Raw genomic sequence first — 57,671 nt, 5'->3', positions numbered from 1 at the left:
GCTGGAACGAGGGCGCCGACCTGGTCTTGAGCCAAGGAACAGCCATCGGGTTGGACGCCATCGGCATCCTGCCAGCCGAGACTTTCTGGCCGCCGGGAGACTACCCCACAGACCTGACCGCGCAGCTGGGCGAGGGCACCGGGCATCCCGAACTCGGGATCCGCATTGCCGCACTGCGTTCCGCAACGGTGCCGGCGGACAGCTAGATCCCGTCGTCGTCAGCTGTCACCATCGACCACCACCTTCAGGCGCCGGACCATCGGCGCGTCACCGAACCAACCATCCCCGATCTCAGGAGAACACCATGGGACTGAAAGCAGAAGCCGCGATTCTCGGTTTCCACGAACTGCCGCCACAGCGCAAGCTGACCCGCGATAAGACCTTCAACCTCGAACAGTGGGCGCGCCTGTCCAAGGCGGCGTTGGACGACGCAGGCCTGGATGCCACGGACGTCGACGGAATCGTCACCCCGCTCATCGGCGAAGCCAGCATGTTCGTCCCCTCCACCATCACCGAATATCTGGGCATCAACGCCAACTTCGCCGAAATAGTGGACCTGGGTGGGGCCGGCTCCGCTGCCGCCGTCTGGCGTGCTGCCGCCGCCGTGGAACTGGGATTGTGCGAAACAGTCCTGGTCACCTTCCCCGGGACCCACGAGGTGCCCACCCACGAGCGTCGGCCCTTCGTGCTCGACGACAGCATGCTCTTCGGGGCCTCCTCCAACGCCTACGGATCCCCGCAGGCGGAGTTCGAGATCCCGTATGCCAATCTGGGCCAGAACGGGCCCTACGGCCAGATCGCCAAACGCTATGGACATGAATTCGGCTACGACGAACGCGCGATGGCCAAGATCGCCGTCGACCAGCGCACCAACGCCTGCTCCACGCCGGATGCCATCTTCCACGGCCAGCCACTGACCATCGAGGACGTGCTGGCCTCACCGATGGTCGCCGACCCCCTGCATAAACTCGAAATCGTCATGCCGTGCCAGGGCGGAGCCGCGGTCGTCATCGGCAACAAGAACCAGGCCAAAAAGTCAAAGAACCGTCCGGCCTGGATCAAGGGCTTCGGGGAACGCGTGCCCTATAAGACGCCGACCTACGCCCACGACCTGATGTATTCGCCGATGATCCACGCCGCCGACCAAGCCTTCGACATGGCAGGCCTAGGCCGGGGCGATATGGACATGGTCTCCATCTATGACTGCTATTCCATCACCGTGCTCATGTCCTTGGAGGACGCAGGCTTCACCGAGAAGGGCAAGGGAATGCAGTTCGTCAACGAACACGACCTGACCTTCCGCGGTGATTTCCCGATGAACACCGCCGGTGGCCAGCTGTCCTTCGGCCAGGCGGGCATCGCCGGAGGCATGCACCACGTGATCGACGGCGTCCGACAAATCATGGGCCGCTCGGGAGAGGCCCAGGTCAACGACTGCAACCGGGCGTTCGTCTCCGGAAACGGCGGCATCATGAGCGAACAAACTGCACTGATCCTCGAAGGCGAATAGGAGCTTTGACCATGAGCACAGATACAGCACCCGTTTTCGAACGGCCCATGCCCGTCCCGACCCCGCTGACCCAGCCGTTCTGGGATGCGCTGGCCGAACACAAGATTCGCATCCAGTACTCCCCGTCACTGGGCGAATACGTCTTCTACCCCCGGCCGCTGGCCCCGCGCACCCTGGCCGACGACCTTCAATGGCGAGAGATTCCCGGCACCGGGACCCTCTACACCTACACGATCACCACCCGGCCGGTGTCACCACATTTCGCGGCCGAGGGCCCGATGGTCCTGGCCGTCGTGCAATGGGATGAGGGCCCGAAGTTCTCCACCGAACTGATCAACATCGACCACGCAGACCTCACGATCGGCATGCGCGTCAAGCCGGTCTTCTGCGACTACCCGGCATCGGACATCACCATGCTGCGCTACGAACCGGAGGTATGAAATGAGCACCGAAACCACCGACGCCCTGCCAGCGGTCACGCTGCGCATCGGCTCCGAAATCCGCACCCACGCCCAGGGAGTCCACGAGCACGTGAACCCGGCCACCGGCCAGGTGGATGCCCGCGTGCCGATGGCCGGACCAGCAGAGGTCGATGAGGCCGTCCAGGCCGCCCATCTGGCCTTCGCCACGTGGAAGGCCACGCCGGCCGCCGAGCGCGGACGGGCCCTGCTCAAACTCGCCGAGCTCGTCGAAGCGCACGTCGATGAGTTCACCGAACTCGGCATCGCCGATAACGGGACCCCACGGACCACCGCCCGACTCTCGGTGGATGCCGCCGCGACCTGGATCAGGTACTACGGGGGATGGGCCGATAAGCTCCCGCTGGGCAGGATCTCCTCGACGGTCGGCGCGGGAGGGGTCTTCGGACACACCCTGCGCCAGCCCTACGGGGTCATCGGGGCGATCATCACCTGGAACGCACCGCTGATGTCCCTGGCGATGAAGGTCCCCGCGGCCCTGGCCGCCGGGAACACCGTCGTCGTCAAACCCAGCGAACTGACGCCCCTGGGGGTCATGCTCTTCGCCGACCTGGTCCATGAGGCCGGCATCCCCGACGGCGTCTTCAACGTCGTCACCGGCGGCGCCGACGCGGGTGCCGCCCTGGTGGAACACCCGCTGGTCAAGAAGGTGTCCTTCACCGGTGGCCCGGAGACGGCCCGCAAGATCACCGCCACCGCCGCGCAGACCTTCAAGCCGGTCCTGCTCGAACTCGGGGGCAAATCGGCGAATATCGTGTTCGAGGACGCCGACCTGGACGCCGCAGCCCAGCAGGCGGCCGTCATGGCCTTCGCGATCATGACCGGGCAGGGCTGCGCCATGCCGACCCGGCTGCTGGTGCAGGACTCCATCCACGACGAGTTCCTGGCCAAGGTCGCCGCCATCGCCGGCTCCTTCAGCATCGGGGATCCCCAGGACCCGTCAACGATCTGCGGGCCGGTGGTCAACCAGGCGGCGATCGACCGGATCGAGGCCATGGTTGCCAGGGCCCAGGACGACGGCGCCCGACTGGTCATGGGCGGCTCCCGCGGCGACGGGGAACTGGCCGAGGGGTTCTACTACCTCCCGACCATCCTGGCCGACGTCGATCCTGCCAGCGAGCTGGCCCAGAAGGAAGTCTTCGGCCCCGTGCTGGCCGTGATGCGGTTCAGCGACGAAGCCGAGGCGGTCGCCCTGGCCAACGGGACCGACTACGGACTCTCCGGCTACCTCTGGACCGCGGATGCGCGCCGGGCCATCCGGATCACCGAAGAACTCGAGACCGGGGAAGTCATCGTCAACGGCGCCCCCAATGCCGTCACCGAACGGCCCTTTGGCGGGATCGGACACTCCGGCAACGGCAACGAAGGCGGGGTGGAAGGCCTGGAGGAATTCTTCTGGACCAAATCCGTCGCCTACGGAAACGGCTGATCCAGGCCCGACCCACACGTCACAACCGGTGGCCCCCGCCCAACCCGCGGGACCACCGGTGGGCTGTGACCGTTCCTGATCGGGGGCGGGTTGCGGACCCAAGAAATGTTTGCACCATGTTTCTTTCGCCGCATCCCTGAAAGGTTGGGACAACGATGTCCGCACCCGCTGGCCGACAGGCCACCCTGCTCCAACAACTCAAAAAGTCGGGATTCGCCGCCGTCGTGGTGGTGCTGATCCTGGCCGAAATCGTCTCGGCCTTCGAACTGTCGATGATGTACGTGACCCTTCCAACACTGATCACCGAATTCCAGGTCGATGCCAACACCGTCGCCTGGGTGGTGACCGCCTACCTGCTGGTCTCCGCCTCCGCCGGGGTGATGGGCGGGCGCTTCGGGGATCTCTACGGCCGACGCAAGGTCCTGATCATCGTGCTGGCCATCGCCGGCGTCGGATCGCTGATCTCCCTGCTGGGTGGAACCCTGGGGATGATCATCCTGGGCCGGGCCATCCAGGGCACCGCAGGCGCGGTCATGGGGCTGGCCTTCGGCCTGGCCCGGGAACACCTGGAAGCCGAGCGCGTCCCGGTGGGTGTCTCCATGATCGGGGCTTCGGCCCTGATCGCCGGTGCCGCCGGGACCTTCATTGCAGGGTTCATGATCGACGTCTTCTCCTGGCATGGCATTTTCGCCTTCGCCGCGGTTCTGGCTGGAGTCGCCATCGTCACCATCCTGATCGTCATCCCCCGGGACACGACAGTGCCCACCACGGAAAAACCCGACTACCTGGGGGCCCTGCTGCTGCCCATCGCCGTCAGCGCCATCCTGCTGGCCCTGTCAGGCAGTTCCACCACAGGATTCGCCTCGGCCCGGTTCCTCGGTCTGATGGGCGCCGGACTGGTCGTGGCCGGCCTCTGGGCCTGGTGGGAACTGCGGGTGGAATCCCCGATCGTGAATCTGCGGATGTTCAAGAACCGGCAGATCGCCCTGGTCATGACGGCCACCCTCTGTGCCGCCATCGGACCGATCGGCGGGTTGGCCGTACCGACGCAAATGGTCCTGCAATATCCCACCAGCGAAGGCTTCGGGCTGGGCTTCAGCGCCACGGCAGCGGGGGTGCTCAGCTGCATCACGGCGTTGCTGGGCTACGCCTTCTCCCCGCTGGGCGGGCGGATGGCCCACCGGTTCGGTGCCCGTTCGGTCTTCGTCTGCGGGCTGACCCTGATGACCGCTGCCCTGGCCATCATCCTGCTGTCCTTCGGCAACGCCCCGCTATTCATCATCGCGCAGGGAATCAACGGGATCGGCATCTCGCTGACCTTCGGTGCGCTGCCCAATGTACTCATCGAAGCCATTCCCGAGGCCAATACCTCCGAAACCGCGGGGACCAACACCATGGTGCGTAACGTCGGGCAGTCGGCGGCGACAGCCATCGGCGCCTACATCCTGGCCAGCTACCAGGACCCCAGCACGACGCTGGTCAACCAGAACGGTGTCAGCGCGGCCCTGCTGTTCGTACTGGCCTTCTCGGTCCTCTCGGTGGTGCTGGGCCTGATGCTCAAACGCCACCCGGTGAAATGGGTTCCCGAGACGATCGCCGAACGTGATGCGCGCCGCGGGAAAAACGCCGTGACCGTACCGTCCGCTCACCACGGATAGACAAGAACTAGAATCCCGTTATAGTATTTATGAAGACGTGACCCGCACCACCGTCCGGTGCGCGTCCACAGCAGCACGGGGGACACCCGTGGAAGGAGCCAATCCCATGACGATCAACGTCGAGAACATCGGGAAGACCACTGAAGGAGATCCCTACAGCTGGGATTCACAGGATGCGCTGCTCTATGCGCTCAGCGTCGGAGCGGGTGCTTCGGATCCGGCGGAGCAGCTGGCGTTCACCACCGAAAACTCCCGCGGCATCGACCAGCAGGTCCTGCCCAGCTTCGCCGTCGTCCTGGGCGGCTCGGGCGGTTCGATGGAGGACCTGGGGGACTTCAAGCTCTCGCAGATCCTCCATGGCGGCCAGGCCATCACCCTGCACCGCACCCTGGAACCGGCAGGCACGGTCATCCCGGTCAGCGGGATGACCGCCGTCCACGATAAGGGCAAGCATGCCGTGATCGAATTGACCACCGAGCTGCTCGATGCCCAGACCCGCGAACCGGTGGCCACCAGCGTGACCACCATGATCATCCGCGGAGAAGGCGGATTCGGCGGGGATCCGGGGCCGAAGGAAACCTGGGCCGTCCCCGACCGCCCGGCCGACACCACCGTGACCCGGAAGACCGCCGACAACCAGGCGCTGCTCTACCGCCTCAACGGGGATCGCAACCCGCTGCACTCCGACCCGCAACTGGCCCGGATGGTCGGCTTCGAACAGCCGATCCTGCACGGTCTGTGCACCATGGGCTTTGCCAGTCTGGCGGTCCTCGAGGAGGTGGCCGACGCCGATCCCGACCGCTTCGGTGCCATCAGTGTCCGGCTGGCCTCCCCGGTGGTGCCCGGCGATGAACTGACCACCACCATCTGGCATACCGAGACCGGCGCGGTGTTCCAGGTTCGCGTGGGGGAGACGGTCGTCCTGGACCGTGGCACCTACACCCACCGCCCCGTCGGGGCGGAACAGGGAACCGACGCGGGTGAGGCTGTGGCCTCACCGGAAACCAGCAGGAAGGAAACCCGATGAAGATTGCCGTCTTGATCAAACAAGTCCCCGACACCTGGGACGAAAGGCAACTCACCCCAGCCGGGCATGTGGACCGGGCTGCGAGCGAACGCATTGCCGACGAAATCACCGAACGAGCCCTCGAGATCGCCTTGCTGCACAAGGATGGCGATAAATCGGTGGAGATCGTGGCCGTGACCATGGGACCCGCACAGGCCAGCGATGCCCTGCGCAAGGCCCTGCAGATGGGGGCCGATTCGGCCCTGCATATTGTCGATGACGCCCTGGCCGGCTCCGATGCCCTGACCACCGCACGGGCCCTGGCCGCCGGGGTCAAGGACGGCGGATTCGACCTGGTTCTGGCAGGGAACGAATCCACCGACGGGCGCGGCGGCGTAGTCCCGGCGATGATCGCCGAACTGCTCGGGATCGCGTTCGCCGGGCCGCTGAACACCGCCGACGTCACCGGCGGGTCGATCAACGGGGAACGCGAGGGAGCCGAGGGCACCGAAACGGTGACCGCGGCCCTGCCCGCAGTGGTTTCCATCACCGAACGGGCCGCCGAACCACGCTTCCCCAAGTTCAAGGGCATCATGACCGCCAAACGCAAGCCCGTCACCGTGCACGACGCCGCCACACTCGGCCTCACCGACCTGGGGCACGAGGGTGGGAACCTGGTCATGGCTTCCAGCCGACGTCCCGCCCGAACCGCGGGGCCCAAAATCATCGACGAAGGCCAGGCAGCCTCCGAACTCATTGACTACCTCAGCGCCGAACACCTGATCTGAAGGGACTGGAGACCATGAGCACTATTCTCGTCAACTGTGAAATGGCGGCCAACGGCACGCTGCGCCCCCATACCGGCCATCTGCTGGCACTGGCCTCCCAACTGGGCGACCCGGTCGCCGTGGTCGCGGCACCTGCGGGCACCACGGTGGTCGCCGAACTGGCCGCCTGGGGTGCCCCCGTCGTGGTGGTCGCCGAAACCCCGGCAGCCACCAGCCACGTCGCCGCCGGTGCCGTCGCCGCCCTGGCCGAGGCCATGAACCGTTACGAACCGGCAGCCGTGCTGGCCTCCACCACTGCCGATGCCCGGGAGACCATCGGCCGCTTGGCGGCCCGCACCGGGAACCCCGTGGTGCTGGAGGCCATCGACGTCACCACCGCCGAGGGCAGGATCCGCGCAACGCATTCGGTCTATGGGGGCAACTACACCACCGAATCCACCGTCGGCTCCGGCGTCGCGCTGGTGACCGTCTCCTCCCACGGCCTCCCGGCCCTGCCGGCCGTCGAAGCCCCGACGGTTGAAACCCTCGACCTGGACGTGGCGACCAGCACTGCGGCGGCCATCACCGCCATCCAGCCCGTCGAGGCCAGCTCCGGCCGGCCCGAGCTGACCTCGGCCAAAATCGTGGTCTCGGGTGGACGCGGACTGGGTTCGGCGGAGGATTTCGCCCTCGTGTCAACGCTGGCCGACGCACTCGGTGCCGGCCTCGGGGCTTCCCGCGCCGCAGTGGATGCCGGCTACATCGGCCAAAACCATCAGGTCGGGCAAACCGGTGTCAGCGTCTCGCCCGACCTCTACCTGGCCGTGGGCATCTCGGGGGCCATCCAGCACCGCGCCGGCATGCAGACCGCACAACGGATCGTGGCCATCAACGAGGACGCCGACGCCCCCATCTTCGAGATTGCCGATTTCGGCATTGTTGGCGACCTGTTCACGATCCTTCCGCAGCTGAATCGGGCCCTCGCCGAACGTGCCGGCGTCGGTGCCACCGTCTAGGGGAGGACCAGCGATGACAGCGACAGCCCAGCGCGGGCGAAAGAAACCGGCGAAAGGTCAGCGGCCCACCGGGTGGAAGGCGATGCTCTGGTGGATCGGTGCTGCCATCGTGGCACTGGCCGTCGTCGTCCTGCTGACCCGGTGGGTCCGCGGGCTGGAACCGGTGCAGGAATTTCTGCTCACCTACCCCGGGCAATCCGAACTTCCCGAAGGGGCCCCCGTCGGGCTACCTGCCTGGCTGGGATGGCAGCACTTCCTCAACGCATTCTTCCTGGTCCTGATCATCCGTTCCGGCTGGAAGGTGCGCAACACCGCCAGACCCCCGGGGCATTGGACCCGCCGGAACACCGGGTGGTTCAAAACCCGGAATAAACCCACCAAGATCAGCCTGGACCTCTGGTTCCATCTGAGCCTGGATGTGCTGTGGCTGCTCAACGGGCTGGTGTTCGTGGTGTTGCTCTTCGTCACCGGTGGATGGATGAGGATCGTCCCCACCAGTTGGGACGTGTTCCCGAACGCGCTCAGTGCAGCCCTGCAATACGCCTCACTGAACTGGCCGATCGAGAACGGGTGGGTCAACTACAACTCCCTGCAACTCTTGGCGTATTTCGCCATCGTCTTCATCGCGGCACCGCTCGCGGCCATCACCGGCGTGCGGATGAGCTCTGCCTGGCCCAAGGGGCACCCGAAGCTGGACCAGGCCTACCCGATCGAACTGGCCCGCAAGATCCACTTTCCCGTCATGTTCTTCTTCGTCGGATTCGTCATCGTGCATGTGGGGCTGGTGTTCTCCACCGGGATGCTCGCCAACCTCAACCACATGTATGCAGCACGTGAGGGGGCAGGATGGCTGGGCTTCTGGCTCTTCGCCGCCTCACTGGCCGTCATGGTCGCCGCCTGGTTCCTGGCCCGACCGATCTTCCTGCGCCCCCTCGCCGGGTTGACGGGCAAGATCTCGAAATAAGGAAACCAGGCGCCGGACTCCGTCGCCGGGCAGCAGACAAGCCCCGCCCCTCGTTGGTCACCAACGAGGGGCGGGGCTTGTGGAGCCGTTGCTACTCGGTGGCTAGTCCCTCCACGGGGGAGAGGCGGGCGGCCCGGCGAGCCGGGAGCACCGAGGCGGCCAGCGCTGCCAACACGCTGACACCCAAGACGAGTGCCAGTTGTGCCCAGGGCAGCGACAGCGTCACGTCGGTAAAGGAACCGATGGCCGACTGGGCGCCCAAGACACCATAGGTGGTGCCCAAGGCAATCCCCAGGGCCGCGGCGACCCCGGCGATCAGGATCGCCTCCAGGGCCAACATGGACTTCAACTGGCCGCGGGTCAGCCCCAGGGCCCGCAGCAACGCCGATTCGCGGGTGCGTTCGAGCACCGACAAGCTCAAGGTGTTGGCCACCCCGATCAGGGCGATGAACACGGCGACGGCCAGCAAACCGGAGACCACGAGCAACAACGTGTCGATGACTTGATTGAACAGGGACCGCTCCACGGCGCCACCGGCGACCTGGTAGTCCTGGACGTGCAGCTCGGTGGCCAGGGTACGGCTCAGACCCTCGAGCTGATCGGTGCTCAGCCCGCTGGCTGTTTTGAGCCATAACAGCGGATAGGCGCCCAGCTGATCGGGTTCCACCTCGGCTGCGGCACGGGCCGCCGAAGCGCCGGTGGTGTATCCATCGAGCTGCTGCGCCGTTTCCAACGTCATCAGCGGGGCGGAGATCTCCGACTGGGAGTGCTGGGCGGCCAAGGAGCTGGCCGTGGATCCCTTGTACGCCGTGACCTCGACGTCGTCACTGGTGACCGATTGGCCCACCAGCACGTCGCCGGTGCCGGGGACCAGCGACGGGTCCTTCAGGACCAGGGCCAGTTCCTCGGCTGCTGCGGCGTAGACCGGCTCCCCGGCGGCGGTTCGTCCCACGGGTTTGAGCAGTGCGACATCCTCGATCCCGTCGACGCCCGCCGCGAGCTTCGCCTGCTGCGTGCCCAACTGGCCGGCGCCCGCCGCCGCATCGGGGCCGGGCAGGGCTCCGCCATCGAAGCCCTCCCCGTAGTTGGCGGGGGAGTCCACGGTGACGTCGACCAGGTAGTTGCGGGCCAGTTCGTCGTTGAAGGACTGTTTGGTGGTCTGGGCGCCCACCATCATCATCGACACCAGGGTGACGCCGATGAGCAGCGCCGTGGCCGTGGCAGTGGTCCGCCCGGGGTTGCGCACCGAGTTCAACGAAGCCAGCTGCGCCGGAACTCCCGAACCGCCGAAGAGCCGGCCGACCGCGCGGACGGCACCGGGTAGGAACAGCGAGGCGAGCATCAGCACCCCGATGAAGGAGAACAGGCCTCCGGCGAAGCCCAGCAGGAGCTGGCCGAGGACCGCGCCGCCGATCAACAACCCTCCGCCGCCGATCAGCAGCAGCGACCCGAAGATCAGGCGGACCTTGCCCACCCGGTTATGAACACTGGCGGAGTCCGCGGGGCGGAGGGCCGCCAAGGGGGCCACGCTCATCGCCTTGCGGGCCGGAGCCCAAGCGGCGATCAGGGTCATCACGGTGCCCGCGAGAAGGCCGGCGATCACGGCGCTCGGTGGCACGGCCAGCACGGCGAAGGAAGCGGAGGGCAGCGTTGAAACGTAGCCCACCAGCCCGGCCATCACCCCGATGGCCAGCAGGACCCCCAGCACCGAGGAAACGAGCCCGACCACGAAGGCTTCGACGAGCACCGAACGGCGCAGCTGGGCGCTCAGGGCACCCAGGGTTCGGAGCAGGGCCAGTTCACGGGTGCGCTGGGCCACCAGGACCGCGAAGGTGTTCATGACCACCAGCCCGGTGACCACCAGGGCGATCAGTGCGAAGACCAACAGAACCCCGGTGAGCTGATCCTGGCCGCCGGTGAAGCCTGCCAGATCGTCGACGGTGCGTTCCTGAGCGGTCATCACCGACGCCTGGGAGACACCCGCGGACTTCAATGCGGCCGCAACGTCCGAGGCGGCCTCTGCCGGGTCGGTGCCCGCATCGAGGCGTACCAGCAGGGATTCGTACTGCGGGTCCGAACCCATCAAGGTGTTGTAGCGCTGGGGGGAGACGGCAACCTGCAGATTCGAACCCATGAAAGGGCTGTTGCTGGAGGTCGTGATACCGCTGATCCGGGCCGTGAAGTCCACGGTGGAGCCGTCCGGGGAGGAACCGGACATCCCGACTTCGTCGCCGACCTTCAGGTGATAGCTCTCGGCGTGCTGGCGGTCCACGGTGATTTCCTCGCGGTCTGCCGGAACGGCACCGGAGTCCAGCTCGGTGGTGCGCAACTGTTCGTCGGAGCCAAAGGATTGCACGATGGCGTTATAGTCGCCCGAGCCGGTTTCGATCCTGGCTCCGGCGCTGCTTTGGGCCTCCGCGGCGGCGACCCCGGGGGCCTTGCGGACCGCGGCGAGTTGCTCGGGGCCGAGGCCCACGGCCTCGTCGGTCTCATCGGGGCTGATGCCGGCAACCAGATCGGCGTTCTGGTAGGCCTCACCGATGCTGCGTTCCAGCGAGGCGGTGGTCGAGGCATTGACCATGAGGGTGGCCGCCAGGAAGGCGGTGCCGACCATGACGGCCAGGGTGACGGCGATGAAACGCCGTGAGTACATGCGGATATTAGCCAGCGCGAGGGAGAGCATCTCAGGCCCCCAGTCCGGCCAGCGCCGAGGTGACGCTCTCCGGCGTCGGATCCGACAGATGGCCGACCAGTTCCCCGTCGCGCATCAGCACCACCTCATCGGCATAGCCGGCGGCTGCCGGGTCGTGGGTGACCATGATGATGGTCTGGCCCATTTCCCGGACCGACGAACGCATCAGGGAAAGCACTTCGGCACCGGTGCGTGAATCGAGGTTTCCGGTCGGCTCGTCACCGAAGACGACGGCGGGGCGGGTGAGCAGGGCGCGGGCCACCGCCACGCGTTGTTGTTGTCCGCCGGAGAGTTCGTGCGGTTTATGGGAGAGGCGGTCCGTGATGCCCAGGGTGTCCACGACGGTGGCGAGCCAACCGGCGTCGTGCTTTTTCCCGGCGAGTTGGAGCGGCAGCAGGATGTTCTGTTCGGCGCTCAAGGTGGGCACCAGGTTGAAGGACTGGAAGACGAAACCGATCTTCTCGCGGCGCAACCGGGTCAGCTGGTCATCGTTCATCGAGGTGATGTCCTGGCCAGCGATCATGATGGAACCGCTGGTGGCCGAGTCGAGGCCGGCCAGGCAATGCATCAACGTGGACTTTCCCGAACCCGAAGGCCCCATGATGGCGGTGAAGCGTCCGGCCTCGAAGCCGATGTCCACGCCGGCCAAGGCGTGGACCGCTGTGCTGCCGCTGCCGTAGACCTTGGTGAGGCCGCGGGCAGAGACTGCCTGGGTGGTGGTTGAGGTGTGAGTCATGGTCATACTGAATAATTTATGCGGACCCTCCCTCCCGGCGGATCAACCCGGCGGAGGGTCTTAGCGGTCCCGCACGTCATACCGAGGTATGACGAGGCACAGGTCAGCGACGGATTGGGGGTATCGGTGCCGGCACCTGGTGTGGCGATCACGGACCGTCCAGCAAAGGAACGGCAGAATAAGTCCATGACTGTGCGTTCCTCCACTGCCGCCGCCGTGCTGGCCCCCCTCATGACCTTGGCCTTGCTCACCGGCTGCAGCAAACCTGCCGAACCCCAGGTGCCCCCAACACCCGCGGCTTCCTCAACGCCTGCACCCAGCCCCTCCGCCCCGGCAGTCAAAACCTCGGGGATGAAGAAGGACCTGGCAGGGTTCACCACCAAGCTCTACACCGGGAAATCGGTGCCCAGCAGTGGCCCGGCAACCCAGGCGCTGAAACAGGCGAAGGCTCCGAAGCGGGCCGCCTCCGTCAAGGCTGCGACCGGAACCTGGAAGAAGGAACAGTTCGCCGTGCTCACCAGTGGCAAGGACGTCACCCTGGTGGTGAAGAAGAAGAAGGGCACGTGGACCGCAGTGGGCGGTTGGTGGCCCTCACTGGGGATCAAGGATGCGGCGCTGGGGGGGAAACGCCATGTGCTGCTCATGGGTTCGGACGCCCGGGAAAAGCAAGGCGAAAAGATCGACGAGGCACGGGCCGATGCCCTGCAGGTCGTCGGTGTTGACGGTCGGGGCGGCGGCGGGGTGATGGGCATCCCGCGGGACCTGTGGGTGCCCCAGGCCAACGGCAGGAACGCCAAAATCAATAGCGCCCTCTCCACCGGTGGGCCCACGGCACAGACGAAGACCGTTGAAAAAGCCACCGGACTGCCGATCCAGGGGTACATCCTGACCGGGTTCACCGGGTTCCAGAAGATGATCGACGAGCTCGGCGGGATCACCATCAACGCGCCGATGAAGGTGCGGGCGGTGGAGAAGGGCAAACAGAAGGTCGACGGATACGACGCCTTCTGGTTCACCCGCGAACGCAAGACCCTGCCCAACGGTGACTTCGACAGGACCTCCAACCAGGGGATCGCGCTGGCGGGAATTGGGGCCAAGGCGGTGGCCGACGGCCCGGCAGGCCTGGCGAAGGTGCTCGATATCGCCGATCGGCATGTCTCCACCAACCTGAGCGCCGAACAAGCCCTGACCTTCGGTGCCTGGGCCTACCAGATCGACCTGAAGAAGATGGGGCACCAGGTGCCGACCGCCGACTATGGACGCAGCGCAGATGGCCAATCCATCCTGGAAGCCACCAGCGCAACCCGGAAGGTGTTTAAGGATTTCGCGGACGGAAACCTGCCGAAGTAACACGAGATATCGCCCATCGTGTCCTTTTCGTTACAATAGGTGAGGCGTCGTTTGGCGTCTGACCTAGTGAAGGAGGCGGATGCGCGCGACGGCCCCAAGCTCGAACCAGTGCTCCACCCTGCGCTGGGCCGCCCTCGTCGGCACCCTGATGCTGGTGGGCTCCCTCGGTATCCTGCCCGCTTCCGCGGCTGAAACATCCCCCGAAGGTGCCGCGGATTCGGTGAGCACCACCACCGCGACGGGTTCCGAATCGCCGTCCGCCACGCCGCCGGAACCCACCGATCCGCAGATCACGACGGATCCTAGGTGCGTGGGTCAGTAATGCGGCGCCCGAACTTTAAAACGCCGATGCAATAGCCGGTCCTTCTACCCGGCGGCTGGGAGAATTGGGGGTATGGATACCAGTTCTCCCGGCCCTGATGGCTTGTTCGATGAGTCCCTCGTCGAGCGGATTGAGCCTGCTGTCGATGACCGGATGGATGCCAACGGCGGGGCCCGCAAGCGATTCAAGGCGTTCGAGCCGAACGCGGTGATGCTGGTGCCGCCTTCGTTGGATGAGTGGTTGCCGGCCAACCACCTGGCGCGGTTCATCGCCGAGCTCGTGGACCATGAGCTGGATCTGGACCGGTTCTATGATTCCTATCGCAATGCCAAGGGCCAGCCGCCCTACGAGCCGCGATTGATGCTGCGCATCGTGCTCTACGGCTACTGCGTCGGGGTGAGGTCCTCGCGTGAGTTGGAGAAGGCCTGCACCGATGTGGTGGCCTTCCGCTGGTTGGCCGCCCAGCAGGCCCCGGATTTCCGCTCGATTGGTCGCTTCCGCGAACGCCACCTGGCCGCGTTGGCGAACGTGTTCCTGCAGGCCCTGGAACTCTGCCGGGCCGCGGGGATGCTCAAGCTGGGCCAAGTCGCCTTGGACGGGACGAAGGTCCGGGCCAATGCCTCCCGGCACAAGGCCATGTCCTACGCGAGGCTGTCGACCAAGCAGAAGGTCCTTGCCGATGAGATCAGCGACCTGATGGCCGAAGCGAAGACCGTGGATGAGCAGGAGGATGCCCGATTCGGGGTCGGGAAGCGCGGCGACGAGCTGCCCGCGGAGCTGGCGAACCGCGAACGCCGGGCCGCAGCGATGCAGGTCGCGAGGGAATCGATCGAGGCCGAAGCCGCCCAGAAGGCCCGTGACGACGCGGAAGCGAAGGCGAGGGATCGTGGGGACGACGATGACGACATCACCGGGGCCGGGGCCAAAGCCGCCGAAAGGACGGTGCCGAAGCCGACGGCGCAGCGAAACTTCACGGATCCGGATGCACGGATCATGAAGACCGCCGACGGGTCCTACCACTACTGCTACAACGGCCAGGCCGTGGTCGATGCCGGCCACCAGGTCATCGTCGCCGCCGAGATGAACCAGGCGGCCAACGACTACGGACAGCTGGCACCGATGGCCGAACAGGTGTCGGAGAACCTGGGGGCGATGCCCAGGCAGTTGCTCGCCGATGCCGGGTATTGCTCGAAGGCGAACCTCGAACACGCCCGCAACCTGCAAGAGGGACACGGCACCGAGTTCCTGATCTCCACCCGGCGCATAAAGCACTCCACCCCGATCCCGGAGGCACCCCGGGGCAGGATCCCCGCCAACGCAACCGTCGGCGAACGGATGGCGCGTAAGCTGAAGACCATCCCGGGCAGGAAGGCCTACGCCAGGCGCAAGGCCATCGTGGAACCGGTCTTCGGGCAGATCCACACCCGCCAGGGCAAGCACGTCCTGTTGCGAGGTTTGGAGCAGGCCGCCAGTGAGTGGAAGCTGATCGCAGCCTGCCACAATCTGATGAAACTGCACGGATACCGGGCCAATCCGGCCACCTGACCGGTAGGCAGGGGCCACGCAGGCGCTTCCGGAGCCCTTGATTAGGCGCTGAAAACGGCACCATGGGAACGCCCGCGACCATGACCGGCCGGACTCACAAGCTGGATCATTCCGCCTCGATCCCCTGAGTGATATTCCAACGAAACGCCGGCCGGCATCAAACCACTACCGACCCACGCACCTAGTGAATCTTCACAGCCGACGGAACCGACGGAAACACCAGAGCCATCGGAATCAACGGAACCGACGGAGCCGGTCGACCCCACGACGGAGCCGCCCAGCACGGATCCCACGACCCCGCCGCCATCCTCGACGCAGCCCTCGGAGCCTGGCTCCTCCTCGGGATCCAGCGGGCCTTCCTCGAGCTCCTCGGCGGAGCCCCCCGCCCCGGCGCCGTCGGCCATGCCGTCGACCACGCCGTCGAAAACCTCGCCGGGGGTCATCCCGGCACCACCGAAGCCCCCGAAGTACCCGTCCAAGCCCGGCAGCTCGACGCGCAGCCCGGGGCCCGGACAGTCCTCGACCAACACCCAGGGGCCGCGCCCGGGAGCACAGTATGGTGCCCGCGACGCCCGGACTGGGTTTCTGATCGATCCGGCCAGCGGCTATCCCATCCACCCGAAGACCGGGTTACTCATCGAACCGGGCACCGGACGGATGCTGGTGCGTGGTTCGCTGGAGGCCAGCGACTTCGTCTACGACCAGGCCACCCAGAGCGTGAAGCTCTCCATCCAAGACCACGACGGCAGCTCGGCACCTGGGGAGCCGGAGTCCTCGGCCGGCGCCGGGGACGGGGCAACGAACGCCGCAGGCGTCCTTCCGCCGTCGAACCCGGCCCAGCAGGCGGAGGCTTCCACTGGGCGCCCCTCCGCAGTGATGGGACTGGTCATGTCGCCTTCGGCCCCGGCCATTGGTTTGGGTACCCTGCTGGCCTTGGGAGGGCTCTGGTACTTCTTCGTGTTCGTCCGCCAGCCCAAGCCGAAACCCCAGTACCGCCGCTAATGCCGGAGTCCGGTCATCGTTGGATATGATGTCCCGGGTGACTCTTCGTCACCGCAATATGGAAATGGGGGACTGGCTGGCATGACTCGACGCCGTGCTCAGCGCTCACTGCTGCGCCTCTGCGCCATTGTGGGGTTGGGGTTGCTCATGTTCGCGACTGGTGTTTCCGGCGCTTTGGCAATCCCGGAAGAAACAACGCCCCCGGATCAGTCGAGTACCGCTCCGGATTCAAGCAGTGCGCCATCCACCAAAGTTCCAGTCACCAAGAAACCGGCACAGCCTGTGCCTCCGCAGCCTGCCCCGAATCCCGATGAAGGCAATGGGGCTGGGTCACGAGTCGGCCCACCTGCCACGGTTCCCGATCCGCCTGCACCGGCTCCTCGTACCGCAGTCGACCCGCGGACAGGGTTCCCGCTGGATGCAGCTACCGGGTACCCGATTCACCCGAGGACAGGTTTCCTCATCGTGCCCGCTAGCGGGAAGATGCTTCTTCGTGACACCCACGAACCCAGCGGTTTCATCTATGACTTCTCCCAGGGAATCGTGAAGGGGACGTCATCGGAAACACCCACACCGTCACCTTCTGAATCCGAAGAACCCACACCTTCAGCGGCAGCCGGCTCATCGGCAGCGCCTTCGGAGTCTAGCTCGACGCCCGCTACCCCGACGTCTTCATCGGCTTCGGCCGTCGCCAGTCCAAGCGCGGAGCCTCAGGAAACCACGTCTTCAAGCCCTACAGCTCAGGCCAAGGATCAGGCTGCGAAGACCGGGGTTCCGCAAACCCTGATCAACGTGATCGTCGGCGTTCTCGTGGTGGCGGCAGGGATCTGGTACTTCATCGTGGTTTTCCGACGGCCCGGGCGAAAGTCCAGGGGATAGTAGTCGAATGGCGGCGACACCAGAGTCAACGAGCCCTCAACAAGGTAGTAGAAGGAAGACCATTATTCCGGTTGACACCATCGAACGCCGCCTACGGCGGAGCACCGCCGTATTGCCGCTTTCTGTTCGACGCCTCATTGCACTGCGACACACCGTACGTCGAAACTGGAGGGAAGATCCGGCGCTGTTTCTTCTCAACATTCAACGTCGGCGTGGGAACAGGACGACCAGAGCACTTCTGGAGGGCCTGAATCGCCGAGACAGCTGGATTCCGTCGCGTCGAGCCGCCGCATTGGTCGCGTTGCTAGCCGGGGACCAAGTTTCGCTTGCGGAACGGTTGGAGCAGGGGCGTGGCCATGAGGTGTCCCCGAGGTCTGCCAAGCACTTTGCCGATTTAGCCCTGGCCGGGGATCTTCCGGATCTTGCCGGACGCTTCGCCGAAAACATCCCTGACAGTGTCAGGGGAGGGGCCATCACGCGGGCGAAGCTCCTTTGGTACCGCGGGCATATGACTCAGGCGGTGGAGATGCTCGAAAACGATGGCAAGGACTCTGAGCGCCTAGGGGACCGATACCGAGGCGAGGCGGAAGTCTTCGGCAGCTGGACACCCCAACTGCCACGAGTTGGCGACTTCGTTCCGATGCCGCATACGGTACTTCATTTGGTGACTAACTCTCTGCCCTATACCGAATCGGGTTATGCGCAGCGCACCCATTCGATACTGCGAGAGCAGTTCGCCGCAGGGTGGGTTGTCCACGCAGCCACACGATTGGGTTATCCGCAGAGCATTGGTTCGTTCAATGCCTCAGCACTAGATGTGATCGACCGTGTGAACTACCACCGCTTGGCTTCCAACGGACGACAGGGAAACCTCCGGCAACGCCAACAGCAGGAAGCCGAGGCCTTGCTCGAGCTGGTTCTGCGGCTGCGTCCGAGCATCCTGCACACCACGACGCACTTCGTGAACGGTTTGACCGTGCGCGCAGTGGCCGAGGCCGTCGGCATTCCTTGGGTCTATGAAGTACGCGGTCAGCTAGCTGACACCTGGGCCTCTCAGCGAGGTCCAGAAGCCGTGGAGAGTGAGCGGTATCTGTCCTTTCAACGCCGCGAAACCGAGGTCGCCAACGCAGCGGACGGCGTCATCACCCTGGGCGCGGAAATGCGTCAAGGGCTTGTCGTTGCCGGTGTGGCCAGAGAAAGCATTAGGCTGGCGCCAAATGGGGTGGGCGAGGATTTCCTCGAGGAGCCAATGACACCGAGCAAGGCTCGCCGGGAATTGGGACTTCCGATGCAGGACCTCCACATCGGCACTGTCAGCAGCTTGGTCACCTATGAAGGCCTTGACACCCTGATCCAGGCGTTCGGGCAGTTGACAGCACGTCGCGATGGTCTCCGACTCCTGATCGTGGGTGATGGAGCTGCGGCGCCTGCCCTGCGCCGTCAGGCAGCGGCGGTCGGTTTGGATCCCGCTGAGGTCTTGCCCGGGCGGGTACCCCGTGAAGAGGCGGCCCGCTACCATCAAGCTCTGGATATCTTCGTCGTTCCGCGCCAAGATCATGCCGTCACCCGCGCTGTGACGCCGCTGAAACCCGTAGAGGCCATGGCCAGTTCCCGGCCGGTGGTTGCCAGCGACTTGCCAGCCCTGCGAGAAATCGTGACAGATAGTGACACCGGCATCACCGTTGAGGCTGGGGACGTAGCTGGGTTTGCTACCGCTTTGGAACGGTTGGTTGATGACGCCGAACTCCGTGCATCCATGGGGGCACGAGGTCGAGAGATAGCTTTGACGGAGCGAACCTGGACTCGTAGCGCGAGCGCCAGCTTGGTTCAATACGCCACCTTGACCGGGAGGGAGAGCACGGAAGATGAGTGAACAACCGGTAGATACCGTGCAGAAACCAGTGGTCTACGTTGACATCACGGGTATGCGTCAACCCGGCACGCATGGAGGGATGGCCGAGTACCTCCTGCGGATGTGGGATGCTCGGACACTGGCATTTCACGAAGCACGCAGCAAGATCGTGAGCGGCCATCAACGAAATAAGCTGGGAAGCTTATGGTTGATTCTCAACCCGATATTCAGTGGGATGATCTACTACATCGTTTTCGGTTTCGTATTCCAGGTCAACAAGGGCATCGACAACTTCATCGGTTATCTCCTCGTCGGCATCTTCATGTTCCAAATGACCACGGGTGCTATCAATGCGAGCGCTGATTCCATTTATAGTGGGCGCAAGCTTCTGGGCTCCAATAACCTTCCAGTGGCGATGTTGCCCGTCATCAACAACGTTCAGCGCTGGCTCTCCGGCATACCTTCGTACCTGGCGATGATGCTCATCATCATCATTGCGCCGCCGGTGGAGAATCTTGGGTGGATGTCCTTGCTCTTCGTCCCTCTGATGGCACTACAGGGACTATTGATGATCGGTTTCTCGCTGGTCGCCGCACACGTCGTGGCGCGTGTGCATGATCTCAAGAATCTGCTGAGCGTCGGCATGCGCGCTTGGCTTTACGCCTCAGGGGTGATGTTCTCCGTTGATCGGTTGACGAACGCCCACCCGATCTTTGGGCCGCTGGTCGACTGGAATCCAATGCACCACGTGCTGACGATCGCCCGCGATGTCTTGCTTTATGAGACGATCCCGGATCTACACTCTTGGCTGATGGTTCTCTTTTGGGCGCTCGGTATAACAATGGTGGGGCTTTGGCTGATCTGGCGTGGGGAAGGAACTTATGTCATCACCACTGACTGACCCAGAACCCACGGCACCATCGCTGGTGTTCAATGCAGTTACCGTTTCGGGGAAGAAGACAGGAAAGGCCTCGCGACGGCAAGCCACGGACTTAGACGAGGTATCCTTCGTCGTCCGAGAAGGCGAAGCCGTGGGAGTCCTGGGTAGCGCATCCGACGGCGTATCGCTGCTGAAGGAAGTTGCATCCGGGCTGCTGGCTCCCGCCTCCGGACAGGTATTCGTGCGATCGCAGCCCGTCGTGATGGACGCCGGTTCGGCCTTCGATATGGATGAAACCCTACGGTTCAACATGGAACGCGTCGCCATGTCTCTGGAACTGAATGGGGCCCGTCTCAAGGCGGCAGTGAGTCGTATCCTCAAACGCCTCGATATGGACGGCCAGGCAGAAACTCAGTGCGGCGAACTGGAACCCCGCGAGATCGAGCGCGCACGACTGGCGACCCACCTCCATGCCGGACCTTCGCTCCTGTTGATCGAAGAGCCTCTGGAGAGAGGCCGGGCGTTGATTGACGAGGATGGCAGGCACGGAATTGAACGGCATCTTCGATTGGGGGGTTCCCTGGTGCTTGCCGGGCGTGACCCCCAGTTGATCCGCAAAGTGTGCAGCCGGATCGTCTGGCTCCACCAAGGAGCCATCATCATGGACGCGCCCAGCAAAGACGTGGTGCGTAATTACAGTCGCTTGGAAAGTGTCCGAGACGACAAGGAGAAGACCGCGCAAATGTACCGTCGCTACGCGCGGCACTACCCTGGGCTGCAGATCAACACGGTTTCCCCCTGAGTAGTCCATTGAGTTCCTGCATAAAACGACCGTTGAAAGGACGAGCCTCCCCGTGAGCTTCACCGAAGACCGGCCCGACGAATCGACGCTTGACCGGGCGATACGCCATCGAGCCGTAAATTCCGGTAAGTATGCTGCCCGCACGACGGACGAACTTCGCAACGAGCTCTACAGAGCCGACTTGTTGTTGACACGACAAGCCAGTGAGCTGCAGTCATTGCGTCAGGAACAACGGCAGGAAGCCCAACGAAGGGCCCAGGCTGAAGCGAACCGCGACGCACAAAAGGCACTTTATGAGCGTCAGACGGCTCGAACCGAAAAGTTCAAGTCCGCCTATGAGACTTTGAAGGCTTCGCCCCACGTTCGGTTGGCGAAAATCGTGGTCGCTCCCGTTCGCAGAACACGGCGATTGCTGCGCGGGGCTTACGGTGAAGGCGGTGCCCAACGGCCCGAGCAACATATCGGTGAAGCATCTTCGTCGGCAATGCCATCGGGTGCAGTTCCCGAGAATGCGTCTATAACAGAACGGATTCGCTGGGCCAAGCATTTGTATTTGCGTGAAGGGAAGATCTCGGAGCCCGCAAAACTACTGGGCGGTCTAGACACGGACTCGGTGGGAACAGAAGCCTCGTTCACGCGGCAAGTGGTTGGCGCCGCACGGCTGCTTCGCGAACTGCCGTCACTTCCTCCACGCCAACCGACTATTGGGTACCAGGCGCAACGCGGCAAGATCCTCTACTGCGCACATAGTACGGGGGAGTTCAACTCCAACGGGTACGCGACCCGGACTGCCGGCCTGACGCAAGCGATGGCGGAGCAGGACGATGTGGTGGTCATGGCGCGACCCGGATATCCATGGGACGCGAAAACTGAAGAATCGGCTCCGTCAGAGAGTCGATTCGAACGAGATATCAATGGGCTGCGGCACATATTCAGCCCCGGTCCGTCCCTCGTTCAGGATCCTCTCGATCTGTATTTCCAGTATGCGGCCGACATCATTGGACGCGAAGCCGTGATCCAACGCGCCAGTCTGATTCACGCGGCTTCCAACCATGTCACGGCTCTGCCAGCCCTCATGGCGGCACGTCGTCTGGGAGTCCCCTTCGTCTACGAGGTTCGTGGTTTTTGGGAAATCACTGAAGCCTCTCGGAACAGTGAATGGGGGTCTTCTGAACGACACCATCTAGCTGTTGAGCTCGAGACCATGGTCGCTACCGGCGCAGACAAGGTCCTGGCCATTACCGGACAGGTCCGTGACGAACTCATCCGTCGTGGCGTGGAACCGGGCCGAATCACTCTGTTGCCGAATGCCGCCGACCCGTATGAGTTCGCCCCACTTCCGGCGGGGCGCGAAATCCTGGGACGCATCCAAACATCGAAGACCAGCACGGTCATCGGCTACGCGGGCAGCGTGCTCGACTACGAAGGCCCCCAACTGCTGGTCGAGGCTTTCTCCCGGGCTGTGCAAATCCGACCCGAACTCGTCCTGTTGGTCGTAGGGGACGGGCCGGCACTGGCAGCCATGAAACAACGGGCGGCGGAATTGCTGCCGGCCAACAGCGTCGTTTTCGCCGGGCGTGCCCCGTCATCTGAAATTCCGCGCTATCTCTCGGCGATGGATATCGTCGTCTGCCCACGCCTGTCCAACCAGATCACTGAAATGGTGTCCCCCCTCAAACCACTAGAGGCCATGGCCGCCGGTCGGCCGGTCGTCGCCTCGGATGTGGCTCCGCTAGTCGATATTTTCGGTCATGACGCGGATCGTGGACTGATCTTCCCTGCAGGCGACACGGACGCGATGGCCCGGGCTCTGGTGGAACTTGCTGACAACCCAGAACGTCGGGCCGACATTGGACGTGCCGCTCGTTCATGGGTCGTGGAGCACCGTAGCTGGTCGGCCATGGCGGAAGAAGTGAGACGAGCACATCGGACACTTGACCATGACATGTGCGCCCCGGATGTAGGGGCCAAGGAGCTGTCGAAGACAAGACTCGCCCTGATCTCCGATGAATTCACCCGGAGCTCGCTGGCCTCCGAATGCCAACTCGTCCTGCCAGCGCCCGGAACCTGGCGTCAGCAATTGGAATCCCAGAACATTGACGCCCTTTTGGTCGAATCCGCTTGGGAAGGCAATGACGGTTTATGGCGTGGCAAAGTCGGCTACTACGACGAATCATCGTTCGCAGAGTTGAAGGCCATGGTGACATACTGCCGCTCGCGTGGAATCCCCACCATCTTTTGGAATAAGGAAGACCCGATTCACTTCAGCAGGTTCAGGCTGACTGCCAAACTCTTCGATCACGTGTTCACCACCGACGCGGATCGAATTCCGAGCTACTACGAGCATCGCGGTGCATCCAACTCGAGCATTGGCTCACTACCATTTTGGGCGCAACCCAGCCTACACAACCCCATGCACACCGAGCGCCGCGTGGAGCACAGCATTGCCTATGGCGGTACGTTCTATGGGGAACGCTACCCGGAACGCTCCAGAGTGCTGTCAACACTTTTGAGCGCAGGACAACCCTATGGCTTGGCTATCTACGACAGGCAGGCTAATCTGCCGGAATCGCCGTACCACTTCCCGGCCGAGTTGGCGGACTTCGTGCGCGGCGGTCTTGACTACATGGAGATGGTTCAGGCTTATAAAACGCACCCGGTGCACCTCAACGTCAATTCCGTCACCGACTCTCCGACGATGTTCTCCCGTCGTGTCGTGGAACTCGCCGCCAGCGGCACACCGGTCCTCTCGGGACCGGGAAATGGCGTGGACACCGTTTTCAACGGCATGGTTCCGACCACGGCAGACGCTACTGAAGCAGGATTGATTGCCCAACTGTGGATGGAAAACGAACCTGAACGCAATGCTGATGCCTGGAACGTGCATCGCTACACGTATAGGGCACATTTGGCTTCCCACCGGCTGGCCTACATGTTGCGCACCGCTGGCCTTCTCGTGAAAACGCCGCAGCTCGTGCCATATACGCTGATTGTCGACGACCTTGAGTCACCCACGACAGCGTTGATCCTGGAGCAAACCCACCGACCAGACGCCGTTGGTGTGGTCTCGGCCGAAGACAATCGCTCTCAGGAGGTAGCTCGACAGCTGACCGATAACGGGATCGCGGTTCTCTGGGGTGAGGCTGGCGGAAAAGTGCCCGGACTGAGCTGCCGGCTCGGAGCCGCGCTCTCCGATGTCGTCGCGGCCGAAGACCTGTGTCGTGCGGCGGAATTCACCTCCGGCCGCGTCCAGCTAAGTCGTGACGACGTGACTTCGGTGGGTAAAACGCTCTGGGTGCACGGCGAGCGGGTCTCCGGGGCACCGTGTCTAGGCGGGGAAGAGCGTGGGGAGGATTCGGCCCCGGTGCTCACTTTGCGTCGGAACTTCAGCACGACTCCTTCGGTCACGGCTCCCTCACGCGAGCGCATCGAAGTGCTCCACGAATCCCGACGGGTGCTCGTGGCAGGCCACGACCTGAAATTCGCCGGTGGCATCATGGATTGGATGCAGCAACAAGGTCATCACGTGACGACGGATGTATGGGATGGCCACGCAGTCCACGATGCCGAGCGCAGCAAGCGGCTCTTGGCTGATGCGGACACGATCTTTTGTGAGTGGTCGTTGGGAAATGTCGAGTGGTACGCCAGATACCGGACTGCTGGCCAGCGGTTGACGAGCAGGTTCCATTCACAAGAACTATTCACTCCTTACCTACATCGTCTCGATGTTGGGCTGATTGACCACACGGTATTTGTGGGTGAATTCGTCCGTCAGGTGGCACTTCGCCGATTCGGCTATGACATCGAACGGACCAGCGTGGTCCCCAATACCCTCGGCATTGAGCCCGCAGGAGCGGCAGGGCAGCCGGAACGGCGGCATACACTGGGGATCGTCGGCATGGTCCCACGGCAAAAACATCTGGACCGCGCTTTGACCCTGATCGCGCGTTTGCGTGAGAACGATCGTCGTTTCACACTTCGAGTGAAAGGGCGTCGCCCGGAGGAGTATCCTTGGATGCTTGGCCGGGCCGGCGAGATGGGGTACTACAACGAGTTGCAGCGACGCATTTCCGATGATTCACGTCTGAGAGGTGCCGTCCATTTCGATCCGCACGGTGACGACATGGCCGATTGGTATGCGGGAATTGGTGTCGCCCTGTCCACGAGTGATTTTGAGTCTTTTCACCTCACATTGGCGGACGGTGCTGCGTCAGGGGCCATGCCCGTCTCCTTGGCGTGGCCGGGTGCGGGGCTTATTTATCCGAAGAGTTGGCTGCATCTCAACGTTGAATCCATGTTGCTGGAAATTAGAGACAGCGCGGAGGACCCGCAGCGGTATTCAGCGAAATGTGATGCAGCGAAGGCCTTTGCCGTGGAACACTTCTCTCCGGTGGAAATACATCAAAGGCTAGGCGATCTCATTCTCGGGGCTAGCCAATGAAGAACAAACCCGAAGTAGTGAGCACAAAGGCAATCAGGGTGAAAAACATGAGCCCTTGGACACGTTTCACTCTCCGGCGAGTTTGGGTCGACCCAGAGGATCTGCGCCTCCTGGTCGACGTTTGGGGAACGGACGCATGAGGCGTACTGGTGACTCGGCGACGGGAACGTTGGTGTCGAGCTCCCGGAATGAGTGGCTCGGGCACATGGACTCGCTTTCTTCCAGCGCTCTCGGTGTGGAGCGCGGAACCGAGTCTACAAGCCGACCCCCTGCCAAAGCCAAGCTGCGATCCTTGAGAACTGGTCGAGCATCGGGCTCTACATCGCTGAAGCGAGCATGAAGAAGGAAACCGAAATGGACGCTACAGTTGCGTCGCATTCCGCCACCGACTACCGGCGTCGAACTGTCCTCGGCATGGCAGTGGCCGGAGCCGTGGCTGCGGGGAGTGCCGGCTGTAAGCCTACGCCCACACCGTTGGATGGCTCTCCAAGCCCTAGCGTCTCACCTAGGGACACTTCCCAGTCTGTAGGGCAGCATGATGTTGGCAGCCCCGTGGCCGCCATCATTGCAGCAACCGCCACCTTCACCAGGGATACTCGCGGCGAACCGCTCACGGCATACGTGGCATCAGGAGAACCTGCACAGATGAGCCTAGTGAACACGCGTAGTGGTCATCTGGTCTCTTCGGCAGCGTTGAACGGTGGCGCAGGGCAATCGGTTTCCACCCGCGCTTTGGCCACGGGCGCCAAGGACCGGAAAATCTACATCGGGCTGCAGGATGGCCGAGCTTATTCCTATGACGTCGACACCCGAAAGCTGGTGAAACTGCCAGCCGGCCCAGCCATGAGTCGGGACGCATATTGGAACGCGGCGGGCTTGGACGACGGACGCATCTTGTTCACCACATATCCGACGGCGCGCCTGCTCGCATATGACCCAAAAGATGAAACTTGGCGGGACTTCGGGCGACTTGGTGCAAAGAATAAATATTCAATGGGTATCAGCACGGTCAGGAACATCGCCTATGTCGGTACCGGTACGGCCGATCCGGCCTTGTGGCAGGTGGATACGCTCAAAGGAACCAAACGGCGGATCCCACTCCCAGAGTCCAAAAAGAACGTCAAGCGGGACTTCGTCTATGACACGGCCGTCGTTGGAACCCATGTTTTCGCAAGGGTGGATTCGGAAGACGTCATCTACGCCTATGACGCGCAGGAGCGGAAGTGGGGTGGAGAAATTTCCGGAGCCGTCAGGGGACTGGCTGCTTCCGAACCCGGAGAACCTGCAGCCCTCTACTGGGTTAGTTCCAGTGGGGAATTGCACAGTACTGAGGTGGCCTCGGATCGAGACCATGTCCTGGCTGGTGGAGAATCAGTCTCCACGCTCCGGGGCCATACCTGGCAAAAGATCACTGGAGAACGAGCCTCGCTGGTGACGATTAACGTCAGTGGCGACATCCTGAGGTGGGATCGAGACAAGGATAAATTGACGCAAAAGTCATCCGCAGGCACTCCGGCTCCGGTACAGATCCGATGCCTGGGTGTTGAATCAGAGGGAAGGGTATTGGTCGGCGGGTACGGAACGACCTCGTACTTCGTTGAGCTGAGCGGTGACGGCGCGGCAGACGTTCAGCACGCACTGCGTGGACAAATCGAGTCCTTTGGGACCAGTGGCGATGATCTCTTGGTCGGTACCTATCCGGGTGCCATCATCCACCTGCTCCACGGCGGATCGGATTCGTTTTCGGCGCCGGTAGCAAGCTGGTCCTTGGAACAGGGGCAGGACCGTCCGGTGGCCATTGAGGACCTCGGAGAAGGACGAGCGGCCATCGCATCGATCCCTGTGTACGGACGATCAGGAGGGGCGTTGACGTTCCTGCATGTCGAGGATGGCATCGAAAAAGCCGTGACTAATATTGCGCCGAATCGATCCCCCTTGACATTGGCCCATTCCAAAGGTCGTCTCTATGTTGGCACGGGGGCAACCGGAGGTCTAGGGACCGCCCGCGATCCGGGAGACGGTACGGTGATTCTAGTTGACTCACATTCGGGCCAAATTGAGAAAACAGTGATTCCGGTGCCGGGGGATGCGACAGTTTCTACCTTGATGTTCGACGCGGATGGAATGCTCTGGGGATGGAGCGTGGACACCATCTTCGAACTGGATTCTGAAACGCTAAAGGTCAAGCGAAAGAAGCGATATTCCAAAGCGCGCGATACCAAGTCCTATGCAAGGGGACGGAATCTTGTGGATGTGGGCCAGCAACTTGCTGGGTGCGCCCGGGGCAAGGTCTTCCTCATCGACAAGGCCGACTTGACTCGCAGGGACATCGCGCGCGGGGGCAACCTGGTCCTGAGCGGGAACGGAGAGTTGTACTACTCACGAGGATCCAAAGTGTACCGATGGTCATTCGTGTCTGGCGCCAGCGCGTAGGATATTATCGCCCTCGTTGACGTGAAAGGAAGGGATGAAGGGAATTTTTGCGTATGGAGGGTGCGTCTCCCGCGACAGCTTTGAGCTATTGAAAACCGAGTACAAACTCCTGGGCTATGTAGCCCGGCAATCATTGGTGAGCTCGGGGCACGCTCCCATCGTTGTTCAAAAGGAACGTACTCAATTGGCGTCGCCATTTCAACAGCGACAACTTCGGGGTGACTTGCATGCAAACCTGTTCCCCATGCTGCAGCGCTTCGCGGGCGCCAGCGATGCCATCGTCATGGATTTAATTGTGGAACGTTTGGGCGTTCGCCAGTATCAACAAGGATTCCTGACGCGTTCGAATGAACTGGCTCGGAGCCCGCTCGGGAAGTCGCTGACCACGAAAGATCCTTCCGTTCGCTTTGCGACGGACAGGCATTTCAAACTGTGGAGCTATAGCGCGCGGCAACTGGTCCGGGTACTGCAAAAAGAATCCGTTTTGGACCGTACTCTAGTTTTTGACACCCCGTGGGCCTCTCACACGCAATCGGGTATAGAGGTAGCCGGATTCCGAAATGAGCCGCCGTCGACTATGAATGAGCTCTACGAGCCGTACTACGCCTATCTACGCGAATTGGGACTCCGGGTCCCGAAGCTACCCCATGAACTGGTCCTCTCGGATGACAACCATCAATGGGGAGTGGCCCCGTATCATTATATTCCAGCTGCCTATTCATGGATGGCTGAACAGGTACGTGCCCTACCACCTCGACCAGTAGGCTCCATCGATGTTCCCCAGTCAGGGGAACGCGCATGAGGCTCATGCTGGTGACCCACTCATATTGGCCCGAGAGCACACCGCCACAACGTCGATGGATGGCGTTCATCCAAGTCTTTCGGGAGCAGGGATGGCACGTTGATGTCGTCGCACCACACCCTTCAGCTGCGGATGGTTCGACGTGTAGCCCGCGCAGATGGGACAAGTGGGGAGTAGGCGCTCAAGCTGGCCCCTCAGGCGAATCTATTCGGCGCTTACCAAGTTTTGACGTAGGAGATTCGCGAGCTGGACGCTTGGCCAGGCATTGCCTGACAGCCGCGATGAGTGTTCCGCGAGCTCTTTTTGCGCCACGTCCCGACGTTATAGTGGTCACGATTCCCAGTCTTCCGCACATCGTTGCCGGATGGATGATCGCCAAGATCCGACGTCGTCCACTGGTGGTGGAGATGCGTGACGCCTGGCCTGACTTGGTCCATGATTCCCGTGTTAGCACCAGTAGGGTGACTACCGTATTGGACGCTGTCATGACCGGTGTACAGCACCAAGCGGATCTGGTCGTCACAGTTACCCAGGGCTTCCGCCAGCAGCTGGAGGCCCGGGGAATAAAGCGGGCAGTGACCGTGCATAATGGCATTAGCGCCGAACGATTGCCCCAGGTCGATACCCGACGGGAGCATGAGGGGCCTCTGCGTGTTCTTTATATGGGGAACCACGGTGAAAGCCAAGGACTGGATGTCGTCGTGCGGGCCGTCGCCATGGTCGGCGACACCGTGGACGTCCGATTCGTCGGGGGGGGAACGGCCAAGCAGCGACTGGAGAACCTCGCGAGCTCGCTGGATGCCAGCATAGATTTCGTAGAAGGCGTGGATGGCCAGAGCCTTGTCCAGCACTACGAATGGGCGGACACCTGCGTAGTTGCGCTTCGCTCCGATTGGCCTAGCTTCAGGTGGACGATTCCTTCGAAAACCTACGAATTAATGGCGACTGGCCGGCACATCACCGCGGTGCTGCGCGGTGAGGCCGCCACACTGATCGAAACAAACGGCGCGGGAGATGTCGTTGCCGCGGAACCCAGATCCATCGCACGGCTGTGGATGGCTTTGGCAGATGATCACGAACGGCTCGCTTCGAAGAAGAACGGACAACAGTGGGTGGTCGAGCACGCAAATATGCGTGATCTAGCCCATCGGTATATGGACTTCTTGGGCGGACTTGCCGTTAGCCACAACGGTCGCAGGGGCTAGCTACCTCTTTGGGCCCGAGTACTGCGACAAGAAGCTCCGCATCCTGGGATACAGGATTGGTTGGGAGGTGGTCGTTGGTGCGTCGCGCAGCCGAGAAGAGGATTCGTGTGATGTCCGGCGGTTAATCCGTGTGAAAAATGGATAATGATACATTAAGCGACGGACTAATTTATTTATTTTATTTGGTTTCGTCCATTTCGTGTGGGGGGCCAATAGAAGTCAAACTCGCGCGAAATTGAAGGTAGCTGCATCCGCTTGATCATGATGAGGGGTTATGACGGAAATCAAAGACGTGGTAGTCGTAGGGCTTGGATACATTGGACTACCCACCGCGGCCATTCTGGCGGCCAACGGGCTAAACGTGCAGGGCGTGGATGTCAGCCAGCGGACCATTGATGCGGTCAATGCAGGACAAGTGCCATTCGTGGAACCCGACCTCGGCGCCTTCGTCGCCGGAGCGGTAGCGCAAGGCACCCTGAGCGCATCTTTCGAAACCCCAGCCGCCGACGCTTTCATCGTCGCAGTTCCTACTCCGTTCAACGCAGATCATTCAGCAGACCTGTCTTACATCGAGGCAGCGGCCGATAAGATCGCCCCGCAACTGCACGGTGATGAGCTCGTGATTCTCGAATCGACATCCCCTCCTGGCGCCACCGAACACATGGCCAACCGCCTGCTGGCAGCCCGCCCCGACCTCAGCCTCGACACTCTGAAGATTGCGCACTGCCCCGAACGCGTACTGCCAGGTCGCGTCATGGTCGAGCTCGTCACCAATGACCGCATCGTTGGCGGCATGACACGTGAGGCAGCCGAAGCAGCTCGCGACCTCTACGCGACCTTCTGCGACGCAGAAATCCTCCTGACCGATGCCAAGACCGCTGAAATGGCGAAACTGGTGGAGAACTCCTACCGTGACGTGAACATCGCCTTCGCCAATGAGCTCTCGGTGATCTCCGACAAGCTCGGGATCAACGTCTGGGAACTCATCGAACTGGCCAACCGCCACCCGCGAGTCAATATCCTGCAGCCGGGCCCCGGCGTTGGCGGACACTGTATCGCTGTAGACCCATGGTTCATTGTTGCTGCAGCTCCCGAGGATTCAAAACTGATTCGCCAGGCTCGCGAGTCGAATGACAGCAAGCCAGGATGGGTTGTCGGCAAAGTGGAGGAAGCGCTCAAGAGCGCGGGGCCCATCGCCACTGTTGCCGTCCTCGGACTCGCGTTCAAGGCGAATATCGACGATTTGCGAGAGTCCCCGGCGATCGGGATCGCGTCCCGGGTAGCCGGAGAGTTCGCTGACAACCGCATCCTCGCTGTCGAGCCGCATATCGAATCCCTACCCAAGACGCTTGAAGCGCACTCCAACATCGAATTGACCGACATCGACTCCGCCCTCGAAGAAGCTGACGTCGTGCTTTTGTTGGTTGACCACGATCAGTTCAAGGCGGTTCCTGCCGTGGCGCTAGCCGGTAAGCACGTGATTGACACTCGCGGCATTTGGGACCGTCCGGGCGGGCAAGCGGGAACGGTTGAAGCAATCCCCGGAATGCCCGATGACCTCGCCCACGCACTCGTGTCGCGCTAGTTACCTGCGAACGACCATGAATACTTCACTGGAAGGTAGTCACGTGCTCAAAATCATGCCGATCTACGGCACCCGCCCTGAGGCCATCAAAATGGCTCCGATCGTCAAGGCCTTGGAGGCCTCGAGCCAGTTCGAGTGCATCGTCACCGTGACGGGACAGCACCGGGAAATGCTGGACCAGGTCAACGAACTCTTCGGCATCACGCCGCGGCACGATCTGAATATCATCCTGCCGCGCCAGACGCTGAACGGGGTCCTGGCCAAAACCATTACAGGTTTGGATGCCATTCTGGCCAATGAAAAACCGGACGCCGTCATCGTGCAGGGCGACACGACCACCGTTACCGCGGGTGCCCTGGCCGCTTTCAACCTCGGGATCCCGGTGATCCATGTTGAAGCCGGGCTGCGCAGTTTCGACATCTCCTCTCCGTTCCCCGAGGAGGCCAACCGTAAGGTCACTTCGCAAGTCACCAGCCTGCACCTGGCGCCCACAGGCACGAGCCGGGATAACCTCCTTCGGGAGAACGTCGATCCCACCACCATTGCTGTCACCGGCAATACGGTGATCGATGCCCTTTTCGAAGTGGTTGAACGCCAAGTGCCGTTCACCGACCCGGAACTGGAACACCTCGTCGGAGCGGGAAAACGACTGGTACTGGTCACTAGCCATCGTCGGGAAAATCAGGGCGAGGCCATGCTCGGCATTGGACGGGCCTTGGCCCGGTTGGCCGACTCCGAGCCGGACGTGCACTTCGTCTTGCCCGCCCACCGGAACCCCGTCGTTCGTGAGGCACTACTTCCGGCCATCGCCGACAAGTCCAATGTCACGGTCACCGAGCCGTTGGCCTACGGTGAATTCACGCGCATGTTGGCAGCCGCCGAGGTCGTGCTGACCGACTCCGGTGGTGTCCAAGAGGAAGCTCCAGGACTCGGGAAGCCCGTGCTGGTGATGCGTGAAAACACCGAACGTCCCGAGGCCGTCGTGGCCGGCACCGTCAAACTCATCGGAACTGCCGAGCAGCGCATCGTCGACGAGGTCAGCACGTTGTTGAACGACCGTGCGGCCTACGAAGAAATGGCCAACGCTGTGAACCCCTATGGTGATGGACAAGCAGCCGCCCGGACGGTTGCTGCGCTTGCAGAGTTGCTGGGGGTGGGGGTCCGGATGCCGGACTTTGATGGCGAACCTTTGGTGCTCTTGGATTAGTCCATCCCGACGGCCGGTTTCGGTTTCCAGCAGTCGGGACACGAAGCGGGTGGAGGTCACAGATTTGACCTGTACCCGCTTCGTTGTTGCCGTGAACTAACGGTCCAGAATCCGGTGCAGATCCTCACGTAAAGAACGTGGTCGGAAAGGCTTGACGATGTAGCCATCGGCACCTGCGGCCAAAGCCTGCTCCGTATCGGCATCACGCCCGCGGGCTGTGACCATCACGATGGTGCCGGTATGGAATTCGCGCAGCCAGCCCAGGACCTCGATGCCGTCCGCTCCAGGAAGGCCGATGTCCAAGGTGACGAGGGCCGGTTCATGTGCTCGAACGGCTTCCACGGCGTCTTCCCCGGTTTCCACCTCGATGACGTGGAACCCCATTTGATCGAGGACGATGTGCAGAAGGCCGCGGATGTCGTCGTCGTCTTCGACCACTATTGCCGTCTGACCAGTGTTTTCAGGCATACTTAGATTATCCACGATCATCATGTGGTTGTCTCGTTGGTAGCGCCAGGCGTGCACTGCCGCTGCATTGGGGGGGGAGGGGGCATATGGGACGTCACGTCGCGTGGCGACGTCCTGCCGATACGTTTCCACTCTTGGCCTTGGCCCTTGTCTACGGCTTTGCGGCCTTCCAGGTGTTCGCGGCATCCGGTCTCTTCGCGGTCTTCGGTGAGCATGCCCTGGTTGACGTGCTCTTGTTGATCGTGACCTTCACTGCTGCCTGCGCCCTGACGTACATTTCCCTGTTGATCATGGGATACCTGCGGTGGAAACCCAACACCGCAGGTGATCCGCACACCCTCGAATGGCACTTCCTGGTTCCCTGCCGGGACGAGGAAACCGTCATTGCAGCGACCATTTCCTCCGCGCGCACATCCTTCCCGAACGCCCACGTCTGGGTGATCGATGATGCCAGCGAGGACTCCACGGCAGTAGTGGTCCGCCGGGCTCGGGACGTGGACGACCACGTGCACCTCATCAGCAGGGTGAAGCCCGAGGCACGCATCGGCAAGGGCAAGGCACTGAACTACGCCTATGGCATCGTGTCCACATTCATTGGCCAGGACCCACAACGTCGCGGAGCCACCGTCATCGGCATCCTCGACGCGGACGGCTACCTCTCCGACGGGGCCCTGGATCATCTGGCCGGACCGCAAACGTTCGGCGACCAAACCGTCGGCGCCGCTCAACTCGAAGTGTGGATGAAAAACCGGGACGATCGTCGACCGCGCCCCGACCGGGGCCGGCTGGGCAACCTGCTGGCCCGGTATCTCGTGCGGATGCAGGACCTCGAGTTCCGAACCACCAACTCGGCCATGCAAATGCTGCGCGTCCGGACCGGCACCGTCGGCATGGGAGGAAACGGCCAATTCACCCGGCTATCGGTCTTGGACGAGCTCAGCGAGGCCCACGGGGACCCGTGGGGGAATAAACTGGCCGAGGACTATGAGCTGGGTTTGAGGATCATCGGACTGGGGCACCGCAACCACTACGTCCCCGAAGCCCATGTTTCCCAAGAGGCACTGCCCTATCTGCGCAGGCTCCTCACCCAACGTACCCGTTGGTCTCAGGGGAACCTCGAATGTGGTTCGCAGCTGCCCGAGCTCCGCCGATCCAAGGCACTCGGCCTGTCGGGGCTGACGGAAATCCACTACTTCATGTCCCAGCCGTTCATCATGATGTTCAATCTGTTGGCCCTGCCCGTGCTGACGTGGCTAGCCATCCGTGAGGATCGACTCGGATTCCTCGTCGGCTCGGATCTGATCTTTCCAGCGGCCGCTGCGCTGGCTTTCCTCATCTTGCCCTATGCCAGTTGGGGACTGCTGTATCGCCGGCGCACCCGGTCCGAAGGAGGAGCAGGATTCGGCGGGATCTTTGTGGGGCTGGGCGCCCTCGTCTACCTTTATGCGACCTACCTCTACTATCCTCGCGCGATGGCAAGAATGACCATGGGTCGGACCGGCTGGGCGAAGACGCCGCGGAACGCCGAGGGGAACACCCCTACGATGGCCGGCCTGTTCAGAGTTGCCCACGTGCCGTTGGTTGCCGAGGAAGCCATCGAGGAACTGGCCTCGGATCTGGGTCCCGACTCCGCCGCAGCGCTCGAATTCGTCCGCAGGTTCGCCGTCATGTGGCCGCGTCGGATGGCCGGTTTGGAGGAAGCTGTTGCTTCAGGCTCCTTCGATGCCGCCCGGGATGCGGCGGGCAGCATCCGTGTCTCGGCGGCCATGGTCGGCGCCCCTCGTTTGGAAGCGGCCGGGGCACGCATGCTGGAGCTGGCGCATGCTGAAGACTACGACACCTCGCGCGGCGTCCTTGCTGACCTGAAAATCATTGGTGACGAGACCGTGGTGGAACTGTCAAGGATCTACCTCAGCCTGACTCCTGAGCCGTAGGCCGCGGCGTAGCCGCCACCTGGAGAGGTCTACGGGGTGACGACCCCGGTGGCATAGGCGATGACGACTACCTGGACTCGGTCACGGGCCTGCAGTTTGGATAAGATGCGCCCCACATGCGTCTTCACGGTCGCTTCGGAGAGGAACAGTTCGGCGGCGATCTCCGGATTGGCTTTGCCCCAGGCGATGAGTTCGAAGACTTCACGTTCACGGGCCGTCAGCGAAGCCACGGCTGCCTCATGCCCCGAGGTCGTCGCTGCCGGTTGGCGCAGCATCGGGGCGACGTGGTCCAGGAGGCGCCGGGTGGTCGATGGGGCGATCACCGCATCCCCTCGGTACACCGTGCGGATGGCCTCGAGCAGCTCTTCAGGAGGGGCGTCTTTGAGGAGGAATCCGCTGGCACCGGCATGGATGGCAGCCAGCGCGTACTCGTCCAGGTCGAAGGTGGTCAGCACGATGATCCGCGGTCCGGTACCCGGCCGAGGGGCCAGGAGTTTGGCGGTCGTCTCAATCCCGTCCATCTCGGGCATGCGCACATCCATGAGGACGACGTCGGCCCGGGCCAGTGCGGGGGAGGCGAGGGCCTCCCGACCGTTGGCTGCCTCGGCAACCACCTCGAGGTCGGGCTGCGAGTTGATCAGCATGCGGAATCCGCTGCGGACCAGGAGCTGGTCGTCGACCAGTGCGACGGCGATCGGGGTGCTGGGCTGGGTGTCCACTTAGTCCTCGGTGTAGGGGATGAAGATGCGGGCGGAGAATCCACCGGTGCTCCGTGGACCGGTCTCAATGCGTCCATCGTAGAGGGCGACCCGCTCGGCCATGCCGATGAGTCCTTGACGGGCCCCGATGTTCTCCTCGGTGGCTGCTGCACCACGTCCGTCGTCGGTGACTTCCACTTCGAGACCGGTGGAGGTCCATTCCAGGTGGACCTCGGAGGAAGCGGCCGGGCCAGCGTGTTTGATGGTGTTGGTCAGCGCTTCCTGGATGGCGCGGTAGGCGGTCAATTCCGCGCCGGGTGGGAGCTCACGTCGCGGGGACCCCGCGAGGGTGGAGGTCACTTCCAATCCAGCGGTCCGTGTTTCGTCCAAGAGCCAGTCGATATCGGCCAGCGTGGGCAACGGGCGAGTGGAGGCTTGCTCGTCGCCACGCAGGACACCGAGCAGCCGGCGCATCTCGCGCAATGATTTTCGGCCGGTTTCCGAAATGGTGCCCAGGGTTTCGCGCGCAACCTCGGGGTCGTGTTCGCTGGCGTAGCGGGCACCGTCGGCCTGGGTGATGATGACCGAAAGCGAATGGGCAACGATGTCATGCATTTCCCGGGCAATCCGGCCGCGTTCGTCGGAGGCGGCAAGATCGCGTTCCTGTTGGCGTTCGATTTCCAGCCGGCTGGCCCGGTCGGACAAGGCTTGCATGGCTAATCTGCGGGTACGGGCCAGGTCTCCAAAGGTCCAGGCCACGAGCACGATCAACGCCAGACCCACGAGGCTCGGCAGCATGTGGAGGCCGATGGCCTGCCCGGTCGGATTTCCATAGCGCAGTGTGGCCAATATGGCCCCGAGCATGCCGGCGCCGAGTCCTGCGTAGGAGGTCCAACGTTTCCCATACTTCGCCAAGGTATAGACCACGATCGGCACGGTGACCTGGGAAGGAAGGAATGACGGAATCAGCATGACCTGGAGCAGGCAACCCAACACGACGACGGCGCTGCTCAACAGCAGATGGGAGCGCCGCCAGATCAGCGGCAGGACTTGCAGCGATCCGACGATGAACTCGAGGACACGGTGCTGCCCGGAAAAACCACCCAAGAGGAAGACCGACAGGGTGAGGAGCAACCACAGCCCGATGGCTAGTGCCCCGTCGACTTTGCCCGGGTGGTTTCGGATCCAAACATCCAGGGTGCGGTGCGGGGTCATGGATCTACTCTACTTTTGGTCGTCCCCGCCCCGCGTCATACCTCGGTATGGTCTGGGCTCGGTCGAGAGCAGCCACATATCCCCGTATCAAATAACGAGACGGTTTGTCCGGGATGCGGACACCGCAATAATCTGGATACATGAGCAACGCGATTGATGTGGCCGTCATCCCCGGTGACGGCATTGGCCCCGAGGTCATTGCCGAAGCCATCAAGGTCCTGAAGAAAGCTACCGAAGGCGGGGACCGTTCACTGCGGATCACCGACTACAGCCTGGGAGCCCAACACTGGTTGGAAACCGGCGAGACCCTCACCGATGAGACCCTTGAATCCCTCCGCGCCCACGAAGTGATCCTTTTTGGAGCAGTCGGTGCGGCGCCGGGGGATACCCGCATTCCTTCAGGACTGATCGAACGCGAACTGCTGCTCAAATTACGCTTCAGCCTCGACCACTACATCAACCTGCGGCCGTCGCGCCTGTATCCGGGCGTCCCTAGCCCGCTGGCACATCCCGGGGACATCGATTTCGTTGTTGTACGCGAGGGAACCGAGGGCCCCTACGTCGGCAATGGTGGTGCCCTGCGAGTTGGCACCGAACACGAGATCGCCACCGAGGTCTCCGTCAACACCGCCTACGGCGTCGAACGCGTCGTCCGCGAAGCCTTCCGCCGTGCCAGCGAACGTCAGCGCCGCCATGTCACCCTGGTCCATAAGCACAATGTCCTTGTTTACGCCGGGCACCTGTGGCGCAGGACCGTCGAAGCCGTAGCCGCAGAATATCCTGACGTCACTCACGACTACATGCACGTCGACGCGGCGACGATCTTCATGACCACGAATCCTTCACGCTTCGACGTCATCGTCACCGACAACCTCTTTGGTGACATTCTCACCGACCTCGCAGGTGCCGTGACCGGCGGAATCGGGCTGGCTGCCTCGGGGAACATCAACATGCTCGGTACCGGTCCTTCGATGTTCGAACCGGTCCACGGCTCGGCTCCGGATATCGCTGGACAGCAGATCGCCGACCCGACCGCGGCGATCCTCTCCGCGGCGCTCCTGCTGGAACATGTGGGCCTGACCGATGCTGCCCGCAAGGTAGAAGCCGCCGTTGAAAAGGACCTCGACTCACGGGCGGAACTTACCGATCCGAGATCAACTGCGGAAGTCGGCGACGCGATCACGCTGGAGCTGTCATAAGCTGGTGCCGGAACAACGTCCCGTGTGAGGGACGGCACGAAAACTTTGCAGAGGAAGTGCGTAGGCACCATGGAATTCTCACAACAGCTCTCCACCACCCCTAAGAGCGCCGAAGAACGCGCCAAGATTCTGGCAGATCCCGGATTTGGCGATTACTTCACCGACCACACCGCCATCGTCGACTGGACCCAGGATGCCTCCGGCAAGGGGGTCTGGCACGATGCCCGGATCGAACCGTATGGCCCGATCATGATGGACCCGGCGGCATCGGTCCTGCATTACGGACAAGAAATCTTTGAGGGGCTGAAGGCCTACCGTCACGCCGACGGAAGCGTCTGGACCTTCCGGCCGGAAGCCAACGCGGCGCGCTTCAACATCTCAGCCCGCCGGCTGGCCCTGCCAGAACTTCCGACCGATGTGTTCATTGATTCGCTGAAGCGCTTGGTATCCGTCGATGTTGATTGGGTGCCTTCAGGTGACGGCGAAGCCCTGTACCTGCGCCCGTTCATGATCGCCACGGAAGCCTTCTTGGGGGTGCGTCCCTCCCACGAGGTCTCCTACCGCGTCATCGCTTCACCCGCAGGAAACTACTTCGGCGGCGAATTGAAGCCGGTCTCCATCTGGCTGTCCACCCAGTACGCCCGGGCCGGTCACGGCGGCACGGGCGAGGCGAAATGTGGTGGGAACTACGCAGCTTCCTTGGCGGCCCAGCTCGAAGCAGAGGCCAACGATTGCAAGCAGGTCCTCTTCCTCGATCCGACGAACGACTTCGCCGTCGATGAGCTGGGTGGGATGAATGTCTTCTTCGTCTTCGCCGATGGCACGCTGGTTACCCCTGAACTGAACGGCAACATCTTGCACGGGGTGACCCGGTCCTCCGTGATGGAGTTGGCCCGCGAACGTGGGCTCACAGTTCAGGAACGCAAGATCACTATCGACGAATGGCGGATGGCGGCAGCAGACGGTTCCCTGACCGAGGTCTTTGCCTGCGGCACAGCAGCGGTCATCACCCCCATCGGGGAATTGAAGACCACTGACGAGACCATCGTGACGCCCGCACCCGGCAAGGACTCGGTGGCCATGGCCATCCGCGAGCAGTTGCTCGGCATCCAGACCGGAACCATCGAGGATACCCACGGCTGGCTCACCCGCCTCGTATAGATCGATCTGGTTCCTGACTGGCCGCATCAAACCCGAGATCCTCGCGGAGCATTGCTCCGCGAGGATCTCGGGTTTAGTGTCTGAGGATGAACCGAGAAGGCGGCCACTGGTCGTTGTGCCTGACCGCGCTCCTGCTGATGACGCTCTCGGGCTGCGCAGCCGGACCAAGTGCGGAAGCCACTGCGGGCGCTTCAACAACCTCAGGCTCGAAAGCAGTGGCCGCACCGCCTGGCCCGGAGCCAGGCTCGGATATACCGAACGACACCCGCTGCTCCTCCGAGACGAAAATTGTCCCTGAGACGCTGAAGGCCGGCTCCACCACGTCGCCAGCCGCCAGCTGGGGGAGCGGGACGACCGGCGTCCTGCTGTTGCACCAGACCGATGGTGACGGCATGTGCGGCTGGCTTGCCCACTCGCAGTCTTTCAACGACCTCACTCAGGACGCTCGTTTCCTGACCTTTGATCTCTGTGGGTATGGGCAGGCACAGTGCGCCGGGACGGAAACCAACCAGCGCCGGCAAATCACAGCAGGCATCGACCGACTGCAAGCCAGCGGTGCCCAAGCGATTGTCATCGTCGGAGCGTCCCTCGGAGGATACCTGGCCGTGCACTTCGGGCCGGCTGCCGGTGCCGACTCGATCATCAGCTTGTCGGGTTACGGTATGGCGGCTACAGATTCCTTTCAGCACGACTTGAAACGAACGAATCGGCCGATCCTGCTCACCACATCGCATGCCGACAGCGAGACCCGGTATCAGGAGCTGCGGGACGTGGCCGAAGCAACCGGGAAGGACTTCGCGGGCTTTGACACCGGTCATGGTTACACGATGTTGCCCGAAGCGAAAGCAACCGTGGAAGAACGAATACGTGACGCTTCAGTCCAATTTTCTCCAACATCGAGATAGACCTCATAGACTGGGGTCCATGCGCATTCTCGTTACCGGCGGAGCCGGATATATCGGATCTCACACCGTTCTGCTGCTCCTCGAAGAAGGCCACGACGTCCACGTCCTGGACAACTTCACGAACTCATCACCCGAGTCTCTGCGCCGCGTCGCCGAGCTGACCGGGAACCACGCTAGCGTGCACGTTGCCGATCTTTTGGACCCAGTGGCACTGGATCGTGTGTTATCAGAAAGCCGTGCCGAAGCAGTCATCCACTTCGCCGGGCTCAAAGCAGTCGGTGAATCCGTCGCCAAGCCACTGGCGTACTACCGAAACAACGTCGTCGGTACGCTGAACCTCCTGGAAGCCATGGACGCACATGATGTCCGCACTCTGGTCTTCAGTTCGTCGGCGACTGTCTACGGGGATAGCCAGATTCTGCCGCTGACCGAGGACCAACCGCTGTCTGCCACCAACCCCTATGGCCAGACCAAACTACAGATCGAGCGCATCCTTGATGATCTGGCCGTGTCGGACTCCCGCTGGAACATTGCCAAACTGCGGTACTTCAACCCGGTCGGTGCCCATGAGTCGGGAAGGATCGGTGAGGATCCGCAAGGCATCCCGAACAACCTGATGCCCTTCGTTGCGCAAGTCGCCGTCGGGCGCCGCGAGAAGGTCAGCGTCTTCGGCGACGACTACCCGACGCCGGACGGGACGGGCGTGCGCGACTATATCCACGTGGTCGATTTGGGTGCAGGGCACCTGGCGGCACTTGAGTACCTGCAAGATCACGGGGGCCTGCATGCGTGGAACCTCGGCACGGGAAATGGTTCCTCGGTGCTCGAGGTCATTGCCGCCTTCAAACGGGCGGCGGGACGTGAGATCGCTTACGAAATCGTAGAACGCCGCCCCGGCGATGTCGCAGCTTCCTATGGTGACCCGACACTCGCACGTGAACAGATCGGGTGGAAGGCCGAACGAGGTCTGGAAGAGATGGTCACCGACATGTGGCGGTGGCAGTCGAATAATCCTGAGGGCTTCCCACCCGAACCTGCGGCGGAGGAAGAGCTACGGGTCGATGACAGCTCTCCGGTTGAGGAAAGTCGCACTGCAGGTGCAGACGAAGACCGTGACAAAGCTTCACCGACGGGGTCGGATCGCGACGACCGCGATACCTCTACTAGGCTATAGTCCATGCGTATTGTTCGGTTTGTACTAGACGATGACCCCATGTACGGCGTAGTCGACGGCGAAGACGTCATCGTCATTGCCGGTGACCCCTTCTTCCAGGGCATCAAGCCCACCGGCGCCCGCCACCGGCTCGACGACGTTCGGCTGCTTGCCCCGATCATCCCGCGTTCAAAGGTGGTCTGCTTCGGCCGAACCTATGCCGAACACGCCCGGGAGATGGGTAATGAAGTCCCCGTCACACCGTTGATGTTCCTCAAGCCGAACACTTCGGTGGCCGGCCCCGGTGACCCGGTAACCCTTCCTGCCTTTTCCGAAGAAGTGTCCTATGAGGCCGAACTAGCGGTCGTCATCGGGCGCATCTGCAAAGACGTCCCGGCGGAGAAGGCCGGGGATGTGATCTTCGGATACACGTGCGCCAACGACCTCACGGCCCGTGACGTGCAAAGAACCGATAACCAATGGGCTCGTGCCAAGGGCTGGGATGGCGCCTGCCCTATCGGGCCGTGGATCGAAACGGATTTGGACGTCGAGGATGTGCGGATCCAGGGACGTTTGGATGGTGAAACCGTCCAGGATGGTGATACCACGCTCATGGTCTGGAGCGTTCCCGATCTGGTCGCGTATGCCTCACAGGCGTTCACCCTCCTGCCCGGCGACATCCTGCTCACCGGGACGCCTGCCGGGGTCGGTCTGCTCCGCGAAGGTCAGCGCTTTGATGTCGAGATCGAGGGCATCGGCACGCTCACCAACACCTTCCGTCGCTAAGAACGCCTGACGATGTACGGGAAACGTCGCGTTGGACGGGCCATCCGAATGTCCATGATGGAAACCCAACGCAGTCGGGCGGCACGCCCCGCCTGGCAGAAGCGCCGCACGGCCTTCTGGGCAGCGGCCTGGGCCTTGGCCGTACTTTCGCGGATTTCCTACCGTGCCGGCTGGCCCGTCCCGGTGACCGCCACGTTGCTAGTCATCGCCATCGTCTTGGCCGTGGCACTACTGATCCGCCGTATCGCTACCGCTGTGCGTGGTCGTGACAAGGCAGGAAACCGGTAACGCGGAAGGACTTGCCCCTGGCCGTATTAGGATAGGACTCATCATGATTGAGCCATCCCAGATTCCGATCGTCACTGACGAGACCCCTGTCCGCGTCCGCTTCTGTCCGTCACCGACGGGGACACCACATGTCGGTCTCATCCGCACCGCACTGTTCAACTGGGCTTATGCCCGGCATACCGGTGGCAAGATGGTGTTCCGGATCGAAGACACCGACGCGAAGCGTGATTCCGAGGAAAGCTACGAGCAATTACTTGATGCTCTGGACTGGCTAGGCATCACGTGGGATGAAGGTGTCGACGTCGGTGGTCCGCACGAGCCCTACCGGCAGTCCCAACGCGCAGACATCTATCAAGACGCGATTGCCAAGTTGCGCGACGCAGGCCATCTCTATGAATCGTTCTCCACGCCGGAGGAAGTTGAAGCCCGGCACCTGGCACTGGGGGAGGACCCCAAGCTGGGCTATGACAACTACGACCGGTCCCTGACCGTTGATCAGATTGCTACTTTCCGCGCGGAAGGCCGCGAGCCGGTCCTGCGCTTGCGCATGCCCGAAGACGATCTGACATTCACCGACCTTGTACGCGGCGAAATCACCTTTAAGGCAGGTACTGTCCCCGACTATGCCGTCGTCCGCGCCAACGGAAAACCGCTATACACCTTGGTGAACCCCGTCGACGATGCCCTCATGGGGATCACCCATGTCTTGCGCGGTGAGGATATCCTCTCCTCGACCCCCCGACAGATCGCCCTGTACCGGGCGATGATCGACGTGGGAATTGCCCAGCACATGCCCCTCTTTGGGCACCTGCCCTATGTCATGGGGGCCGGCAAAAAGAAGCTCTCAAAACGCGATCCGGAAGCCAGTCTCTTCCTCCACCGTGACAGGGGTTTCATTCCCGAAGGCCTAGTGAATTATCTGGCGTTGTTGGGATGGAGCTTGTCTGCAGACGAAGACATCTTTACTCGCGAACAGTTGGTAGAGGCCTTCGATATTCACGACGTACTCGGCAACCCGGCTAGGTTTGACGTAAAAAAAGCAGAAGCCATCAATGGCACCCATGTGCGCATGCTCGAGGTGCAGGACTTCCGGGACCGATTGGTGCCTTATTTGCATCGTGCCGGAGTCACAGGGGAGACGCTCACAGCGGAGGAAGAGCACATTCTGGATCGGGCGGCGCCTCTGGTCCAGGAGCGCATCACTCTGCTGGGTGAAGCGCCGGAAATGCTCGAATTCCTCTTTCGTGGCGATGACGAGATTGTGATTCAACCCGAAGCGCTCAAGGGTATGCCCAGTAACGCAGACGACGTTCTCGACGCTGCGCTAACCGAACTGACGGAACTGGAAGTCTGGGATGCAGAGTCGATCCAGGGAGTGCTGCGCTCTGCGCTGATCGACAATATGGGAATCAAACCGCGACTAGCGTTCGGACCCCTGCGTACCGCCATGTCAGGCAAACGAGTTTCACCACCGTTATTTGAATCCATGGTCATTTTGGGCAGAGAATCAAGTATTAAGCGCATCGGCAGATTTCGCGGCAACGTATAGCAGATCCGAAACACGAAACCGTAGTAGGGGAAGGCACCAGTATGCCTAGAAGATTCAGCAAGCCATTCTTGATGGGCGCTAGCGTCGTCGTCGTTGGCATGACGTCTGCAAGTGTCCTGGCCGACATTCGTGTGTTTCTGGTCTTATCGTTGATCGACATTTGCGCGCTGATGATTATTCTCGACAGAAGGCAGTCCGTGAGCTCTGGAACGCGTCAAGCTCGCTTCCAAGCCGAACAAGCTCGGTTGTTTAACTCTGTAAAGCTTCAGCTCGACGACATATCGCCTGGAATGCGGTCTGGAGTTTCAGAATCTACGTTTAGGGAACTGCTGGAAGCGTCTAGTGCTGAACAGAAAAATAACGAACAGCGCCTGAGGCAACTCGGACAACTCGCTCAGAAGCAACTTTCTGCGATCGAGAGAGTGGAGGCACACGTCCAGAAGTATGAGGAGAGCCCTGTCCAAGTCAGGGCACTCGCGCAGTGGCGACACCAAATTTCCGAAGATCTAGCGTGGATGTGCACACAGTTCGGAAACGACTTCCACGAGAGCAATATGGAAGTGGCGAACAACGGAGACGACGAATGAGCGATGTCTTGCACCGTGACAATCCGCTGGTATGCGATGTCGCGATGATTGCTAGTTTTGACGTTCCGGAGACGCTGGGAATCGATATGACGAGCGATCTGCAGAAGTTTATTCAGCTCGGCTTGTCAGTTGTGATTCTTCCCTTGATGCAGAGTGGCGCAGCCGATCGCTACCGCAATGTGGGGTTCGCCCAAGAAGCCTTGAGCAGGGGAGTCCCGATTGCTGGAAGTAGAGACTTTTGCCAAGCCAAGCTGGCAATCATATACAGCGGAAGAACCTTCGTTGACCGGGCATTGACTGGTCACGTCGCTGCAGATGATATCGCCGTCGTAGTGGATGGTGGCGCCGACTACGTATTTGATCCCGAGTTGCATCAATGCTTGGACGCGGCTGCTGAACCGTACTCGGGCAATCCGGTGACTATTTTCGCCGCAAACAAAACGGTCGAAACGAAGGTCAAGGCTGCGCTTTCCGCTCATGACGTACATATCTGGAATTTCCACGTGAGCGACTTTGAACCGGGCCAACTCAGATCATCTGATAAGGACTTGGGCGAAATCGGAGTGGTTCTTCCACCACTGTCGGTCGGGGCTCACGAGGCGCGAAGGGATTTTCTCAAAAAACTAAAGAACAGCAGCGGGGCGGAGCTTCTTGTTCACGGTGCGATACCGTCTGATTTGCAAACCGCAAATGACGAAGATGATTTGGTAATAGGTTGGCCGTTTACCCGAGAAACGATGGAGAAGTTCGTACTGGAAGTTGACGCTCTGTTGATACCGAGAGAAGCGTTAACGGATCTTGCCTGGCGGCCTTTGCTCGCCCTTGGCCTCGCTGTCAAAGGCTTGGTCTTGCTTCTCCCCAGAGAAATGGAAGTCTATTTGGGCGATGCTGCAGCCTATTTCGACGATAGTCCTATGGAGCTCTTCGGACCGGATTCTGAAATGGAAGATGGAGTCTCTCGTCACGTATCTCAAGATCGTACAAGTAAAGGAATGCTGGCTTCCCTATGTGGCCTGAGGCTTTTGGAGAAGCCTCAACAACTACCGGAAATTGAATTGTTGGGTACGACGGAGTTGCCGGTCGCTGATTCTGTCGTAAAGACTGGTTCTTACGATCCGGTCAGGGTCTGCTTCGTCACGAGTAATGGTGCAGGCATGGGCCATCTGAGTCGTCTCTTGGGAATCTCGAGGAAATTGCCAAGCCACGTGTCGGTGTCGTTCATTTCGATGTCGCAAGCTTGTGCGGTTGTCGCTGATTACGGATATGAGTATTTCTATATTCCGTCGTTGGCCGACATGAACATGTCAGGGGGCGAATGGAATCCGTACTTCGCTGCCAAGTTTCTAACTACCCTCGAAGTTATAACCCCCACGATAGTTGTTTTCGACGGGACATGGCCGTACTGGGGCATTTCGGAGGCAGCGAAGAACTTGGCCGTCCCCTTTGTGTGGATTAGGCGGGGTATGTGGCGGGCAACGACGCCTTCGACCTCGCTGGTTCAGAACACCTGGTTCGATAAGGTCATTGCGCCTGGGGACCTTGCCTCTGACTATGATCGCGGCATAACGACAGATGTATCAGATGCCACGGAAGTCGGCCCTATTTTGCTAGTGGATCCAGATGAGCTCGATTCACGGGATGATGCACGTTCCACACTGGGAATCGACACCGACAAGCTGGCCGTCCTCATCACGCTGGGGGCCGGGAACATCAACAAGATCGATGAACAGTTGGCAAGCGTACTCGAAGCACTTGAACGATTACCTATGGATATCGAAATCTTTATGACAAAACCGCCCATCGCGGAGAACGGGTTCTTCGCAAAGGGTATTAGGGAATTAAACATTTACCCTCTGGCGAAACTTGCGAACGCATTTGATTTCGTCGTTTCTGCCACTGGGTATAACTCATTTCATGAATGGATCGCGTATAAGGTACCAGCACTTTGGTTGCCTAATCTGAATACCGTGACTGACGATCAAATTCAGCGGGCAATTTTCGCAAGTGACGCAGGACTCGGTCACTGCGTTGTCGACGAGAACCGAGAAAGAATTGTCGAGGCCATCGAAAATCTCGCAAAGCCCTCCACTCGGGAAAAAATGCGCTTGTCTATGGCCAACCATTGCTTCATCAATGGCGCCGGCGCCGCAGCAAAGTTGATATTCGAGATAGCAGAGGCCCGATCGTGATCTCGCAAATTACCAACGGGCTGACAGGGTCTAGCGGACAAGCATCGAGGTCGATCATGGATACCCTGCGCTCCCTCCAGATGGATTCGCGATCGAGGCCAAAGGGTGGATCGGGACGGAGCCTTAATATTGATGGCGGCACTGCGTTGTCCAAAACTCGGAGGGGGGAGCTGCCAGTCGTACTTTTGCCTGTTTTCCGTGAATTTGCGCCTGGGCTTCAGGACGTAGTCGACTTGGTACACGCACTCCAACAAGTCTCACTCGCGTTCCGAGTAGTTGCAATTACCGACCTAGGGGATTTTAGCGCCCTACGATCCCATGGATGGACAATAGTTCATGTTTCCACTGAGGCATCTTGGGACACTAAAAGAAAATCATGGGTTCAATACGTTCGTGATGAAGCCATTGCTGCAGTAGCAAATTTCTCGTGCGTTCATGTTCTCGATGTACAAAATCGGAGGCTGGCCGATGCATCCTGGAATTTTCTGCTCGCGCTGTGTCGGCTAGATATGGAACAGCCTGTTGGACGTGATGACAGCGTCATTTCATCACATAGCGTTCACTACTCTTGGCGTGGATGGGTTGGAGAGGTTCCAGCCGGAGAATCGAATCACGAGCTGCGCTTGCAGGGCGGCGTTTGGACGGCTTCGATATACCGTGCAAATACAGGTTCCATTGTGCTCATCGACGCCGATCCAGCGCAAAAGGTAAGCCCCGAGATTTTTGGGCTTGCTGTTCGGCGGGGATGGAATACTTGCAAACTTGTGTGCAACGAAGGGACTGGCAGCTCGACCCAGCGTGAGCTCATCATTTCGGCCCTTTTTGACGGACTCAGTTTAGAATCAGCAGGTGTTTCGAGCTATTCTTCTAAAGGTGATTCGCAACCACGGGACGCCTTCAAAAGTGGAATGCTACCGACCATTGGCCGGGCAGACCTCCTATCTGCCGAGAGAAGAGCAATTGCCAAATGGTCAGTACGTGTATGGGCGGAAGGATTTCGAGATCCTGTGGGCCTCTCTGGGGCTCAATGAGGTGACCCTCGTCGAATGAATTTTTGCGCCAAAGCTGCGAAACCGAAACTAGGATAGAACTGCTTGATGCCAAGAAGGTCTGAGTTTCTGTTTTTAGGGGCAGCTAGCTCCCAAATCCAGGGAGCTCAAGTCCACGAAGCGCATCCGCTCCGGTCAACTGGTCTCGGTATCGACTCGCACTAAATCAAAATCAACAAAACGCTAAAAATTGCCCGACTCGTCTTCAGAGCTGTACGAGATCAAGAACACGATGCTGTGAAAACAGACATTAGATTCGATTCAGCTGACAAATTTGACGATAGAGGGAGAATCTCGAGGGGGAACAGCATATGGCAGTAACGAAAGAATTGGATCTCGTAGTAATTGGGCAGGGCTATGTAGGATTGCCACTGGCGCAAGAAGCTGTCCGTGCCGGCCTCAAAACCGTCGGCTTCGACCTGAATCCACGGATCGTCAATGGTCTGAACAACGGCACCAGCCACATTGATGACCTGACGAATGACGACATCGGAATAATGTTGGATGCCGGCTTTGAAGCATCCACGAATCCAGGCGTACTCGCAAAAACGAAAACCGTCGTGATATGCGTTCCGACACCGTTGTCTGATGATGGTGCTCCCGACATGACATACGTCATCTCGGCTGCCGAGACTGCAGCCAGAAACATTGAAGTAGATACCCTAATCTCGATGGAGTCCACGACCTACCCGGGGACGACTGAAGATCTACTCAAACCCATGTTCGAATCGAACGGTAGAAGGGTCGGTACGGACATATTTCTCTCCTATTCACCCGAGCGCATCAATCCAGGGGACCCTGTTTACGGCTTTAGGAACACGCCTAAGGTAGTAGGAGGCATAACGTCATCATGTCTCGATAGGGCCAAGAAATTTTACTCCCAGATCGTGGATACCGTCGTTCCGGTTTCTGGAACACGGGAAGCCGAGACTGCCAAGCTCCTCGAAAACACCTATCGGCATGTCAACATTGCGCTGGTGAATGAGCTTGCTCAAGCTGCCCGTGGTCTGGGGGTCGATCTGTTCGAGGTCATCGATGCCGCCAAGACCAAACCGTTTGGCTTTCAAGCCTTCTATCCGGGTCCAGGTGTTGGCGGACACTGCATTCCAATTGATCCCAACTATTTGTCGTACACCATCAAGAAGGAACTTGGACACCCCTTCAGGTTTGTCGAGCTTGCCCAAGAGATTAACAGCTCCATGCCCTCGCACGTGCGCACGCGCATAGCCGAGATATTGAACGATGCCGGAAAGCCGGTTAAGGGGTCCAACGTTCTTTTGCTTGGAGTCACCTACAAATCAAACATTGCCGACCAGCGCGAGTCGCCTGCTGTTCCATTGGCGCGGTTGCTCTCGGACCACCAATGCGATTTGTCTTTCCACGATCCTCTCGTCAGCCAGTGGCGGGTGGCCGCTGGACTGAACTTCGAATGCGTGGGTGACCTTGATCAGGCTCTCGCTTCTGCAGATTTGGTCGTACTTCTTCAAGATCACGCCGAATACCGGGATCTTCGACTAGAAGGAGTCTCTTGTCCAGTTCTGGACACCCGAGGCGTTTTGCCGCGCCAAGAAGGCGTCGTGCATATGTAGCATTCCAGACTATTTATACAAACAGGTTGGCTGAGTTCCTTTATGGCCGGGGTGTCTGGGCTTCGTAAGGCCCCGATGCGGTCCTGTATTTAGGTGAAAAGCTCACGGTAGCGAGCCACGGAGATAAGGCGATCTTCATGGGTCGTTCCAGACATAGTTAACAGATGGAGTCAACGGAGTTTGATGCTTGAGGTGGAAACAGAAGGGCGCGACGCGTGCCAACTTTCATATCGACAGCTACTTGACGATTATGCATCGATTGCTTCAAAGCGCGGACTAGCAGCAGAAGCGACTGCTATTCGCACGGAGTCAGTCGCTCTGAGGGACGTCATTGCGCATCTGGCGGGAAAGGGCTTGCTAGATCGTGAGGAGCTCGAACAGCGCGTACTCGACGGCCGTGATGTGGACTGTGATGCGTATTGGCTTGCAGCGCTAGCTAGAGTTGCCGCACTTCAACAATTTCTGACGCACGACTTAGAATTCGCTCTCAAAGCATTCCGTGTCGCAAACCCCAAATTGGTGAAGGATGTGAAGTCGCGTCGCTTCCGAAAGCTGGAAGTTGAAGTTCTGCTAGAAGCTGGCCGGGACAAGGAAGCGGCTGGTTTACTGGCGCAGGATAAGGATTTAGAACGGCTGTATTACGGCTATTTGTCAGCCGAGCTGTCGAATCCCTATCGAAGTGGTGATACTTCCGGGGGAACCAAGTGGCTGCGATCTCTAAATGCGCCGCTCCTAGCTCATAAACTTGAGCCGGTCTCGATTAGGCAGGATGTAGATGTCCCGTTTAACGGACTGACTTGTGATCCAGGGGAAGGCTCGAAACTGAGCGGGCCATTGATTTCCGTAGTCATGACAACCTACTGCCCAAATGTACAATCACTTCGCGCGTCCGTTGCTTCAATATTGGGGCAAAGTTGGCAGAATATCGAGCTGATAATCGTAGACGATTGTTCCCCGGACGAGTACGCCATGGATCTGGAGGAGGTTGCGGCTGGCGATACTCGGATCAGGCTTCTGAAATGTGCTGTAAACGGGGGGACTTACCTCGCCCGCAATGAAGGCTTGAAGGCAGCACGGGGGGAGTTCATCACCGGACAGGACGACGATGACTGGTCACACCCTCGGCGCCTAGAACGACAAATTGCATGCTTACGCAAAAATCCGGCCAGTCCTGGGTGCCGAGTGTTTTCTATAGCTAGTAGCGAGAACTTGGTTAGGATCAGGCCGGGTTACAATCCACAGAATCCAAATGCGTCTTCGCTAATGTTCCGTCGACAGTATTTAGGCGGCCTGGGTGGATACCTGGGCGCACGGAAAGCAGCTGATACAGAGTTCCAGAAACGACTAGAAAAAGTCGCAGAGAATGCGGTAGTCGATCTGAAAGAGCCGTTGACTTTCGTTAGAATCCTCCCAAATTCCCTGTCTCGCGGAGACTTTCGGGCGGGTTGGAGTCACCCGGCGCGCCGTGCGTTCAAAGCCTCTTACGCACTTTGGCACGAGAAAGCAGCCCTCGACGACCTTAAGGTTTGGGACGGGGATCAACAGGCGGTATTAATACCTCGAAAGTTTGCGATCTTGCCGTCGGAGCCAGAGGCAGTAGACGTGGTCTTCGCCGGCGATTGGAGGCAGTTCGGGGGACCTCAAAAGTCAATGCTCGAGGAAATGCGTGCACTTCGGGAGGCTGGCTACTCTATTGGTGTCTTGCACCTTGAGGCTCCTAGGTTCATGTCGACGGCAACAAAGCCACTTTGCGCGCCCATACAAGAATTGTTGAATGATGGAATTGTTCGTCAGATTCTTTTCGACGAACCACGAGAAGTAGGGCTCTTGGTTCTGCGCTATCCCCCAATTCTGCAGTTCCCGACATTCTTCAAGTCCGCTCTGGAGATCGATCGTTTTGTTATTTTGGCCAACCAGGCTCCTTCGGAGCGGGATGGGTCAGATATTCGCTACGTTGTGGAATCTTGCGCGGATCACGGAGAACGATTGTTTGGCCAACGCGGCCTCTGGGTACCTCAGGGGCCGACCGTCAGGGGTGCCATCGAAGGGTGTGTTGCACCGGATGAACTAGCCGGCTTCGATATGCCCGGAATCTTGTCTGTTGCTGAGTGGTGTGTTGATCGTGGAACTTTTCGGAATAACGTTCCTGTCATCGGCCGTCATTCACGCGACAACCGTATGAAGTGGCCGGAAACAGCTGCAGCAACAATCGAGGCCTACCCCATCGACGGAAGTGTCGATGTCCGAATTATGGGGGGTGCTAACGTGCCGCTGGGTCTCTTGGAGCTGGATTTTCCTCCACTGGATTGGGTGGTCTTTGATACCGATGAGTTGCCGGTTCGATCCTTTCTGGGCTCACTGGATTTCTTCGTGTTCTTTCAACATTCCTTGGCGTTTGAGGCCTTCGGTAGATCAGTGCTTGAAGCCATTGCTTCAGGATGTGTGGTCATTCTTCCCGATCATTACCGTCCCGTCTTTGGCGATGGCGCAATTTATTGTGATCCTTCAGAAGTTGGACCGCTAGTCTCTTCTTTGTATGCAGATCCTGCAGCTTACCGTCGGCAAGCTCGCCGAGCGATTGAGATTGCAGAAAGCAAATTCGGATACGGGACCTATGTTGAATTGGTAGAGACGCTGTTGGGCGATGTTCACCGTTGCGAGTGACGAGCCCGAGCCACGACACCTTGCAAAGTGATCACTAGTATTTACGCGAAGATATGAGGACAGTTATGAAGTTCCCAAAATTGACACTCAATAATCCAAGGACCGTTTCAGCGTTCTTGCTTGTCGTTGTTGCAGGGGTGGTGTTAACCGCCCTCTTAGACAGCCAACGTGTTGATGTAGCCGTCGTTCTTCTTGTAATCGGAATCGTAATAGCCTTTCAACTGATGGGCCGACAACACATGAGAACGTTGCTTGAACGCGAGCTAGCTATATACAGGACGGCTCTAGACAGCCAGCACGAAGTCAGTGCACTTAGCCAGTCGGTAGCTAAGTTGAATTCGGCCGTTGCCAAGGCGCAGGTCACCCTTGAGTCTGTGGTTGTCAGAGAAGAATTGTTGTCAGAAAGAATCTTCAGTAGTGATACTTCCATCCTTAGCTGCGAAGCTGGGGTTCAGTCGTTGAAAACGGAGTCGACCTCTATCGAAGAATCGAGCCAATCCCTCCGGGAATCATTGCAGTTGACGCTTCGCGAGCAACAAGAACGTATAGAGTCCGTGCTCCGTCATACTGAACGGCGAGCCTTAGGGAATATGGAGTCCATCAGAATGTTATTGAGCGATTCTTCTGGATCTCTGGAACGAAGAGTCGAGTCGTTGCAGGAGGCTGCAGCCCAAGAACGGATCAACTCGGCGGAGCACATGCTCGGAGTCGGGAATCAGTATAAGACGGTGCATTATGCAGTCGCTGACCTCAAAAGGACCATTGAGTCCGGGATGTTCCAGGCTGATTCCCGGGATGCTTTAGCTGAAACCGTGTTGACCGACCCGCACTGTTCCAAGTCGGAAAGCGCCTCCCCGGAAATCCACTCAGGTCCCGATGTCAAAGGGTTGTTGGAACTGGTAGCCAGAAATGGGCGTGTACAAACCGAAAAAATTGTGATGCGCCTAACTGCAGCCGCGAGGGATGAAACTAGACAAGTCGAAGCACTCTTCCAATTATTCGGAAAAGTGCGGCCCAGGGCACCGCTACCGCCCTCTGGACGATGGGCGATGGACGCACGTGCCCTGCTCCACCTCTCAAAGATCGTTGAAGACACGAAACCTCAAAGCATACTTGAGCTCGGCGGCGGAACCTCCACGATCTGGCTGGGATATCTTTGCGAGTCTCTCGAGACGAAAATTACTTCGGTTGATCACGATTGGGGTTTCATGAACTTGACACAAGAAATGGTCGAGAGGCATGAACTTGGTGAATCTGTCGACGTAAACTACGCGCCATTGGAAGAACAACTAGTCGATGGCAGGAGCTACGAGTGGTATTCAGCGGCAGCTTTTGAAGGTATCCATGAAGTCGACTTGCTAGTGGTTGACGGCCCTCCTAAGACTACCGGTGATCATGCGCGTTACCCAGCGCTGCCGTTGTTGATAACACGTCTTGCTCCGACTTGTACCGTTGTGCTTGACGATTCTGAGCGTCAGGATGAGGCAGACGCTGTTCAGTGGTGGCTTGATGCTTACCCAGGTTTTGAACTTGTCGAGCGGGGAATTAGCAGGTTGGCAGTCTTGAAACGAACGGAACTATGCGCGGACACAAGCGCCTGAAGTAACCCCCGTGACTGTGAGCTGGTAACTATTTGCATTATCTAAATTTCGATGGATAGTTCCGCAGTTCTCTGGAAGTAGTTGTGGAGTCCTACGGCGCTACTGAGTGTTTGAGTATGGACCGCCAAGAGTTCGTTCCAAAGGGCGGACGTCGTAGTCTCCTATGGCTTGGGTCAAGAGTTTTGGAATTTCACGGCGCAGCATACCCCGCAAGCCGGCTGGAAAAAGTCAGCTGCATGACACTGCTACGGACGGGTCGGATATGTAGCGCGTCACGCCCTGTGCTCGTGTGGCGAGTAGCGCCTGACGGTAGCGCGAGTCTGGACAGTTGATGTGTAACCTCTTCACATCGTGGACACCGGATCTTGGCCTTGACGCCTGACGGTGGACACCTCGTAAGAGAGGATCTACGTCATGGGACGACAGCGCCGGGAGTTCACCCCGGAGTACAAGGACGAGGCCGTGAAACTGGTGATCAACACCGGCAGGACGGTCGCTGTGGTCGCGCGTGAACTGGGTATCAACGAGGCCACGGTGGGGCGTTGGGTCAATCTCCACAAGGATCGGCAGGGCGCTGGGGAGGAGCCGTTGAGCGAGTCCGAACGAGCCGAGTTGGCCAGGCTCCCTAAGGAAGTGCCCGATCTGAAGTTGGATCGGGCGTTCTTGAAAAAAGCGTCTCTCTTCTTCGCCCAGGAAGCCTCGGATACGAACGTGAAGCGTTCGAGCTGATGCACGCGGAGAAGAGTAACTTCACCATCGCCCGGATGGCCCGACTCCTGGATATCTCGCGGTCTGGGTACTACGCCTGGTCCAAGCGGGGGCCCTCGAAGCGTGCGATTCGTGCAGAGCGGATCGAGGCGAAGGTCAGGTGGTTCCACGGCGAGTCTGACGAAGTCTCCGGGGCGCCGAGGATCTTGGCCGATCTGCGCGAGGACGGCGAGGTCATCTCCCGTAAGACGGTCGCCAAGACCATGCGCCACCTCGGCTTGCGCGGTCTCTGCCCCAAGCGGTGGAAGACGACCACCGTCACTGACGCAGGCGATACCTATCCCAGCGATGTCGTGAAGCGAACCTGTGACACCGGCACGATCAACGCTGTCTGGGTTGGCGACATCACGTACCTGAGGACGTGGGAAGGATGGCTCTACCTGGCGACCGTGATCGAGGCCCACTCGCATCGGGTGATCGGGTGGGCGATCGCGGACCACATGCGCACCGATCTCGTCGAGGACGCCTTGAAGATGGCCATCGCCCTGCGCGGGGACCGACCGGGCAAGGTCGTCTTTCACGCGGATCGAGGAACGCAATACGCCTCGGATCAGCTCACCCGGTTCACGGCACAGAACGGCATCACCAGATCGATGGGCCGCACCGGGGTGTGCTGGGATAACGCGATGGCCGAATCGTTCTTCGCGACGCTCAAGACCGAGTTCTACTACCGCCGTGTCTGGCCCACCAAGGCCGGCGCCAGCAAGGCTGTCGGGGCATGGATCGAAGATCGGTACAACCGCCGCCGGCGGCACTCCGCGATCGGCCAGATCAGCCCCGTCAGCTTCGAACTGCAATACTGCAACCAGCCCGCGGCAGTACTTCAAGCCGCATAACCCGGTGTCCACCCATCGGGGTCAAGGCCAATCTCTTCACTTCGTGGACGGTGAATCTCATGACTTCGTCCACAGCTATCAGAAGGCTCTATGATCCGTGGGGGCCGTGAACTGGTCGGTGGCTGAACACCTCCGGAACTTGTTTTTCGCCGTTGGGCAAATTGTTCGCGGTACTCGGCTTCTTTTTGGGCCCATGGCTTCGTGGGGTGCGACAACTGAACTCCCTGAATGGCGTATGAAGCCACCCACCGATCACGCATCTGCAAAGCGATCATCTGCAGCGGGAAGGAGAACACGATTTCACTGGTGTCCGGATCCGAGAGCAGGAATTCATCGCTGGTGATCGTTCTGTGGAACTGGCGTCCGCCGCAGGTCGTCGGCAAGCCCACCTGATATCCCTGATAGTAGACCTGCCGGTTCGCTGATGTGACATCCACGAGCATCTGATTGTCCGCTTTCGGGGCATCCTTGCCGGTAGTGCCCACTACCGTGGTGTACGTTGCCGGCCCTTTGGGCGTGGCTCCCGAACATAAGGCGGCCACCGCGTGATTCTTGAAACGACCTACCAAAGTACGTTTCGAAAGAGAGTCCACGCGATGACCGCACCCCATATTATCGACCCAGCCCGCTTCCTGTCCGAACAACTCGAACAAGCCTCCCCGGACCTGATGCGCCAGATGCTCACCACGTTCATCAACGCCCTGATGAGCGCCGAAGCCGAGACCGTCTGCGGAGCCGAATACGGTGCCCGCTCCGAAGACCGAAACACCTCCCGCAACGGATACCGCCACCGCGACTTCGATACCCGCACCGGCACCCTGGACGTCGCCATCCCCAAGCTGCGGCAAGGCTCATACTTCCCGGACTGGCTCCTCGAGCGCCGCCGCCGCGCCGAGACCGCCCTGACCACCGTCGTGGCGACCTGCTACCTCCTGGGAGTCTCCACGCGCCGGATGGAAAAGCTCGTGGAAACCCTCGGGATCACTCGGCTGTCGAAGTCTCAGGTCTCGCTCATGGCCGCGGACCTCGACGAACAAGTCGAACAGTTCCGGACCCGGCCTCTGGATGCCGGCCCCTATGCGTTCGTGGCCGCGGACGCCCTGGTGTTGAAGGTTCGCGAAGGCGGCCGGGTGGTCAACGTTCACGCGATGATCGCCACCGGCGTCAACGCCGATGGGCACCGCGAAGTCCTCGGCATCCAGGCCTCTTCCGCCGAAGACGGGGCCGGCTGGCTCGGATTCTTCCGGGACCTGGCCGCCCGTGGGCTGACCGGGGTGAAGCTGGTGACCTCCGACGCCCATGCAGGCCTCGTCGCAGCGATCGGGGCCACCCTGCCGGGCGCTTCATGGCAACGGTGTAGGACCCACTACTCGGCAAACTTGATGTCGGCGACGCCCAAAAGCAGCTGGCCATGGGTGAAGACGTTGTTGCATTCGGTCTATGACCAGCCCGATGCCGCTAGCGTGTATTCGCAGTTCGATCGGGTCTTGGATGCCTTCGAAGACAAGCTGCCCAAGGTCGCCCAGCACCTCGAGGCCGCCCGTGATGACATCCTTGCCTTCGCCGCCTTCCCTAAAGGTTTGTGGCGCCAGGTCTGGTCCAATAATCCCCAGGAGCGATTGAACCGTGAGATCCGGCGGCGGACCGACGTCGTAGGGATCTTCCCCGACCGAGATGCGTTGATCCGTCTCGTTGGGGCCGTGTTGGCCGAACAGCACGATGAGTGGATCGAATCCCGCCGCTACCTCGGCCTTGACCTCATCCAGCAATCCCTCGCCGTTGGCACTGAGCAGAAGGAGGAAATCGATACCGATCTGGCGCTGAGCACCTAACGAACATCAAGAATCACGTGGCGTCCGACTTACACCACGCAAATGGGCTTGACCTGACGACAATAGGAGCATCCACGCTAGTGGGCACTACCTTGGTATTGAGTATTTCCAGCACGCTTCGAAGGCTTTCTAAGGGGAGTCAAGCCAGGAGGCGTGGCAAATTCCGCGGCCCTAGTTTCCCCGCAGGTGTGCCTGGTCGGCGAGTTTTCTCAAAAGACGCGAGGCGACTGCGTCGAGCTCCGAATGTGCCCGAAAGCGAAGGACCGCAAGAACGGCCCCCAGCGTTGACGGCGCGCAGCCGGCGCCGAAGAGGAGTTTCATCCCGCCGTGTCACAGCACGGCCATCCCGGCGACAAGTGCTGAGATCTTCGATCTGGAAGTGAAACCCTTATCGGCATGCATGCTTAGCGGCCTATCGGACAGGTCATGCAGGCCCGCGTCGTGGACAATTTCTGTGATCGAGGCTAGGCCGGCGAACACGACGAGGTCGGTTCGCCGAACGGAACTGACAGGTTTGTTGGACTGGGGGAAACTCGCATTTGTGAGATAACCACTTACCAAGTCGAATTCGAACCTTAAACGGCTTAGCAGTCTAGCCAGCTCTGGCAGATAATAATGTGCAAGCAGTGCCACCGCTA

At 60.6% G+C, this 57,671-nt stretch carries 45 protein-coding genes (1 of these 45 running past the window's edge); 37 read left to right on the top strand and 8 right to left on the bottom strand.

The annotated features are described in order from the left end of the window. The 9 genes from ACT3UE_RS11200 to ACT3UE_RS11160 all read left to right on the top strand — a co-directional run. Positions 1–206 carry the 3' portion of a VOC family protein gene (locus tag ACT3UE_RS11200; RefSeq protein ID WP_444566729.1) on the top strand. The gene continues 616 nt to the left of window position 1, outside the view, so only the last 206 of its 822 coding nucleotides appear in the window; its start codon lies beyond the left edge, outside the window; its stop codon occupies positions 204–206. A 98-nt stretch (positions 207–304) separates the two neighbouring features. Next, the gene (locus ACT3UE_RS11195) at positions 305–1,510 is read left to right on the top strand and encodes a thiolase family protein (RefSeq protein WP_086998584.1); all 1,206 of its coding nucleotides are present in this window, start codon (positions 305–307) and stop codon (positions 1,508–1,510) included. A gap of 11 nt (positions 1,511–1,521) precedes the next feature. Then, positions 1,522–1,950 (top strand): Zn-ribbon domain-containing OB-fold protein, encoded by a 429-nt coding sequence (locus ACT3UE_RS11190; protein ID WP_444566728.1) that lies wholly within the window; start codon positions 1,522–1,524, stop codon positions 1,948–1,950. 1 nt (position 1,951) lies between these two features. Continuing rightward, the gene (locus ACT3UE_RS11185; RefSeq protein ID WP_086998589.1) at positions 1,952–3,418 is read left to right on the top strand and encodes an aldehyde dehydrogenase family protein; all 1,467 of its coding nucleotides are present in this window, start codon (positions 1,952–1,954) and stop codon (positions 3,416–3,418) included. 155 nt (positions 3,419–3,573) lie between these two features. Beyond that, positions 3,574–5,076, top strand: coding sequence for an MFS transporter (locus tag ACT3UE_RS11180; protein ID WP_444566727.1), 1,503 nt, complete (start codon positions 3,574–3,576; stop codon positions 5,074–5,076). Positions 5,077–5,182: 106 nt separating this feature from the next. After that, complete coding sequence (locus ACT3UE_RS11175) at positions 5,183–6,103, top strand: MaoC/PaaZ C-terminal domain-containing protein (protein ID WP_444566726.1); 921 nt, start codon at positions 5,183–5,185, stop codon at positions 6,101–6,103. After that, positions 6,100–6,870 (top strand): electron transfer flavoprotein subunit beta/FixA family protein, encoded by a 771-nt coding sequence (locus tag ACT3UE_RS11170; RefSeq protein WP_444566725.1) that lies wholly within the window; start codon positions 6,100–6,102, stop codon positions 6,868–6,870. Before ACT3UE_RS11175 ends, ACT3UE_RS11170 begins: the two co-directional genes overlap by 4 nt. A 14-nt stretch (positions 6,871–6,884) precedes the next feature. Further along, entirely contained in the window at positions 6,885–7,865 is a 981-nt protein-coding gene (locus ACT3UE_RS11165) for an electron transfer flavoprotein subunit alpha/FixB family protein (RefSeq protein WP_444566724.1), read from the top strand. Positions 7,866–7,878: 13 nt separating this feature from the next. Further along, a complete protein-coding gene (locus tag ACT3UE_RS11160) occupies positions 7,879–8,829 on the top strand; it encodes a cytochrome b/b6 domain-containing protein (RefSeq protein ID WP_444566723.1) in 951 nt (316 codons plus the stop codon). 91 nt (positions 8,830–8,920) lie between these two features. Here ACT3UE_RS11160 and ACT3UE_RS11155 read toward each other — a convergent pair whose 3' ends face one another. Together ACT3UE_RS11155 and ACT3UE_RS11150 are read right to left on the bottom strand one after the other, a co-directional pair. Then, positions 8,921–11,512 (bottom strand): ABC transporter permease, encoded by a 2,592-nt coding sequence (locus ACT3UE_RS11155; protein WP_444566722.1) that lies wholly within the window; start codon positions 11,510–11,512, stop codon positions 8,921–8,923. Position 11,513: 1 nt separating this feature from the next. After that, the gene (locus tag ACT3UE_RS11150) at positions 11,514–12,263 is read right to left on the bottom strand and encodes an ABC transporter ATP-binding protein (RefSeq protein ID WP_086998609.1); all 750 of its coding nucleotides are present in this window, start codon (positions 12,261–12,263) and stop codon (positions 11,514–11,516) included. A 180-nt stretch (positions 12,264–12,443) separates the two neighbouring features. Between ACT3UE_RS11150 and ACT3UE_RS11145 the strand changes: the two genes are divergently transcribed. The 3 genes from ACT3UE_RS11145 to ACT3UE_RS11135 all read left to right on the top strand — a co-directional run bounded on the left by ACT3UE_RS11145 (position 12,444) and on the right by ACT3UE_RS11135 (position 15,474). Continuing rightward, the gene (locus ACT3UE_RS11145; protein WP_444566721.1) at positions 12,444–13,607 is read left to right on the top strand and encodes an LCP family protein; all 1,164 of its coding nucleotides are present in this window, start codon (positions 12,444–12,446) and stop codon (positions 13,605–13,607) included. Positions 13,608–13,686: 79 nt separating this feature from the next. Continuing rightward, positions 13,687–13,929 (top strand): hypothetical protein, encoded by a 243-nt coding sequence (locus ACT3UE_RS11140; RefSeq protein WP_444566720.1) that lies wholly within the window; start codon positions 13,687–13,689, stop codon positions 13,927–13,929. 153 nt (positions 13,930–14,082) lie between these two features. After that, a complete protein-coding gene (locus ACT3UE_RS11135) occupies positions 14,083–15,474 on the top strand; it encodes an IS1182 family transposase (protein WP_444566733.1) in 1,392 nt (463 codons plus the stop codon). A gap of 41 nt (positions 15,475–15,515) precedes the next feature. On the opposite strand, the gene ACT3UE_RS11130 is transcribed toward ACT3UE_RS11135, so the two are convergent. Beyond that, positions 15,516–16,004 (bottom strand): hypothetical protein, encoded by a 489-nt coding sequence (locus tag ACT3UE_RS11130; protein WP_444566719.1) that lies wholly within the window; start codon positions 16,002–16,004, stop codon positions 15,516–15,518. Between the two features lie 127 nt (positions 16,005–16,131). Here ACT3UE_RS11130 and ACT3UE_RS11125 point away from each other — a divergent pair, with 127 nt between their 5' ends. From ACT3UE_RS11125 to wecB, 10 genes are all read left to right on the top strand, one after another. Next, a complete protein-coding gene (locus ACT3UE_RS11125; RefSeq protein ID WP_444566718.1) occupies positions 16,132–16,476 on the top strand; it encodes a hypothetical protein in 345 nt (114 codons plus the stop codon). A 1,405-nt stretch (positions 16,477–17,881) separates the two neighbouring features. Next, on the top strand, positions 17,882–19,228 hold the full coding sequence (locus ACT3UE_RS11120) for a glycosyltransferase family 4 protein (RefSeq protein ID WP_444566717.1): 1,347 nt from the start codon (positions 17,882–17,884) through the stop codon (positions 19,226–19,228). Then, complete coding sequence (locus ACT3UE_RS11115; RefSeq protein ID WP_444566716.1) at positions 19,221–20,108, top strand: ABC transporter permease; 888 nt, start codon at positions 19,221–19,223, stop codon at positions 20,106–20,108. The genes ACT3UE_RS11120 and ACT3UE_RS11115 overlap by 8 nt, the downstream gene beginning before the upstream one ends. Then, on the top strand, positions 20,089–20,889 hold the full coding sequence (locus ACT3UE_RS11110; protein WP_444566715.1) for an ATP-binding cassette domain-containing protein: 801 nt from the start codon (positions 20,089–20,091) through the stop codon (positions 20,887–20,889). The genes ACT3UE_RS11115 and ACT3UE_RS11110 overlap by 20 nt, the downstream gene beginning before the upstream one ends. A 52-nt stretch (positions 20,890–20,941) precedes the next feature. Further along, positions 20,942–25,330: a glycosyltransferase gene (locus ACT3UE_RS11105; protein ID WP_444566714.1), complete on the top strand. Its 4,389-nt coding sequence runs from the start codon at positions 20,942–20,944 to the stop codon at positions 25,328–25,330. A 552-nt stretch (positions 25,331–25,882) separates the two neighbouring features. Further along, on the top strand, positions 25,883–27,763 hold the full coding sequence (locus ACT3UE_RS11100) for a hypothetical protein (protein ID WP_444566713.1): 1,881 nt from the start codon (positions 25,883–25,885) through the stop codon (positions 27,761–27,763). Between the two features lie 34 nt (positions 27,764–27,797). Then, entirely contained in the window at positions 27,798–28,565 is a 768-nt protein-coding gene (locus ACT3UE_RS11095) for a DUF6270 domain-containing protein (protein ID WP_444566712.1), read from the top strand. Next, on the top strand, positions 28,562–29,770 hold the full coding sequence (locus ACT3UE_RS11090; RefSeq protein WP_444566711.1) for a glycosyltransferase family 4 protein: 1,209 nt from the start codon (positions 28,562–28,564) through the stop codon (positions 29,768–29,770). The genes ACT3UE_RS11095 and ACT3UE_RS11090 overlap by 4 nt, the downstream gene beginning before the upstream one ends. Before the next feature lie 274 nt (positions 29,771–30,044). Further along, positions 30,045–31,355 (top strand): UDP-N-acetyl-D-mannosamine dehydrogenase, encoded by a 1,311-nt coding sequence (gene wecC, locus ACT3UE_RS11085; protein ID WP_444566710.1) that lies wholly within the window; start codon positions 30,045–30,047, stop codon positions 31,353–31,355. A gap of 43 nt (positions 31,356–31,398) precedes the next feature. Then, on the top strand, positions 31,399–32,562 hold the full coding sequence (gene wecB / locus ACT3UE_RS11080; RefSeq protein ID WP_444566732.1) for a non-hydrolyzing UDP-N-acetylglucosamine 2-epimerase: 1,164 nt from the start codon (positions 31,399–31,401) through the stop codon (positions 32,560–32,562). Positions 32,563–32,658: 96 nt separating this feature from the next. On the opposite strand, the gene ACT3UE_RS11075 is transcribed toward wecB, so the two are convergent. Beyond that, complete coding sequence (locus ACT3UE_RS11075) at positions 32,659–33,054, bottom strand: response regulator transcription factor (RefSeq protein WP_444566709.1); 396 nt, start codon at positions 33,052–33,054, stop codon at positions 32,659–32,661. Between the two features lie 110 nt (positions 33,055–33,164). Between ACT3UE_RS11075 and ACT3UE_RS11070 the strand changes: the two genes are divergently transcribed. After that, entirely contained in the window at positions 33,165–34,964 is a 1,800-nt protein-coding gene (locus ACT3UE_RS11070; RefSeq protein WP_444566708.1) for a glycosyltransferase, read from the top strand. A 29-nt stretch (positions 34,965–34,993) separates the two neighbouring features. Here the strand turns inward: ACT3UE_RS11070 and ACT3UE_RS11065 are convergent, their stop codons facing one another. Together ACT3UE_RS11065 and ACT3UE_RS11060 are read right to left on the bottom strand one after the other, a co-directional pair. Beyond that, entirely contained in the window at positions 34,994–35,683 is a 690-nt protein-coding gene (locus ACT3UE_RS11065; RefSeq protein WP_444566707.1) for a response regulator, read from the bottom strand. Next, complete coding sequence (locus tag ACT3UE_RS11060) at positions 35,684–36,877, bottom strand: sensor histidine kinase (protein WP_444566706.1); 1,194 nt, start codon at positions 36,875–36,877, stop codon at positions 35,684–35,686. A gap of 140 nt (positions 36,878–37,017) precedes the next feature. On the opposite strand from ACT3UE_RS11060, the gene ACT3UE_RS11055 reads away from it, so the two are divergent. The 13 genes from ACT3UE_RS11055 (at position 37,018) to ACT3UE_RS10995 (ending at position 55,201) form a co-directional block, all read left to right on the top strand. Further along, positions 37,018–38,076, top strand: coding sequence for a 3-isopropylmalate dehydrogenase (locus ACT3UE_RS11055; protein ID WP_444566705.1), 1,059 nt, complete (start codon positions 37,018–37,020; stop codon positions 38,074–38,076). Between the two features lie 69 nt (positions 38,077–38,145). Beyond that, the gene (locus tag ACT3UE_RS11050; RefSeq protein ID WP_444566704.1) at positions 38,146–39,237 is read left to right on the top strand and encodes a branched-chain amino acid aminotransferase; all 1,092 of its coding nucleotides are present in this window, start codon (positions 38,146–38,148) and stop codon (positions 39,235–39,237) included. An 86-nt stretch (positions 39,238–39,323) separates the two neighbouring features. Next, positions 39,324–40,142 carry a hypothetical protein gene (locus ACT3UE_RS11045; protein ID WP_444566703.1) on the top strand — a complete coding sequence of 273 codons (819 nt, stop codon included), beginning with the start codon at positions 39,324–39,326 and terminating at the stop codon, positions 40,140–40,142. A 19-nt stretch (positions 40,143–40,161) separates the two neighbouring features. Beyond that, complete coding sequence (gene galE, locus ACT3UE_RS11040; protein WP_444566702.1) at positions 40,162–41,316, top strand: UDP-glucose 4-epimerase GalE; 1,155 nt, start codon at positions 40,162–40,164, stop codon at positions 41,314–41,316. A 3-nt stretch (positions 41,317–41,319) separates the two neighbouring features. Continuing rightward, positions 41,320–42,081: a fumarylacetoacetate hydrolase family protein gene (locus ACT3UE_RS11035; RefSeq protein ID WP_444566701.1), complete on the top strand. Its 762-nt coding sequence runs from the start codon at positions 41,320–41,322 to the stop codon at positions 42,079–42,081. Between the two features lie 54 nt (positions 42,082–42,135). Further along, positions 42,136–42,369, top strand: a complete 234-nt coding sequence (locus ACT3UE_RS11030) for a hypothetical protein (protein ID WP_444566700.1) — start codon at positions 42,136–42,138, stop codon at positions 42,367–42,369. Between the two features lie 43 nt (positions 42,370–42,412). After that, entirely contained in the window at positions 42,413–43,918 is a 1,506-nt protein-coding gene (gltX, locus tag ACT3UE_RS11025; protein WP_444566699.1) for a glutamate--tRNA ligase, read from the top strand. A 41-nt stretch (positions 43,919–43,959) separates the two neighbouring features. Then, positions 43,960–44,505 carry a hypothetical protein gene (locus ACT3UE_RS11020; protein ID WP_444566698.1) on the top strand — a complete coding sequence of 182 codons (546 nt, stop codon included), beginning with the start codon at positions 43,960–43,962 and terminating at the stop codon, positions 44,503–44,505. Next, positions 44,502–46,694, top strand: a complete 2,193-nt coding sequence (locus tag ACT3UE_RS11015; RefSeq protein ID WP_444566697.1) for a hypothetical protein — start codon at positions 44,502–44,504, stop codon at positions 46,692–46,694. Before ACT3UE_RS11020 ends, ACT3UE_RS11015 begins: the two co-directional genes overlap by 4 nt. 1,360 nt (positions 46,695–48,054) lie before the next feature. Further along, positions 48,055–49,332, top strand: coding sequence for a nucleotide sugar dehydrogenase (locus ACT3UE_RS11010; protein ID WP_444566696.1), 1,278 nt, complete (start codon positions 48,055–48,057; stop codon positions 49,330–49,332). A 183-nt stretch (positions 49,333–49,515) separates the two neighbouring features. Then, complete coding sequence (locus ACT3UE_RS11005; protein ID WP_444566695.1) at positions 49,516–51,996, top strand: glycosyltransferase; 2,481 nt, start codon at positions 49,516–49,518, stop codon at positions 51,994–51,996. Between the two features lie 65 nt (positions 51,997–52,061). After that, positions 52,062–53,597 (top strand): class I SAM-dependent methyltransferase, encoded by a 1,536-nt coding sequence (locus tag ACT3UE_RS11000; protein WP_444566694.1) that lies wholly within the window; start codon positions 52,062–52,064, stop codon positions 53,595–53,597. A 405-nt stretch (positions 53,598–54,002) separates the two neighbouring features. Then, a protein-coding gene (locus ACT3UE_RS10995; RefSeq protein ID WP_444566731.1) for an IS3 family transposase occupies positions 54,003–55,201 on the top strand; the annotation gives its coding sequence in 2 pieces (ribosomal slippage) (positions 54,003–54,276 and positions 54,276–55,201; 1,200 coding nt in all). Here the strand turns inward: ACT3UE_RS10995 and ACT3UE_RS10990 are convergent. Then, positions 55,189–55,686 (bottom strand): hypothetical protein, encoded by a 498-nt coding sequence (locus tag ACT3UE_RS10990; protein ID WP_444566693.1) that lies wholly within the window; start codon positions 55,684–55,686, stop codon positions 55,189–55,191. The genes ACT3UE_RS10995 and ACT3UE_RS10990 overlap by 13 nt on opposite strands. Positions 55,687–55,797: 111 nt before the next feature. On the opposite strand from ACT3UE_RS10990, the gene ACT3UE_RS10985 reads away from it, so the two are divergent. After that, positions 55,798–57,033, top strand: coding sequence for an IS256 family transposase (locus ACT3UE_RS10985; protein WP_443349367.1), 1,236 nt, complete (start codon positions 55,798–55,800; stop codon positions 57,031–57,033). 330 nt (positions 57,034–57,363) lie between these two features. On the opposite strand, the gene ACT3UE_RS10980 is transcribed toward ACT3UE_RS10985, so the two are convergent. Continuing rightward, a partial coding sequence (locus tag ACT3UE_RS10980) for a hypothetical protein (protein ID WP_444566692.1) occupies positions 57,364–57,671 on the bottom strand: 308 nt, incomplete at its 5' end.

This window comes from Arthrobacter sp. 179, assembly GCF_052379645.1.
GTDB lineage: Bacteria > Actinomycetota > Actinomycetes > Actinomycetales > Micrococcaceae > Arthrobacter_H.
Note: the sequence above shows the minus strand (reverse complement) of the source record. Positions and strands in the feature narration are given on the sequence as shown.

Coding starts and splice junctions, on each gene's coding strand:
- ACT3UE_RS11195 (WP_086998584.1), top strand. CDS start 305: ATGGGACTGAAAGCAGAAGCCGCGATTCTCGGTTTCCACGAACTGCCG.
- ACT3UE_RS11190 (WP_444566728.1), top strand. CDS start 1,522: ATGAGCACAGATACAGCACCCGTTTTCGAACGGCCCATGCCCGTCCCG.
- ACT3UE_RS11185 (WP_086998589.1), top strand. CDS start 1,952: ATGAGCACCGAAACCACCGACGCCCTGCCAGCGGTCACGCTGCGCATC.
- ACT3UE_RS11180 (WP_444566727.1), top strand. CDS start 3,574: ATGTCCGCACCCGCTGGCCGACAGGCCACCCTGCTCCAACAACTCAAA.
- ACT3UE_RS11175 (WP_444566726.1), top strand. CDS start 5,183: ATGACGATCAACGTCGAGAACATCGGGAAGACCACTGAAGGAGATCCC.
- ACT3UE_RS11170 (WP_444566725.1), top strand. CDS start 6,100: ATGAAGATTGCCGTCTTGATCAAACAAGTCCCCGACACCTGGGACGAA.
- ACT3UE_RS11165 (WP_444566724.1), top strand. CDS start 6,885: ATGAGCACTATTCTCGTCAACTGTGAAATGGCGGCCAACGGCACGCTG.
- ACT3UE_RS11160 (WP_444566723.1), top strand. CDS start 7,879: ATGACAGCGACAGCCCAGCGCGGGCGAAAGAAACCGGCGAAAGGTCAG.
- ACT3UE_RS11155 (WP_444566722.1), bottom strand. CDS start 11,512: ATGCTCTCCCTCGCGCTGGCTAATATCCGCATGTACTCACGGCGTTTC.
- ACT3UE_RS11150 (WP_086998609.1), bottom strand. CDS start 12,263: ATGACCATGACTCACACCTCAACCACCACCCAGGCAGTCTCTGCCCGC.
- ACT3UE_RS11145 (WP_444566721.1), top strand. CDS start 12,444: ATGACTGTGCGTTCCTCCACTGCCGCCGCCGTGCTGGCCCCCCTCATG.
- ACT3UE_RS11140 (WP_444566720.1), top strand. CDS start 13,687: ATGCGCGCGACGGCCCCAAGCTCGAACCAGTGCTCCACCCTGCGCTGG.
- ACT3UE_RS11135 (WP_444566733.1), top strand. CDS start 14,083: ATGGATGCCAACGGCGGGGCCCGCAAGCGATTCAAGGCGTTCGAGCCG.
- ACT3UE_RS11125 (WP_444566718.1), top strand. CDS start 16,132: ATGCTGGTGCGTGGTTCGCTGGAGGCCAGCGACTTCGTCTACGACCAG.
- ACT3UE_RS11120 (WP_444566717.1), top strand. CDS start 17,882: ATGCTCGAAAACGATGGCAAGGACTCTGAGCGCCTAGGGGACCGATAC.
- ACT3UE_RS11115 (WP_444566716.1), top strand. CDS start 19,221: ATGAGTGAACAACCGGTAGATACCGTGCAGAAACCAGTGGTCTACGTT.
- ACT3UE_RS11110 (WP_444566715.1), top strand. CDS start 20,089: ATGTCATCACCACTGACTGACCCAGAACCCACGGCACCATCGCTGGTG.
- ACT3UE_RS11095 (WP_444566712.1), top strand. CDS start 27,798: ATGAAGGGAATTTTTGCGTATGGAGGGTGCGTCTCCCGCGACAGCTTT.
- ACT3UE_RS11090 (WP_444566711.1), top strand. CDS start 28,562: ATGAGGCTCATGCTGGTGACCCACTCATATTGGCCCGAGAGCACACCG.
- wecC (WP_444566710.1), top strand. CDS start 30,045: ATGACGGAAATCAAAGACGTGGTAGTCGTAGGGCTTGGATACATTGGA.
- ACT3UE_RS11075 (WP_444566709.1), bottom strand. CDS start 33,054: ATGATGATCGTGGATAATCTAAGTATGCCTGAAAACACTGGTCAGACG.
- ACT3UE_RS11060 (WP_444566706.1), bottom strand. CDS start 36,877: ATGACCCCGCACCGCACCCTGGATGTTTGGATCCGAAACCACCCGGGC.
- ACT3UE_RS11055 (WP_444566705.1), top strand. CDS start 37,018: ATGAGCAACGCGATTGATGTGGCCGTCATCCCCGGTGACGGCATTGGC.
- ACT3UE_RS11050 (WP_444566704.1), top strand. CDS start 38,146: ATGGAATTCTCACAACAGCTCTCCACCACCCCTAAGAGCGCCGAAGAA.
- ACT3UE_RS11045 (WP_444566703.1), top strand. CDS start 39,324: ATGAACCGAGAAGGCGGCCACTGGTCGTTGTGCCTGACCGCGCTCCTG.
- galE (WP_444566702.1), top strand. CDS start 40,162: ATGCGCATTCTCGTTACCGGCGGAGCCGGATATATCGGATCTCACACC.
- ACT3UE_RS11035 (WP_444566701.1), top strand. CDS start 41,320: ATGCGTATTGTTCGGTTTGTACTAGACGATGACCCCATGTACGGCGTA.
- ACT3UE_RS11030 (WP_444566700.1), top strand. CDS start 42,136: ATGATGGAAACCCAACGCAGTCGGGCGGCACGCCCCGCCTGGCAGAAG.
- gltX (WP_444566699.1), top strand. CDS start 42,413: ATGATTGAGCCATCCCAGATTCCGATCGTCACTGACGAGACCCCTGTC.
- ACT3UE_RS11020 (WP_444566698.1), top strand. CDS start 43,960: ATGCCTAGAAGATTCAGCAAGCCATTCTTGATGGGCGCTAGCGTCGTC.
- ACT3UE_RS11015 (WP_444566697.1), top strand. CDS start 44,502: ATGAGCGATGTCTTGCACCGTGACAATCCGCTGGTATGCGATGTCGCG.
- ACT3UE_RS11010 (WP_444566696.1), top strand. CDS start 48,055: ATGGCAGTAACGAAAGAATTGGATCTCGTAGTAATTGGGCAGGGCTAT.
- ACT3UE_RS11005 (WP_444566695.1), top strand. CDS start 49,516: ATGCTTGAGGTGGAAACAGAAGGGCGCGACGCGTGCCAACTTTCATAT.
- ACT3UE_RS11000 (WP_444566694.1), top strand. CDS start 52,062: ATGAAGTTCCCAAAATTGACACTCAATAATCCAAGGACCGTTTCAGCG.
- ACT3UE_RS10985 (WP_443349367.1), top strand. CDS start 55,798: ATGACCGCACCCCATATTATCGACCCAGCCCGCTTCCTGTCCGAACAA.